The sequence below is a fragment of the Mesorhizobium oxytropidicola genome (assembly GCF_056174625.1).
Window position 1 is genome coordinate 4193718 of the sequence record NZ_CM149692.1, and the last position, 57671, is coordinate 4251388.

Annotated in this window: 46 protein-coding genes and 8 pseudogenes (1 of these 54 only partly in view); 27 read left to right on the plus strand and 27 right to left on the minus strand. The window is 62.9% G+C overall.

What is annotated here, in order from left to right; translation table 11 throughout:
* Positions 1 to 1053 carry the 3' portion of an MFS transporter gene (locus AC0V8S_RS20845; RefSeq protein ID WP_475433076.1) on the plus strand. The gene continues 213 nt to the left of window position 1, outside the view, so 1053 of the gene's 1266 nt are visible here — the last part of the coding sequence; its start codon lies off the left edge, out of view; its stop codon occupies positions 1051 to 1053.
* Here AC0V8S_RS20845 and dgcA read toward each other — a convergent pair.
* Positions 973 to 1956, minus strand: coding sequence for an N-acetyl-D-Glu racemase DgcA (dgcA, locus tag AC0V8S_RS20850; protein WP_475433078.1), 984 nt, complete (start codon positions 1954 to 1956; stop codon positions 973 to 975). The genes AC0V8S_RS20845 and dgcA overlap by 81 nt on opposite strands.
* A 77-nt stretch (positions 1957 to 2033) precedes the next feature.
* Here dgcA and AC0V8S_RS20855 point away from each other — a divergent pair, with 77 nt between their 5' ends.
* From AC0V8S_RS20855 to AC0V8S_RS20870, 4 genes are read left to right on the plus strand one after another with little or no spacing between them, the layout of a single operon-like run.
* Positions 2034 to 3221 (plus strand): ABC transporter permease, encoded by a 1188-nt coding sequence (locus AC0V8S_RS20855; RefSeq protein ID WP_183459973.1) that lies wholly within the window; start codon positions 2034 to 2036, stop codon positions 3219 to 3221.
* 3 nt (positions 3222 to 3224) lie between these two features.
* Entirely contained in the window at positions 3225 to 4034 is an 810-nt protein-coding gene (locus AC0V8S_RS20860) for an ABC transporter ATP-binding protein (RefSeq protein ID WP_183459971.1), read from the plus strand.
* A gap of 14 nt (positions 4035 to 4048) precedes the next feature.
* Positions 4049 to 5422, plus strand: coding sequence for an MlaD family protein (locus AC0V8S_RS20865; protein ID WP_475433080.1), 1374 nt, complete (start codon positions 4049 to 4051; stop codon positions 5420 to 5422).
* Between the two features lie 37 nt (positions 5423 to 5459).
* Positions 5460 to 6110, plus strand: coding sequence for an ABC-type transport auxiliary lipoprotein family protein (locus AC0V8S_RS20870; protein WP_475433082.1), 651 nt, complete (start codon positions 5460 to 5462; stop codon positions 6108 to 6110).
* A 113-nt stretch (positions 6111 to 6223) separates the two neighbouring features.
* On the opposite strand, the gene AC0V8S_RS20875 is transcribed toward AC0V8S_RS20870, so the two are convergent.
* The 3 genes and pseudogenes from AC0V8S_RS20875 to AC0V8S_RS20885 form a co-directional block, all read right to left on the minus strand.
* Positions 6224 to 7169, minus strand: a protein-coding gene (locus AC0V8S_RS20875; protein ID WP_183458765.1) for an IS630 family transposase whose coding sequence is annotated in 2 segments (ribosomal slippage) — positions 6224 to 6829 and positions 6831 to 7169 — 945 coding nt in all. Because the reading frame shifts where the segments join, the coding sequence is not laid out codon by codon here.
* 122 nt (positions 7170 to 7291) lie between these two features.
* Positions 7292 to 7906, minus strand: a complete 615-nt coding sequence (locus AC0V8S_RS20880; RefSeq protein ID WP_475433085.1) for a 3'-5' exonuclease — start codon at positions 7904 to 7906, stop codon at positions 7292 to 7294.
* Positions 7907 to 8077: 171 nt separating this feature from the next.
* A pseudogene (locus AC0V8S_RS20885) lies at positions 8078 to 14674 on the minus strand (kinesin).
* 271 nt (positions 14675 to 14945) lie between these two features.
* Between AC0V8S_RS20885 and AC0V8S_RS20890 the strand changes: the two are divergent.
* The 3 genes from AC0V8S_RS20890 to AC0V8S_RS20900 all read left to right on the plus strand — a co-directional run bounded on the left by AC0V8S_RS20890 (position 14946) and on the right by AC0V8S_RS20900 (position 16985).
* Complete coding sequence (locus tag AC0V8S_RS20890; protein ID WP_095200060.1) at positions 14946 to 15314, plus strand: Hpt domain-containing protein; 369 nt, start codon at positions 14946 to 14948, stop codon at positions 15312 to 15314.
* 96 nt (positions 15315 to 15410) lie between these two features.
* Positions 15411 to 15731, plus strand: coding sequence for a 2Fe-2S iron-sulfur cluster-binding protein (locus AC0V8S_RS20895; protein WP_183459963.1), 321 nt, complete (start codon positions 15411 to 15413; stop codon positions 15729 to 15731).
* 222 nt (positions 15732 to 15953) lie between these two features.
* Entirely contained in the window at positions 15954 to 16985 is a 1032-nt protein-coding gene (locus AC0V8S_RS20900) for an NAD(P)/FAD-dependent oxidoreductase (RefSeq protein ID WP_475433088.1), read from the plus strand.
* A 9-nt stretch (positions 16986 to 16994) separates the two neighbouring features.
* On the opposite strand, the gene AC0V8S_RS20905 is transcribed toward AC0V8S_RS20900, so the two are convergent.
* Together AC0V8S_RS20905 and AC0V8S_RS20910 are read right to left on the minus strand one after the other, a co-directional pair.
* On the minus strand, positions 16995 to 18476 hold the full coding sequence (locus AC0V8S_RS20905) for an MDR family MFS transporter (RefSeq protein ID WP_475433090.1): 1482 nt from the start codon (positions 18474 to 18476) through the stop codon (positions 16995 to 16997).
* 229 nt (positions 18477 to 18705) lie between these two features.
* The gene (locus tag AC0V8S_RS20910; RefSeq protein ID WP_475433092.1) at positions 18706 to 19329 is read right to left on the minus strand and encodes a DUF922 domain-containing Zn-dependent protease; all 624 of its coding nucleotides are present in this window, start codon (positions 19327 to 19329) and stop codon (positions 18706 to 18708) included.
* A gap of 230 nt (positions 19330 to 19559) precedes the next feature.
* On the opposite strand from AC0V8S_RS20910, the gene folP reads away from it, so the two are divergent.
* The 3 genes from folP to folK are packed head-to-tail and all read left to right on the plus strand — an operon-like array spanning position 19560 to position 21270.
* On the plus strand, positions 19560 to 20411 hold the full coding sequence (gene folP, locus AC0V8S_RS20915) for a dihydropteroate synthase (protein ID WP_475433094.1): 852 nt from the start codon (positions 19560 to 19562) through the stop codon (positions 20409 to 20411).
* A gap of 3 nt (positions 20412 to 20414) precedes the next feature.
* Positions 20415 to 20774 (plus strand): dihydroneopterin aldolase, encoded by a 360-nt coding sequence (gene folB / locus AC0V8S_RS20920; protein ID WP_010909658.1) that lies wholly within the window; start codon positions 20415 to 20417, stop codon positions 20772 to 20774.
* Positions 20758 to 21270, plus strand: a complete 513-nt coding sequence (gene folK / locus AC0V8S_RS20925; protein ID WP_475433096.1) for a 2-amino-4-hydroxy-6-hydroxymethyldihydropteridine diphosphokinase — start codon at positions 20758 to 20760, stop codon at positions 21268 to 21270. The genes folB and folK overlap by 17 nt, the downstream gene beginning before the upstream one ends.
* Before the next feature lie 35 nt (positions 21271 to 21305).
* Here folK and AC0V8S_RS20930 read toward each other — a convergent pair whose 3' ends face one another.
* Both AC0V8S_RS20930 and AC0V8S_RS20935 read right to left on the minus strand, forming a co-directional pair.
* On the minus strand, positions 21306 to 21851 hold the full coding sequence (locus AC0V8S_RS20930) for a DUF924 family protein (RefSeq protein ID WP_183459953.1): 546 nt from the start codon (positions 21849 to 21851) through the stop codon (positions 21306 to 21308).
* 15 nt (positions 21852 to 21866) lie between these two features.
* Positions 21867 to 23701: pseudogene (locus AC0V8S_RS20935) on the minus strand (monovalent cation:proton antiporter-2 (CPA2) family protein).
* Positions 23702 to 23861: 160 nt separating this feature from the next.
* On the opposite strand from AC0V8S_RS20935, the gene AC0V8S_RS20940 reads away from it, so the two are divergent.
* The 3 genes from AC0V8S_RS20940 (at position 23862) to AC0V8S_RS20950 (ending at position 26563) form a co-directional block, all read left to right on the plus strand.
* Positions 23862 to 24851, plus strand: a complete 990-nt coding sequence (locus tag AC0V8S_RS20940; protein ID WP_183465308.1) for an AraC family transcriptional regulator — start codon at positions 23862 to 23864, stop codon at positions 24849 to 24851.
* A gap of 59 nt (positions 24852 to 24910) precedes the next feature.
* The gene (locus AC0V8S_RS20945; RefSeq protein ID WP_475433099.1) at positions 24911 to 26116 is read left to right on the plus strand and encodes an MFS transporter; all 1206 of its coding nucleotides are present in this window, start codon (positions 24911 to 24913) and stop codon (positions 26114 to 26116) included.
* A 180-nt stretch (positions 26117 to 26296) separates the two neighbouring features.
* Positions 26297 to 26563, plus strand: a complete 267-nt coding sequence (locus AC0V8S_RS20950) for a hypothetical protein (RefSeq protein WP_095200069.1) — start codon at positions 26297 to 26299, stop codon at positions 26561 to 26563.
* A gap of 169 nt (positions 26564 to 26732) precedes the next feature.
* Here the strand turns inward: AC0V8S_RS20950 and AC0V8S_RS20955 are convergent, their stop codons facing one another.
* From AC0V8S_RS20955 to AC0V8S_RS20970, 4 genes are all read right to left on the minus strand, one after another.
* Entirely contained in the window at positions 26733 to 27284 is a 552-nt protein-coding gene (locus AC0V8S_RS20955; protein ID WP_475433102.1) for a hypothetical protein, read from the minus strand.
* A gap of 123 nt (positions 27285 to 27407) precedes the next feature.
* Positions 27408 to 28493 carry a YcjF family protein gene (locus AC0V8S_RS20960; protein WP_475433103.1) on the minus strand — a complete coding sequence of 362 codons (1086 nt, stop codon included), beginning with the start codon at positions 28491 to 28493 and terminating at the stop codon, positions 27408 to 27410.
* Positions 28490 to 29965, minus strand: coding sequence for a YcjX family GTP-binding protein (locus AC0V8S_RS20965; protein ID WP_475433104.1), 1476 nt, complete (start codon positions 29963 to 29965; stop codon positions 28490 to 28492). Before AC0V8S_RS20965 ends, AC0V8S_RS20960 begins: the two co-directional genes overlap by 4 nt.
* Before the next feature lie 75 nt (positions 29966 to 30040).
* A complete protein-coding gene (locus AC0V8S_RS20970) occupies positions 30041 to 30544 on the minus strand; it encodes a SixA phosphatase family protein (RefSeq protein ID WP_475433106.1) in 504 nt (167 codons plus the stop codon).
* 276 nt (positions 30545 to 30820) lie between these two features.
* On the opposite strand from AC0V8S_RS20970, the gene dksA reads away from it, so the two are divergent.
* A complete protein-coding gene (gene dksA, locus AC0V8S_RS20975; RefSeq protein ID WP_006202025.1) occupies positions 30821 to 31237 on the plus strand; it encodes an RNA polymerase-binding protein DksA in 417 nt (138 codons plus the stop codon).
* 132 nt (positions 31238 to 31369) lie between these two features.
* On the opposite strand, the pseudogene AC0V8S_RS20980 reads toward dksA, so the two are convergent.
* Positions 31370 to 32118: pseudogene (locus AC0V8S_RS20980) on the minus strand (hypothetical protein).
* A 326-nt stretch (positions 32119 to 32444) separates the two neighbouring features.
* Here AC0V8S_RS20980 and cckA point away from each other — a divergent pair.
* The gene (gene cckA, locus AC0V8S_RS20985; RefSeq protein ID WP_475433111.1) at positions 32445 to 35021 is read left to right on the plus strand and encodes a cell cycle histidine kinase CckA; all 2577 of its coding nucleotides are present in this window, start codon (positions 32445 to 32447) and stop codon (positions 35019 to 35021) included.
* Positions 35022 to 35111: 90 nt separating this feature from the next.
* Positions 35112 to 35825, plus strand: coding sequence for a purine-nucleoside phosphorylase (locus AC0V8S_RS20990; RefSeq protein WP_475433112.1), 714 nt, complete (start codon positions 35112 to 35114; stop codon positions 35823 to 35825).
* Here the strand turns inward: AC0V8S_RS20990 and AC0V8S_RS20995 are convergent.
* A pseudogene (locus AC0V8S_RS20995) lies at positions 35822 to 36126 on the minus strand (ribbon-helix-helix domain-containing protein). The gene AC0V8S_RS20990 and the pseudogene AC0V8S_RS20995 sit on opposite strands and share 4 nt — an antisense overlap.
* Positions 36127 to 36352: 226 nt before the next feature.
* On the opposite strand from AC0V8S_RS20995, the gene AC0V8S_RS21000 reads away from it, so the two are divergent.
* From AC0V8S_RS21000 to AC0V8S_RS21010, 3 genes are all read left to right on the plus strand, one after another.
* Positions 36353 to 36748: a VOC family protein gene (locus AC0V8S_RS21000; protein WP_183459938.1), complete on the plus strand. Its 396-nt coding sequence runs from the start codon at positions 36353 to 36355 to the stop codon at positions 36746 to 36748.
* Positions 36749 to 36827: 79 nt separating this feature from the next.
* Positions 36828 to 37358, plus strand: coding sequence for a gluconate 2-dehydrogenase subunit 3 family protein (locus tag AC0V8S_RS21005; protein ID WP_183459936.1), 531 nt, complete (start codon positions 36828 to 36830; stop codon positions 37356 to 37358).
* A gap of 47 nt (positions 37359 to 37405) precedes the next feature.
* Positions 37406 to 38977 carry a GMC family oxidoreductase gene (locus tag AC0V8S_RS21010; RefSeq protein ID WP_475433114.1) on the plus strand — a complete coding sequence of 524 codons (1572 nt, stop codon included), beginning with the start codon at positions 37406 to 37408 and terminating at the stop codon, positions 38975 to 38977.
* A gap of 69 nt (positions 38978 to 39046) precedes the next feature.
* Here AC0V8S_RS21010 and AC0V8S_RS21015 read toward each other — a convergent pair whose 3' ends face one another.
* From AC0V8S_RS21015 to AC0V8S_RS21030, 4 genes and pseudogenes are all read right to left on the minus strand, one after another.
* Positions 39047 to 39592 carry an alkaline phosphatase PhoX gene (locus AC0V8S_RS21015; protein WP_475438667.1) on the minus strand — a complete coding sequence of 182 codons (546 nt, stop codon included), beginning with the start codon at positions 39590 to 39592 and terminating at the stop codon, positions 39047 to 39049.
* Positions 39484 to 40566 (minus strand): annotated as a pseudogene (locus AC0V8S_RS21020) (PhoX family protein); the annotation flags it as partial. The pseudogene AC0V8S_RS21020 and the gene AC0V8S_RS21015, both read right to left, overlap by 109 nt.
* 13 nt (positions 40567 to 40579) lie before the next feature.
* Positions 40580 to 41023, minus strand: a pseudogene (locus tag AC0V8S_RS21025) (alkaline phosphatase PhoX); the annotation flags it as partial.
* A 57-nt stretch (positions 41024 to 41080) separates the two neighbouring features.
* Positions 41081 to 41488, minus strand: a complete 408-nt coding sequence (locus AC0V8S_RS21030) for a hypothetical protein (protein WP_475433116.1) — start codon at positions 41486 to 41488, stop codon at positions 41081 to 41083.
* A gap of 343 nt (positions 41489 to 41831) precedes the next feature.
* Here AC0V8S_RS21030 and urtA point away from each other — a divergent pair, with 343 nt between their 5' ends.
* The 6 genes and pseudogenes from urtA (at position 41832) to AC0V8S_RS21060 (ending at position 48013) form a co-directional block, all read left to right on the plus strand.
* Positions 41832 to 43112, plus strand: a complete 1281-nt coding sequence (urtA, locus tag AC0V8S_RS21035) for an urea ABC transporter substrate-binding protein (protein ID WP_244661725.1) — start codon at positions 41832 to 41834, stop codon at positions 43110 to 43112.
* Positions 43113 to 43207: 95 nt separating this feature from the next.
* Positions 43208 to 44823, plus strand: a pseudogene (gene urtB / locus AC0V8S_RS21040) (urea ABC transporter permease subunit UrtB).
* Positions 44820 to 46055 carry an urea ABC transporter permease subunit UrtC gene (gene urtC, locus AC0V8S_RS21045; RefSeq protein WP_475433118.1) on the plus strand — a complete coding sequence of 412 codons (1236 nt, stop codon included), beginning with the start codon at positions 44820 to 44822 and terminating at the stop codon, positions 46053 to 46055. Before urtB ends, urtC begins: the two are co-directional and overlap by 4 nt.
* 4 nt (positions 46056 to 46059) lie before the next feature.
* Positions 46060 to 46806 carry an urea ABC transporter ATP-binding protein UrtD gene (gene urtD / locus AC0V8S_RS21050; RefSeq protein WP_095200084.1) on the plus strand — a complete coding sequence of 249 codons (747 nt, stop codon included), beginning with the start codon at positions 46060 to 46062 and terminating at the stop codon, positions 46804 to 46806.
* Positions 46807 to 46875: 69 nt separating this feature from the next.
* Entirely contained in the window at positions 46876 to 47571 is a 696-nt protein-coding gene (gene urtE / locus AC0V8S_RS21055) for an urea ABC transporter ATP-binding subunit UrtE (RefSeq protein ID WP_013895283.1), read from the plus strand.
* A gap of 265 nt (positions 47572 to 47836) precedes the next feature.
* Complete coding sequence (locus AC0V8S_RS21060) at positions 47837 to 48013, plus strand: hypothetical protein (RefSeq protein ID WP_019858306.1); 177 nt, start codon at positions 47837 to 47839, stop codon at positions 48011 to 48013.
* Between the two features lie 49 nt (positions 48014 to 48062).
* Here AC0V8S_RS21060 and AC0V8S_RS21065 read toward each other — a convergent pair whose 3' ends face one another.
* From AC0V8S_RS21065 to AC0V8S_RS21105, 9 genes and pseudogenes are all read right to left on the minus strand, one after another.
* Complete coding sequence (locus AC0V8S_RS21065; protein WP_183459924.1) at positions 48063 to 49211, minus strand: GGDEF domain-containing protein; 1149 nt, start codon at positions 49209 to 49211, stop codon at positions 48063 to 48065.
* 167 nt (positions 49212 to 49378) lie between these two features.
* Complete coding sequence (locus AC0V8S_RS21070; RefSeq protein WP_183459922.1) at positions 49379 to 50185, minus strand: DUF72 domain-containing protein; 807 nt, start codon at positions 50183 to 50185, stop codon at positions 49379 to 49381.
* Between the two features lie 55 nt (positions 50186 to 50240).
* Positions 50241 to 50855 (minus strand): hypothetical protein, encoded by a 615-nt coding sequence (locus tag AC0V8S_RS21075; RefSeq protein WP_183459920.1) that lies wholly within the window; start codon positions 50853 to 50855, stop codon positions 50241 to 50243.
* A complete protein-coding gene (locus tag AC0V8S_RS21080; RefSeq protein ID WP_475433121.1) occupies positions 50856 to 51308 on the minus strand; it encodes a GNAT family N-acetyltransferase in 453 nt (150 codons plus the stop codon).
* 37 nt (positions 51309 to 51345) lie between these two features.
* A pseudogene (gene uvrA / locus AC0V8S_RS21085) lies at positions 51346 to 54265 on the minus strand (excinuclease ABC subunit UvrA).
* A gap of 702 nt (positions 54266 to 54967) precedes the next feature.
* Entirely contained in the window at positions 54968 to 55267 is a 300-nt protein-coding gene (locus tag AC0V8S_RS21090; protein WP_183459914.1) for a hypothetical protein, read from the minus strand.
* Between the two features lie 88 nt (positions 55268 to 55355).
* Complete coding sequence (locus tag AC0V8S_RS21095) at positions 55356 to 55961, minus strand: ATP-dependent Clp protease proteolytic subunit (RefSeq protein ID WP_183459912.1); 606 nt, start codon at positions 55959 to 55961, stop codon at positions 55356 to 55358.
* A 22-nt stretch (positions 55962 to 55983) separates the two neighbouring features.
* Positions 55984 to 56478 (minus strand): SRPBCC family protein, encoded by a 495-nt coding sequence (locus AC0V8S_RS21100; RefSeq protein WP_183459910.1) that lies wholly within the window; start codon positions 56476 to 56478, stop codon positions 55984 to 55986.
* Positions 56475 to 56789, minus strand: a complete 315-nt coding sequence (locus tag AC0V8S_RS21105) for an ArsR/SmtB family transcription factor (RefSeq protein ID WP_475433124.1) — start codon at positions 56787 to 56789, stop codon at positions 56475 to 56477. The genes AC0V8S_RS21100 and AC0V8S_RS21105 overlap by 4 nt, the downstream gene beginning before the upstream one ends.
* Before the next feature lie 227 nt (positions 56790 to 57016).
* Here AC0V8S_RS21105 and AC0V8S_RS21110 point away from each other — a divergent pair, with 227 nt between their 5' ends.
* A complete protein-coding gene (locus AC0V8S_RS21110) occupies positions 57017 to 57538 on the plus strand; it encodes a single-stranded DNA-binding protein (protein WP_475433126.1) in 522 nt (173 codons plus the stop codon).
* Positions 57539 to 57671 lie beyond the last annotated feature (133 nt).

Below are 57671 nucleotides of genomic sequence, written 5' to 3' on the forward strand. Positions count from 1 at the left end.
ACGACGCTCGCCGATCGGGCGAGAGACCGCGCCAATGTCTATGTCGCGCTGGTGGCAGCCTCGCTGTTGCTCTCGGCGGGTTATTTCCTGACGCCGACCTACGCGATGGTGCTGGCGGTATCGCTGGCGCTGACCATTGTCTGGACGCCACAATCGCCGATCGCCGATTCGCTGGCACTTTCGGGCGTGCGGCGCTTCGGCTCGAACTACGCGAGCATGCGCAAGTGGGGGTCGATCTGCTATCTTTGCGCCAATGTCGCGGGCGGCTTCATCCTGGCGGCCACCGGTCCTCAAGCCGTTCCGGTGATCATATTCCTTGCCCTTGGCGCAGCCCTCGTCGCAGGGTTGCTGGCACCGCGCATGGGGCGGCCGCGCAAGGCCTCACCGCTATCGGCGGCGGAAATCCAGCATGCGGCGCCGAGCCTGTTCAATGCCTATTTCCTCTACTTCACCTTTGGCGTCGGCATCATCACCGCCAGCCACGCCTTCCTCTACGGCTTCGTTTCCATCTACTGGAAATCGATCGGCATCAGCGATTCCATCGTCGGCCTGCTGTGGGCCTGGGGCGTCGTGTCCGAAGTCTGCATGTTTTTGTTTTTCAATCGCATTTTCGCCTCCGTGTCGGTCGTCAAGGTGATGGTGATCGCCGGCATCGGTTCGATCGTGCGCTGGATTATCTTTCCCCTGGTATGGCCGCTCGGCCTTGGCATCCCCGGCTTCTTCGCCGTGCAGTCGCTGCATTCGGTGTCTGTCGCAATGGTGCTCATCGGCCTGCAGAGAATGATCGCCGAGACCGTCTCCGAAGAGCGCACGGGTGCCGCGCAAGGCATCGCCTATTTCTTCAACGGCTTCTTCATGGCTGCCGTTACGCTGGCTTCCGGCCCGCTCTATGACCGTCTCGGCGTCGACGGTTTCCTGGTGATGATCCCGATCGCGATCGTCGGCCTGGTACTGATCGGGCTTGCCGCCCGCTCAGCCCCAAAGCGCCCGGTCCGGGGGGGAGACGAGCGAACCCTGGTAGACGAGCCCCGGCACACGGTCGCGGGCAAGTAGCAGCGGACCGTCAAGATCGACGAAATCGGCGTCCTGGGCGAGCAGGACCGCCGGCGCCATCGCCAGCGACGTGCCGACCATGCAGCCGACCATGATGCCGAAACCGAGTTCCCGGGCACGATCGCGCAGCACGAGCGCTGCGGTCAACCCGCCAGACTTGTCGAGCTTGATGTTGACGGCGTCGTAGAGGCCGACCAGCGTTTCCAGGTTCTTCGCCTCATGCACGCTTTCGTCGGCGCAGATCGGCAGCGGATGCGCGATGTGGCGCAGGATTTCGTCGCGGCCGGCGGGCAGGGGCTGTTCGACGAGCGCAATGCCTTGCTCCGCGGCAAAAGCGAGCTTTGCGACGATGTTGTCGTCAGTCCAGCCCTCATTGGCATCAAGGATGATTCGGCTCTGAGGCGCGGCCTGTCTCACCGCCTGGATCCGAACGATGTCGTTGTCGCCGCCGATCTTGACCTTCAGCAGTGGCCGGCCGGCGTTGGCGCGGGCCTGTGCCGCCATCGCTTCGGGTTCGGCCAGCGACAGCGTGTAGGCGGTTTCGAGCGCACGCAGCGGAGCCGGCGAGATTGCGTTTGCCACCGGCTGGCCACTGATCTTGGCTTCGAGGTCCCATAGCGCGCAGTCGACGGCGTTGCGCGCGGCTCCCGCCGGCATTGCGTCGAGCAGGGCGGTCCGGTCAATGCCGCCGGCAATCCGTTCGCGCATGGCCTCGATCGCGGCATGCACGCCGTCCATGGTCTCGCCATAGCGCTTGTAGGGAACGCATTCGCCGCGACCATTGTGACCATCCTGGCTGATCGTGCAGGTGATGACCTCGGCCTCGGTCTTGGAGCCGCGCGAAATGGTGAAGGTGCCGGCGATCGGAAAACGCTCGGCCTCAACCGAAATGACACGCGCCATATTTTTCTGCTCCGGCTGTGCGAGAAGGGTCGTCGGCAAATCGACAAGGTCGGACCCATCAGGCTAAACAGGACGCCATGTTGACCATCGGCAAGCGCGACGCAAGCGGCACCACCGCCTCGGAGGCTGACCACCAACCGCACGTGGCGGTCGGCGAGGAGGGCGGCGTGCTCGGCTGCGCGTTTTCCGGAATCTGGACGACACGGACCGTCGCGCTGATCGACGCCGACATGCGCAAAATCGAGAAACGAAGCGGCTTCAAGACCTTGGCGCTGGATCTTTCGCATATCGAGAAAATCGACACAGCCGGAGCGTGGCTGATCGATCGGCTGGTCAGCGTTTTCGAAAAGAAGAACGTCGAGGTCCGTCTGCAAGGCCAAAGCGAGATCGCGTCCATCCTGCTCGACGCCGTCAGCGAGGCCGTCCGGCGCGAACCCGAATCCGGCCCGGCCCGGCCACCCAACATCGTCATTCGGGCTCTGGAGGCGGTAGGCCGGCGCGTCTACGAGATGCGCGACGACTTCCTTGCTTCCATGAACATCCTTGGCGCCACCATCCGCGGCGCGCAGATGAAGCTCGGGCGGGGCCACGGCGTCAACCCGGCGGCGATCTTCAACCAGATCGACCGCATGGGCGTCGGCGCCATTCCGGTGGTGGTGCTGATGTCGGCGATCGTCGGCGCCATCGTTGCCCAGCAAGGCGCCTACCAGCTCAGCTATTTCGGTGCCGACCTCCTTGTCGTTGACCTGGTCGGCGTGCTGATCCTGCGCGAACTCGGCGTGCTGATGACGGCAATCATGATTGCGGGCCGCTCCGGCAGCGCGATCACCGCCGAGATCGGCTCGATGAAGATGCGCGAGGAGGTCGACGCGCTGAAGGTCATCGGCCTCAACCCGATCGGCGTTCTGGTGTTTCCACGCCTGGTCGCGCTTGTCATCGCGTTGCCTTGCCTGACCATCATCGCCAATTTCGCGGCACTTGGGGGCGGTATGGCCGCCGCCTGGCTTTATTCCGGCATCACACCAGCGGCGTTTATCGACCGACTGCGCGTCGCCATCGATCTCAGCACCATTTTTGCCGGCCTGATCAAGGCGCCTTTCATGGCCATGATCATCGGCACGATCGCCTCTGTCGAAGGTATGAAGGTCGGCGGCAGCGCCGAATCGCTCGGCCAGCACGTGACAGCCTCGGTGGTGAAGTCGATCTTCGTCGTCATCATCCTGGATGGGCTTTTCGCCATATTCTACGCAGCGATCGCGTTCTGACAGATGGCGAAGGGCGATGGCATCAAAATGAAGGAAGTGGACGAGAACGAAATCGTCCTTTCGGTGCGCGACGTCACCGTTGCTATCGACGGAAAGCTGATCCTCGACAAACTTTCGCTCGATATCAGACGCGGCGAGATCCTGGGCTTTGTCGGCGCCTCGGGCGCGGGCAAATCGGTGCTTTTGCGTACCATCCTTGGCCTGCTGCGCAAGCAATCCGGAACGATCAAGTTGTTCGGCGTCGATGTCGATAAAGCGAGCGACATGGAACGCCTTCGCATCGACATGCGGCTTGGCGTGCTGTTCCAGCATGGCGCGCTGTTTTCTGCCCTGACCGTGCAGGAAAACGTCCAGGTGCCGATGCGCGAATATCTCGACCTGCCCAGGAAGCTGATGGACGAGCTGGCGCTGCTCAAGATCGAACTGGTCGGCCTGCCGCCGGATGCGGCGCAAAAATTTCCCTCCGAGCTGTCGGGCGGCATGATCAAACGCGCCGCATTGGCACGCGCGCTGGCGCTCGATCCGGACATCGTCTTTCTCGACGAACCGACGTCCGGCCTCGATCCGATCAGCGCGGCGGAGTTCGACGAACTGGTGGTCAAGCTGCGGGACACCATGGATTTGACCGTCTATATGGTCACGCATGACCTCGATACGCTGTTTACCGCATGCGACCACGTGGCGGTGCTGGGCAAGAAGAAAGTATTGGTCGAGGGCACCATCGACGACATGCTGAAGAGCGAGGAACCGTGGGTAAAGTCCTATTTCCGCGGAAAACGCGCCCGGCAACTTGATCTTGCCGCACGTGCATAGCCATAAGTGAAGCCATGGAAACCAGAGCCAACTACGTCATTGTCGGCATTTTCACGCTGGTTGCGATCCTGGCGGCGTTCGCCTTCGTCTACTGGACGGCGGCGATCGGTGACAGGGGCGAGACCGCGTTGCTGCGCGTGCGTATTCCGGGTTCGGCTTCCGGCCTCGGCCCCGGCAGTTTGGTGCTGTTCAACGGCGTCAAGGTCGGTGTGGTCAAGCGCGTCTATCTCGACCTCGACAATCCGACTGTGGCCATCGCCGACGCCGAAATCGACCGGCTGACCCCGATCACCAAGTCGACGCAGGCCGATCTCGGCCTTGCCAACCTCACCGGCCAGGCCAACATCGAACTCAAGGGCGCTGACCCCAAGGAGGTCAAGCTGCTCGACCAGGCCGAGAAGGAAGGCAAGGTCGCGGAGATCATCGCCAACCCCTCCGCCGTGACCAATCTGCTGCAGACGGCGCAGAACATCTTCACCCGTGCCGACAAGGTGCTGACCGAACTCGAGGGCTTCACCAAGGATGTTCGCGGGCCACTGACGCAGACCGTGCAGAATGTGCAGACGTTCTCCGATGCGCTGGCCAAGAATTCCGACGGCATCGACAAGTTCCTGTCCAGTGTCAGTGCGCTGTCCGATGAGCTGAAAGGCTTGTCCGGCAAGCTCGACGGCACGCTGAAGGCCGCAGAAGGGATTCTCACCGCGGTCGACAGGGACAAGATCAAGAGCATCGTTGCCAATGTCGATACGGTGACCGCGAACCTCAAGCAGACGTCGCAACAACTCGACGGCGTGATCAAGAATGTCGACACCGCGGTCGGATCGGTCAATGATTTCGCCAAGCAGACGCAAGGCACGCTGGCCAAGGTCGATGGCGTGCTCGACGGTGTTGATCCGGCACAAGTGCGTGCGGCCTTGGCCAACATCCAGCAGGCCAGCGAAAACGCCAACAAGGCTGCTGCCGACATCGCCAAGGTGACCGACAAATTCGCCAGCCGGGCCGACGATATCGACCAGACGATCAAGGACGCCAAGCAGCTGGCGCAGCGGCTCAACGATGCCTCGGTGCGCGTCGACGGCATCCTCGCCAAGGTCGATACCTTGCTTGGATCGGGGCAGGCCGATGGCGTGATGGCCGACGCCAGGGATACGCTGAAGTCGTTCAAGCAGGTTGCCGATACGCTGAATGCGCGGCTTGGCGTCATCACCGACAATCTGGCGCGCTTCTCGGGCCAGGGTCTGTCGAATGTCGAGGCGCTGGTGCAGGACAGCCGCCGCTCGATCAGCCGCATCGAGGAGGCGGTCACCGATCTCAGCCGCAACCCGCAGCGCATTCTTTCGGGTGGCGACGGCGAGGTTCGGCAATTCGATGGCAGGGCGCGGCGTTGACTTCGGCGTCGGCGCGCCCCAAGAACATGACCTGCGGATGCGGGTTGATCTTACGATCCGGGGACAACGGGGATCGCGCGTGAAGTCGGTGTGGGTGAGAACGGTTGGATTGACACCGGCTGCGGCGTTGCTTGCGCTATCGCTTGCCGGCTGTGCGGTACTGGGCGGCAAGCCTGCGCCGCTCGATACGTTTGAGCTGTCGGCGCCTTCGGTCGACGCGCATGGTCATAGCCGCAAGCAAATCCTGATCGCCCAGCCCTCGGCGCTCAAGGCGCTGGACAGCCAGAACATCGTCATCAAGCCGTCGGACCGCTCGATCCAGTATCTGAAGGGCGCGCAATGGGCCGACCGCCTGCCGCTGATCGTACAGGCGCGGCTGGCCGAGACCTTCCAGCGCTCGGGCAGCTTTGCCGGTGTCGGCAAGCCGGGCGAGGGCCTGGCGATCGACTATCAGATCATAGTCGAGGTCCGTTCCTTCGAGGTCAGGGTCGATGGCGGCGAGCATGCCGAGGTCGACCTGTTCGTGCGCATCCTCAACGACCGCAACGGCGAGGTGCGGGCGTCCAAGAGCTTCACGGCATCCGCACCCGTTTCGGGCAGTGGCAACCCTGCCTATGTCGGCGCGCTCGACAGCGCGTTTGGGGATGCCGCCAAGCAGATCGTTCGCTGGACCGATTCGGTGATCTGAGCGTCAGGCGCGCCTGATGCACCGACACTTCCAGCCCAGAGCAATTCCAGCAAAAGTGTGAGCGGTTTTGCGTCCGGAATTGCGTCAAAACAAAGAGTTAGAGCGGTTCGCATTTAGGTTGACTTGTATCCGGCGCTTTCGATGTAGTTGTTACATTCATTTGAGGTGACGACGTCGAGGGTGCTGGCGATGGCGCTGTGTACGGCCTGGATGCTTCGCTTGGCGGCACGTCGCATGCAGTGCTTGAGCTTGGCGAAGAGCTTCTCGATTGGATTGAGATCTGGACTGTAAGGCGGCAGGAAGAAGAGCCGCGCACCGGCGGCCCTGACGATGTCGCGGACGGCTTGGCCCTTGTGAGATCCGAGATTGTCGAGAATGACGATGTCACCCGGCTTCAGGGTCTTGATGAGTTCGGTTTCGACATAGACACGGAAGGCCTGCGCATTGATGGGTCCGTCAATGACCCAAGGCGCCTCTACCCGATCATGCCGCAGTGCGGCGATGAAGGTCATCGTCTTCCAATGACCATATGGCGCGTGAGCCATCAGCCGCTTGCCGCGCACACCCCAGCCGCGCAACGGCGCCATGTTGGTCTTGACCCACGTTTCATCCAGGAAGACCAGGCGCGTTGGGTCAATGCGGGTCTGATAGCGCATCCATTGCGTCCGCCGACGCATCAGCTTTGGCTTGAGTTGCTCAGCCGGCAGAACGGTTTTTTTTAAAACTCTTGCCCTCGCGATGCAGGAAGCGACCGACGCTGGCAGGGTGGATGATGAGACCCCGGTCAGCCAGTGCGGCCGTCAATTCATGAAGCGTTATGTTGGCATCCCGCTCGACCTCGCTCAGGACGAAGGCACGATGCTCCCCGTCAATCAGATAGGGTCGATGACCGCCCATCTTGCCGGGTGCCGCACTGCCCAGCCGACGCTTGCGCGCCGCCCACTTGATCACGCTCGAAACTGCCACCTTCAGTGCCGCGGCCACCTCTCGGCTCGTCTCGCCTTCTTCAAGGCGAGCCAACGCCCGTTCCCGCAAATCCATCGAATAAGGCTTGGCCATCTGTCCCGACCTCCAACGGTCAGAACATCGAATCTGATTTGCTCAGTCTTGGGAATCCCGATTCAGACAAAACGCGAACCGCTCTAGAGCAATTCGCCGTTTCCGTGAAACGGTGAAATGCTCTAAAGGCGGTCGAATACATCCGGCCGCAGCTTTCCGGTCTTCAACAGGTGCTGCAATGTGTAGGTCACGGAGAGCGCATCGTCGAGCGCGTCGTGTCCCTGCAATGGCGGGTGGTCGACGCCATAATAGTCCGCAAGCCTGTTGCTCGGCGTCCTCGCCAGATCCTCGATCGGCATCCCGGCCGCGATCAGCAGCTTTACGGCATTGTCAAACCGGGTGGCCGGGATGGAAGGCTGAATGCCCGCGACATAGCAGCTGATGGCGATCATGTTCAGCTCGTCCTTGCCCCAGGACCAGAACCGCGCGCCATCGGAAAACCAGTCGACCTGGGCAAGGGCTTCTCCCAGCGCGACCCCTTCGGTCTCGATGTTTTCCTCGGTGATGCCGGTCAGTTTGATGAAGAACGGGTCGAGTTCGTATCTCTGGCCAAACCGGTCGATCGGCCTGATATAGGCCTTGTGTGTGCCGAGCAGGGGAAAGTCGTCTTCGAGACCAAGCCTGACCGCACCAATCTGAGCAATGACCGGATCGGGATCGTGGGCTGCGCACCAGAATCTGCGTTGCGAACCCTCAAGGCAGAGAAATTCGCAGTCGAATATGATGGCCGTCTTCACGGTCAGAACCCCTTGCATTGAGGGTTAGGGCAGTCGTTTCGCCTTCGCGCTGTCGGGCTTTGGCTTTGGCGAGCGCATCCGGGCCGCAACAGCCAGTTGGGATGGGCTCTACGTGCACCGGAGATTTAGGCAGAAACAGGCGGGGCGATGGCCCCGCCTGTTAATTTCGGCTCAGTGCAACCGCCCGCTGGCGTGGGCCAGCATGGTGTAGACCTTGCCGGTATCCGACGTCAGGTAGGTCTGCGCCATGATGTTGTCGCGGTCGTTGCGCGAGACATCCTTGAGCAGCTTTTCGAAGTCGTCGCAGTAACGGTCGACGGCGGCGCGGAACTCGGCCTCTCCCTGATACTTGCGGCGGATTTCGTCGAAGGTCTGCTGACCCTTCAGCGTGTAGAGCCGGCGCGTGAACACGTCCCGCTCGCCGCGCCGATAGCGGTTCCACAGCTCGATCGAGGCATCGTGGTCGATCGCCCGCGCAATATCGACGGACAGCGAGTTCAGTGATTCCACAACATGCAGCGGCGAGCGCTGGGCAGGGGCCGCGCGCGGTGCTTCCGCGGGCGCCGAAGGTGGTGCTGCCGGCCTGAGATCCGCATCGTTCGATGCCGCGGTCAGGAGATCACGCACCCAGCCGCCCTGCGGCGTGCGAGCGCCGGCGTCAGGACGCTGGCGCGGTGCCGTCTCGGCCGGACGCTCGAGATCGAGCGTGCCGCGAAGTGCTGCGCCGCCCAGCGGCGCCTGAGGCGTGCGAAGCTCCGGCTGCGGTGCCGGCGCGCGACGCGGCGGCTCGGCAGGACGTGCCGCCGGCGCTTGCGGCGCCGGGCGCAGCGGGCGTGGCTCAGCGGCATCGCCGCCGCCGCGACCGGACTTCGCAACGATGTCCGAAAGTTCCTTCAGGGCGTTGATCTGCTCCGAAACGGCGCGGCGGATGGCGGAGGTCGATTCCTTTGCCTCTTCCGGCATCTCGATGACGCCCTTCTTGAGCTCGGCGCGGGTCAGGTCGAGTTCGCTCTTGATCGAGCTCGCGGTGCGCCGCATCTCATCGGTGGCATCGGCGAAGCGCTTGGTGGCGGAATCGACGACATCGGTGATGGCGTTGCGGATCTTGTCGGCCGATTCCATCGTCTTGCCTTCGGCATTCTGCAGCGTCTGGCCGACGAGGTTCTCGAACGAGCGCATGACCCTTTCGAGATCTTCCGACTTCTTGACCAGGCCGACGGCGAGATCTTCGAGCGACGACTGCCTTTCCAGCGTGTGTTCGAGGTTGCTCTGGGCCGAGCTCAACAGGTCCGAGGCGCTGGCCAGCAGACGGCTGTGTTCATCGAACTTGGTGGCGATCGAGGCCACTTCGCGCAAGGTCGACGAAGACAGTTCCGTCAGCCTCGTGGTGTTCGAATCGACCAGACGCGCCGAGCTGGCGAAGGTCTGAGCCGCCTTTTCGGTGGTGGCCGCGAAGCTCTGCGTGCTGCCGGTCAGGCGTTCGTCGACCTGGCCGAGGTTGACCGCGGCCTGCTCGATCAGCTGGCCGAGCTGCGAGCTGGAGTTGGTCATGCGGCCGATCAGATCGGCAACGCTGTCCGACAGCGACGAGCGGGCGCCTTCGACCGCCGACAAGGTCTCGGCGGTGCGGCTGGCGAGCGCGTTGACCAAGGCTGCATTTTCGCTGCGCAACTTCTCCGTGGCGCGTTCGGTGACCTCTTCCATGCTCTTTTGCAGTTCCGAGCCGCCCTGGGCAAAACGCTCGACCAGCGGCCGCGCGGTCTCGTCGAGGATTTTAGACATTTCGGCGGAGCGCGCCGCGAGCATGGTGTTGAGTTCGCGGGTGTTGGCGCCGATCGTCTTGGCGGCATCGTTGGTGCTCTGGCCGATATGCTGGCCAACAGCGGTGAAGGTCTCGGCGATCACATTGGCGCGCGAGACGAGCTGCGCCTCGGCGCTCGACACCTGCTCGTTGAGCCTCTGGCCCATCGTCTCGGTGGTGAAGGCGAGGCGGTTCTCGACGCTGGCGATCTGCTCCTCGACACGGGCGGCCGCGGCCGCCGCGCTCGTTGCAAGACGCTCGTCGGCACCGGCAAGTGCCTGCTCGATTTCGCGGGCATGCACGGCCATCTCCTGGCCGGTCTGGCGGGCACGGTCGGCGACCCTCTGCTCGGTGCTGGCGAAAGCGCCGACGATGGTCTGCGCATGCTCGCCGATCGTCGACGAGCTGTCGGCGATGCGCGCGACCAGGCGCTGGTCGGCCTCGTCGAAGATGCGGCCGATTTCCGAAGCACGGCTGGACAGCGCATCCGAGCCTTCGGCGATACGCGAGACCAATTGCTGATCGGCGGCATCGAAGATGCGGCCAAGGTCCGACGCGCGGGCGGCCAGCGCCTCGGCCGATTCGCCGATGCGCACGCCGAGCCGCTGGTCGGCGCTTTCGAAGTTGCGCAGGATGTCGCCGGCGCGGGCGGCCAGCGACTGTGCCGTCTCGACGGCGCGGGCAACCAGTTTCTGGTCGGCCGCATCAAAGGCCCCGGCGATCTCGTTTGCACGGGCGGCGAGATGATCCGCGGTATCCTGAGCGCGGGCGGCCAATTGATCGGTGGTTGCCTGGGCACGGGCGGCGAGCTTCTGGTCCGCCATGTCGAAGGTACCGGCGATCTCGCCGGCGCGGGCGGCCAGCTGATCGGCGGTTTCATGGGCACGGGCCAGCAGCGAGCTGGAGGTGTCGTCGGCACGGGCGAGCAAGGCGTTCGACGTATCTTCCGCACGGGCGTGCAGGCGACGGTCGGCTTCCTCGAAGGTGCGGGCGATGTCTTCGGCCCGCGCCAGAAGGGCGGCGGACGTCTGCTCTGCGCGCTCGGCGATCTTGCGATCGGCGTCACTGAATGCCGCGCCAGCCTGCTCATGCAGCGTGCTGGTGACCTCCAGGACCTTTTCGCGCAAGGCGCCGGCGACGAAGACCGCGCTCTTCTCGAGCACGCTGCGGACATTGTCGACGCCGGTCGAGAGCGCGCGCTCCATGGTTCCGGCGCGTTCCTCGATGATGCCGGTCTGGCGGCTGAACGCCTGCTCGATCTTGTCCACATCGGCGGCGATCGCGGCCGAAATGTCGGTGCTCCGGGCAGCGATCTGATCGATGTGGCCGGACAGCGAACGGTCGACATCCTTGCGGGTCTCGGCGAGCTTGCCGAGATCGTCTTCCAGCGCGCGGCTCAGCATGTTGCGGCCTTCGGCGAGCTTGCCGACGTGGCCGGCGATGATACCGTCGATATCGCCGCGGCTTTCGGTCAGCATCTGCAGGTCGGCTTCGAGGGCGCGCTTGAGAATGTCGCGGCCTTCGGCCAGCTTCTCCACCTGGCCGGCGACGAGGCCGTCGATGCTGGAGCGGCTTTCGGCGAGTTTGGCGAGATCGGCTTCCAGGGCGCGTTTGAGTACGTCGCGGCCTTCGGCCAGTTTCTCAACCTGGCCGGCCACCAGGCCGTCGATGCTGGAGCGGCTCTCGGCCAACTTGGCAAGATCGTCCTCGAGGGCCTTCGACAGAGTAGAACGATCCTGGACGAGCCTTTCCGCATGGCTGTTCACCAGGCCGCTGACGCTCTCAAGGTCGGCTTCCAGAGCTTGTGCGAACTGCGCGCGGTCGTCGACAAGCTTTTGCGACTGGTCGGCAACTGCACCTCTGATCGTGTTGAGGTCGGCTTCCAAAGCCCGCTTGAGGATATCTCGGCCTTCGGCGAGCTTCTCGACCTGGCCGGAAACCAGCCCGTCAATGCTCGACCGGCTTTCGGCCAGCTTGGCGAGGTCGTCTTCCAATGCCTTGGAAAGTGTCGAGCGGTCCTGCACGAGTCTTCGGCGTGGCTGTTCACCAACCCGCTGACGTTTCCGAGGTCGACTTCCAATGCTTTCGACAGTGTCGAACGGTCTTGAACAAGTCGCTCAGAGTGGCTGTTGACCAACCCGTTGACCGTCTCGAGATCGGCTTCGAGCGCCTGGGCGAACTGCGCGCGGTCGTCGACCAGCTTCTGCGACTGGTCGGCAACGGTGCTCCTGATCGTGTTGAGGTCGGCTTCCAGGGCGCGCTTGAGGATGTCGCGGCCTTCGGCCAGTTTTTCCACCTGGCCGGCGACGAGGCCGTCGATGCTGGAGCGGCTGTCGGCCAGCTTGGCGAGATCGTCCTCGAGAGCCTTCGACAGGGTCGAACGATCCTGAACCAGCCTGTTCATGTGGTCGGCGATGACGCTGTTCACATTCTGCAGGTCGGCTTCCAGAACCCGCGAAAGCTGTCCGCGGTCCTCCGCCAGTTTTTCCGACTGGCTCGAAATGACACCCTTGATGGTGTTGAGGTCGGATTCCAGGGCGCGCTTGAGAATGTCGCGGCCCTCGGCCAGCTTCTCGACCTGGCCGGCGACGAGGCCGTCGATGCTCGATCGGCTTTCGGCGAGCTTGGCAAGGTCGGCTTCGAGCGTCTGCGACAGCAGGCTGCGGTCGTTGGCAAGCCGTCCCGAATGATCGTCGAGCAGGCCCCTGATGCCCGAGAGGTCGTCCTCGAGAGAACGGCCGAGCAGGCTGCGGTCTTCGGCCAGCTTTGTCGAATGGGTCTCGATCAGGCTCTTGATGCCGGCGATATCGTTCTCCAAGGCCTTGGCGAGCACCGCACGGCCCTCGGCGATCTTTTCGACCTGGCCGGCGACCAGACCGTCGATGCTGGCGCGGCTGTCGGACAGTTTGCCAAGATCTGCTTCCAGGGCGCGTGACAGGATGTTGCGGCCTTCAGCGAGTTTTCCAACGTGACCGGCGACCATTTCATCAATGATCGTACGAGCTTGTACGAGTTTCCCAGAGTCTTCGTTGAGAGCCAGCGCGAGCCGGTTGCGGCCGTCTTCCAGCCTTTCGAGGTGGCTGCCCAGCGACGCGTCGATGGCAGCACGCGGATTCATTGACCTTGCGCAGATCCTCTTCGAGGGCGCGCGCGATCAGGTTGCGGCCTTCGGCCAGCTTCTGCACCTGGTTGGTCACCGCGGCATCGATGCCGGCGCGGCCTTCGGCGAATTTTTCCAGATCCGCCTGCATGGCGGCGGCCATGCGTTCGCGGCTTTCGGAGAGCTTGCGGCTGTGGTTTTCGACGGCTTCCTCGATGCCGACACGGGCGTCGGCAAGCCGCTGGATGTCGCTGTCGAAGGAACGCGAGACGACATGACGCGCCGCTTCCATGCGCCCGGCAAAGTCGCTGGCGCGGGCTTCCAGCATGCTCGACGTCGAGGTGACGATGTCGGCCATGTCGGCGCCGATCTGGATCTTGCCTTGATCGATCATCGCGGCCAGCGTGTCCTTGCTCTCGGCGAAGGTGTGGGCGATTTCGCGGGCGCGCTCGACCAGCGTTTCGTTGATCTGGCGGGCGCGGGCCTCGAGCGCCGCGTTGAGCTTCTGCGTGCCGGTGTCCAGCGCCTCGGCGCGGGTCTGGAACTCGCTGATCAGCGCCTGGCCGCGTTCGGCGAGTGTGCGTTCGATGCCGTTGAGGCTGGCTTCGAATTCCGAATTGAGGGCGCGCGCGGCGCCACCCAGCAGCGACACCATGCCGGTGGTGCGATCGTCGAGCAGATCGGTCAGCGACCGGGTCAGGCCGTCCGTCGTATCGGTCAGCTTGGCAATGCGCGTGTCGAGCAGGCTGGCGAAGGCCTCGCCAGAGGTCGAAAGCCTGTCGGTGATACGATCGAGCCGGCCTTCCACCGAATCGAAGATCGACATCGAGCTTTCATTGATGCGGTCGATCAGCGTGTCGCCGGAATTGGTGATCGTCATCGACAGCTTGGTCGAGGCGTTGAGGATCGAGTCGCGGATGATGTCGCTGGCAGCGCCGATTTCATCCCTGAGCGTCTCATGCGCACCCGAAATCGAGGCGCGGACCCGCTCGGCATGGGTGACGACCGCCTCGCGCTCGCTGCCGAGCCCGTCGACCAGCGAACGGATGCGGGTTTCGTTTTCCGAATAGGAGCGTTCGATCTGGTTGACTTCGCTGTGGACCAGCGTTTCCAGCTCGACGGCACGGGCAAGCGTGCGTTCGATGCCTTCGCCCATGGCCGCCACCTCGCGGCGAACGGCCTGGCCGATCATCATGACGCGATCCTGCGCCATGTTTTCCGGCTCGGTCAGGCGGAAGGCCACTTCCGTCATCGACTGGGCGGCAATGCGCATGTCCTGGGCGCGGCGAATCATCGCCGCGAAGGCCCAGAACAGGATGATCGGTACGATCGCCGCGATGGCGAGGCCAATCAGCTCGGGCCGGGCAAGGAACTGGTCGAGTGTGCGGATCCGCCAGATGCTCGGTCCGAACAGCAAGTTGGCGAGCCCGCCGGCGCCCGCGATCCAGGCGAGCGAGACAAAGGCAACGATCCAGTAGACCGTGTTGGAGGCGCGCCTGTTGAGGCTGTGCAGGAGTGTCTTGTAATCTTTCTGACGATCGTCATTGGCCGGTGCAAAGCCCGCGGGCTGCGTGCCATTGCCATTGCGTGTCTCGACGGGGCGCAGTTCGGCGGGCTTGGCCTTTGGCGCGGACTGATTGGCAATGGGGGCCTGATTGGCGGCGGGGGCCGGCTTCTGGCTGCGTCCCTCGCGGGCCAGTTCGTCGGCGGCTTGAGATATCTGCGCCTCCAGATCTTCCATCGAAGCCGCGATATCGAGATCGCCGCTACCGACATCGCTGCTGAGGTCGAGATCGAGCGCTTTTTCCAGTTCCCTGGCCACGTCGCTGTCGAGATTTCTCGTCGTCGTCGTTGGTTTCTTTGCCATGCCTTCGCTACCCTGTACTAGCTGCCGCGGGCTTATAATTGTCTTTTGTCGTACCCCGCGCAGGAGGCTGAAAATGGACCCTCGTATCGTAATGACACAGGGGGGTAAAGAAAACATGCATTCCGCGAGATACGTAAAACTTTAAATATAAGGTTAACGGAAGCGTGATTTGGGCGCCGTTTTCGCAACATTTTTCCCGGCCATTCATTAACCCGTTGTCCATTGGATTCGCCTAGTTTTTCAGGCGACCGAAGAAACGGAGTTCGAGTTCATGCGTGGCGAAAGCGGCATTGCCTTCTCAATGCCCGGGGGCGACGTATCGGGAACCAGACAGTCCCGACCGGTCGATTTGGCACACCTTGCCCGGCAGACGATGGGCGACCGCGCCCTCGAGCAGGAGGTGCTGGCGCTGTTTGTACAGCAGGCGTTGTCGGTACGCGACAAAATAGTCGATGCCGATCTCAAGGATCGGCTCCTGCTGGCGCATGGTTTGAAGGGGTCGGCTCGCGGCGTCGGCGCCTTCGCCATCGCCGATTGCGCCACCGAGATCGAGCGGAGCCCGGAAGACGGCCAGACGCTCAAGCGGCTTGGCAAGCTGATCGACGAAGTGCGCGATTTCATCGCCGCCATCAATCGCTGACCCGGTTTGTGGAAAAACGTCACCGAGCGGCGCTTTCGCGCGGCAGTTGACTTGTCTGCGGGAGTGATTATCTCGGCGGAAACTCTCAGGTGACAAATGACCAAACTGACCTTCATCGCCCATGACGGCACTCATTTCGACGTGGATGCCGAAAACGGCTCGACGGTCATGGAAAACGCCATCCGCCACGCCGTGCCGGGGATCGAGGCGGAGTGCGGCGGCGCTTGCGCCTGCGCGACCTGCCATGTCTATGTCGATGAGGCTTGGACAGCGGAAGTCGGCGAGCCGGAGGCGATGGAAGAGGACATGCTGGACTTCGCCTACGACGTCCAGCCGAACTCGCGGCTGTCCTGCCAGATCAAGGTGCGCGACGCGCTCGACGGCCTGGTGGTGCGGGTGCCGGAGCGCCAGGGCTAAGGCGTGTTGATATTCAGGTGATGCCGGCCTGCAACGGCAGGCTTCCTGCGTTCACGTACGGAAATACGCTCCGCTCCGGTTCTCGGTATCAGCCATTTTCGGCTCGGCCTGACCTGAATCTCAACACGCCTTCGGCCGACGTTCCAATTTCTTTGACATTGGCTGCTTGGCAGCAGGCCACGGCTCATGCAGTCTCGCCCCATTCCCAAGGGGACACATCGCATGACCGAAACAATCAAGACAGACGCCCTCATTGTCGGGGCAGGGCCTGTCGGCCTGTTCGCCGTGTTCGAGCTCGGCCTGCTCGACATGAAGTGCCACCTGATCGACATTCTCGACAAACCCGGCGGCCAATGCGCGGAACTCTATCCGGAAAAGCCGATCTACGACATTCCCGGCTGGCCTTCGATCTCGGCGCAAGGGTTGGTCGACAAGCTGCTCGAGCAAATCCATCCGTTCAAGCCGGACTTCACCTACAACCGCATGGTCTCCAGCCTCGAGAAACTGGAGGACGGCAGCTTTCGCGTCACCACCGACGAGAACGAGGTGTTCGAGGCCAAGGTGGTGGTGATCGCCGCCGGCGGCGGCTCGTTCCAGCCTAAGCGCCCGCCGATCCCGGGCATCGAGCCCTATGAGGGCAAGAGCGTCTTCTATTCGGTGCGCCGGATGGAGGATTTTCGCGGCCACGACCTTGTCATTGTCGGCGGCGGCGACTCGGCGCTCGACTGGACGCTGAACCTGCAGCCGGTGGCAAAGAGCGTGACGCTGGTCCATCGGCGCCCCGAATTCCGCGCGGCCCCCGACAGCGTCAACAAAATGTATGCCATGCAGGAGATGAAGCAGCTGGAATTCAGGGTCGGCCAGGTGACCGGGCTCACCGGGGCCGACGGCCAGCTGTCATCGGCCACCATCAAGGGTGGCCCGGACGGCGATATCGAAGTGCCATGCACGCGCATGCTGCCCTTCTTCGGCCTGACCATGAAGCTCGGACCGATCGCGGAATGGGGGCTCAATCTCCACGAAAACCTGATCCCGGTCGACACCGAGAAGTTCCAGACATCGGTGCCCGGCATTTTCGCGGTCGGCGACATCAACTCGTATCCAGGCAAGCTGAAGCTGATCCTGTCAGGCTTCCACGAAGTGGCGCTGATGGCGCAGGCGGCCAAGCGCATCATCAGCCCCGGCGAGCGGATCGTGTTCCAGTACACGACCTCGTCGACCAGCCTGCAGAAGAAGCTCGGCGTGGTGGGGTAAGAAGCGCTTCTATTCTGCGAGAACGGGCGCGACCGCCTCGTCGCGGCCACGCAGCGCCTTTTCCGGCATCAACATCATTGCGACAAGCCCCAGCATCAGCGTGATGCCGGCGGTGATGAAGATCATCACGAACGGCAACGCTGATGTCAGCTGAATATGCGTCTGCGAGCCCTCGGCGGAGAGCGGCAGACCATAGCCGAGCGCGACGGCGCCGAGCAGGGCGACGCCCAGCGCGCCACCCAGCGTCCGCAGGAAGGTCAGCACGCCGGTCGCAACCCCGAGATGGGCTCGGTCGACGGCATTCTGGACAGAGACGGTCGCGACCGGGAATGTCGTTCCACCGCCCAAGCCGATCAGGGTGGTCAGGATCTCGACCTCGAGCAGCGAGGCGTGTTCCGCAATGGCACTGAGCACGCCGATGCTGGCAATGGCCAGAGTGATGCCGATCATGGCGATACGCTTGTAGTGCACGAAGCGGGGGATGAGGCGGCCGCTGGAAGCGGCACCGGCGACCGTGCCGAGCAAAAGGCCGAGCATGGCTATTCCCGATTCGCTGACGGAGAGCCCGATGACGGTCTGCAGATAGACCGGCAGGTAGACCGAAGCGCCGATATTCGCCGCCTGCAGCAGGAACATCGAAAGCGCACCGGCGAGCACGATCGGGTTGCTCAACACCTCAAGCGAGATCAACGGCTCGGCGGCCCTTAGCAGCCTCAGGGCGAACAAGACCCAGAACACGGCAGAACAGGCCACCAGCCCGAGGATTTCGCGCGAGAACCACGGATAGGTGCTGCCGCCCCAGTTGAGCGCCAGAAGCAGAAGTGCGGTGGCGATGACCAAAAGTACTGCGCCCAATCCGTCGATGCGGTGATGTTTGGCTGCAATCGGCAGCTTCTTCAGCGGCTTGTTGATGATCGCCATGGCCAGAAGCCCAAGCGGAATGTTGATCCAGAAGATCAGCGACCAGTGCAGATGTTGCGCGAAGGTGCCTCCCAGCAGTGGCCCGGCAATGCTGGCGACGGCCCAGGTGCCGGAGACCCAGGCAGCATAGCGTGCGCGTTCGCGCGGCGGCACGAGGTCACCGATGACGGTTTGCGCCAGCGCAAACAGACCGCCGCCGCCGGCACCCTGGATCGCGCGCCCTATCACCAGCACGAACATATTGGGGGCCATGGCGCTCACCACCGATCCGACGAGGAAGATGAGGATCGCCGCGTAAACGGTCGGGCGACGGCCATAGACGTCGGAAATCTTGCCGTAGAGTGGTGCCACGGCGGTCGCGGTCAGGAGATAGCCGGTGACCATCCAGGGCAGATACTCAGCGTGGCCGAGCGCACGCGCGATGGTCGGCATGGCCGGCGCGATGATGGTCTGGTCGAGCGCCGCCAGCAGCATGGACAAAAGCACGCCGCCGATGATGGCGTTCTTCTCGCTTTCGGTCAGCGGTGTGGCGGCAGCCGCCATGGTCTGCTTGTCGGCAGCCTGGTCCATAGTCTTCGTCCATGTGCTTTGCGCGCTGTCCGGTCACCGATTGGGCTTGCCTGGTGTGTCCGTCGCGCGATCGGTCGTGGTGCCCGTTCCTCGAGGGTTGTGCCCTGCCAACCCGTGATATGGCGTTTCGTATAGGTCGATTTCGACTGCCGTTCGAAAATTTTCGAAGCTGGCACTACGCTTCGGCCCGGTTGGCTTGCATCGGCGCCATTGCGGGCGTCGACGAAATTCAGCCCGGTGGCGGCAGCTGGCCGTTTTCGATGCGCTGGATGCGATAGTGCATCAGCCGCAGGATACGGCTTTCGAAATTGACGCTTTCGACGCGATCGAACTGCACCTGGGCGCGGTCGTGCCTGGCGAGGATGGCGGCGGTGATTTCGGCCGCCTTGGCCTTGGCCGCCCCGCAATCCTTTTGCGGATAGGTCGCCTTCAGCGCGTCTTCCAGTACGCGCGCATGGTTCTTGGCGATCTCGACATGGCGTTCCTCGTGGCGCTTGATGTCGGCCGCCAGCGTATCCCAGAACACCCGCACATCCGGGTCCGCCTTGCGCGGACGGCGCCATTCCGGAAGGATCACCTTGACCTTGACGGTCACGACCGCGTCGGCGATCCGGCAGGAGCCTGCCTGCTTGGCGTAGCTGATACGGGTGGTGAAGGCCATCTGGGTGGCGCCGGGGTGGCGCGAGCCCGTGCTTTTGACCTGCGGCCCATGTGTGGAGAGCTGCTTCTCGATGTCCTCGAGCGTGCTGCCGCCAATGGAAAAATAGCTGTATGTTTTCACCAGATTGGCCGCGCCCGCCGGGACGGCGGTCACGGCAAGCAGCAGCGCGCAAAGCAGGGATCGTTTCATCATATTGCCTCTTTACCCACCTTGCTTTACGGCCGTTGCCGACGCAACGGAATTGATCCCTTACGGATCACACATCGTTGATGAGCACACATCGTTGATGAGCATAGAGTCGGATGATTTCAGGTGGAATCGACCTGAAATCTGAATCCGCCTCTAAATCAAAGGAGTAGAGCATGATGTCGTCCGAAAACCGCTTCACACTTTTCGGCATCATGCTCTAAGGTTGATGAGCAATGACGGCGAGGCGATGGCAGCTTGCGCATGGACGCCATCTCGAGCTTGGCGGCAAGGCCGTGGTCGTCGGCATTCTCAACGTCACCCCGGACAGCTTTTCCGACGGTGGCCTGTTCGATGCGCCCGAAGCGGCGCTGAGCCAGGCGCGCCGCATGATCGGGGAGGGGGCCCAGATCATCGACGTCGGCGGAGAATCGACCCGGCCGGGCGCCGCCACCCTATCGGCCAGCGAGGAACAGGCGCGTGTCTTGCCCGTGATCGAGGCGCTGGCGAGCGCCAGTGAGGTGTTGGTTTCGGTCGACACCTATCGTGCCGAAACCGCTCGGCTGGCGGTGGCTGCCGGCGCGCATATCGTCAACGATGTCTGGGGCCTGCAGCGCGAGCCCGATATTGCGCGGGTCGCCGCCGAAACCGGCGCCGGGCTCATCATCATGCATACTGGGCGGGATCGCGAGAAGCTGCCCGACGTGATCGCCGACCAGTTTGCGTTCCTGGAAAAATCGCTGGAGATCGCCCGCCGCAACGGCATTGCGGACGATCGCATCGTGCTTGACCCGGGCTTCGGCTTCGCCAAGGAGACGGCGCAGGAAAATCTCGACCTGATGGCACGGTTTTCCGAGCTCCATGCGCTCGGCTTTCCGCTGATGGCCGGCACCTCGCGAAAACGCTTCATCGGCACCGTCACCGGCCGCGATGCGTCCGACCGCGCCGCCGGGACGGCGGCGACCAGCGTCATTCTCAGGCTCAAGGGCGCGCATCTGTTTCGCGTCCATGATGTCGCAATCAACGTGGACGCGCTGGCCGTGGCGGATGCTATGCTGGCGCGTGAAACCGCCGCATCGGGACGCTGAGCCATGTATGTCATCCGCCTGAAGAACTGCGCCTTCTTTGCCCGGCATGGCGTGCTCGACGAGGAGGAGGCGCTCGGCCAGCGTTTCTATGTAGACGCGGTGCTGTCGGTCGAACCCGGGCGCGCGCTTGTCGACGACGCCATCGAGGAAACCGTCAACTACGGCATAGCCTTCACGGTGATCGAGAAGATCATCACCGGCGAACGGCGCTTCCTGATCGAGGCTCTGGCCATGGAAGTGGCAAAGGCGCTGACGGAGCGGTTTCCGCAGATCAGGAGGGCCGAAATCACCGTGCGCAAGCCGAACGCGCCGGTGCCTGGCGTGCTTGATTATGTCGAGGTGACCGTTGTCTGGCCCGAGTAACACCGTCTACCTCAGCCTTGGCGGCAATCTGGGCGATCCAGCTGCCTCGATGGCCTCGGCGCTGCGCATTCTCGATGCCGATGCGGACACGCGCGTCGCCGCCGTCTCCTCGCTCTACCGCACGCCGCCCTGGGGCAAGCTCGATCAGCCGGATTTCCTCAACGTCGCCGCCGAATTGTCGACGCGGCTGTCGCCACGGGCACTGCTCGACCTCTGCCTCGACGCCGAGCGGAAGCTGAAGCGTGTGCGCGAGGAACGCTGGGGGCCGCGCCTGATCGATATCGACATTCTGGTGTTCGGTGACCGCGTCATCCATGAGACCGGGCTGGAAGTGCCGCATCCGCGCATGCTGGAGCGCGCCTTCGTACTGGCGCCGCTGGCCGAGATCGCGCCGAACCTGGCCGTTGGTGGGCGAAGCGTGTCGGAGCGATTGGCTGCGGTCGACTCATCAGGCATCGAACGCCTGCGGTCCGGCCGGGATTGGTGGCTGATCTGAGCTCTCTATCAGGTGGTCGCTGGCCGTCATAGCGATCAGCCGGAGAATCCGCCTCCGTCGAGAAATGCCTGCTCCTGCGGTGTCGTTTCGCGGCCAAGCATCCTGTTGCGGTGCGGAAAGCGGCCGAAGCGTCGGATGATGTCGCGATGCTCCAGTGCGTATTTCAGGTTGAACTCGGCCCTGGCGGTGTGCAGTTCGACCGAAATGTCCTGGTCGGCAAGGTTTTCCGAATGTTCGAACGGCAGGTACAGGAAGACGCGGAGTTCCGGTTCCAGCGCCAGATCATGCCCTGATGTGACCGCCTTTTGAGCGAAATGCTTCGCCAGCGGGTCGGTGGCGCACATATGGCCGGTGCCGCGAAAGCAATTGCGCGGAAACTGGTCGAGCAGGATCATCAGCGCCAGCGAGCCTTCGGCGTGCTCCGACCAGGCGTCGCATTCGCGCCGCGCGGCGGCATAGTGCAGATCGAGAAAGCGGTCGCGAAAAGCGGCATCGAAAGCCTCGTTCTTCTCGAACCATGCATCCTCGCCGGCGTCACGCCAGAATTTGGTGACCGACAGGGCCCTGCTGTCCAATTCCATGCATGGTTCCTTCGTTCAATCGGCCGTTTCGGATTTGTGCAGAACGCCGGCCGTCTCTTCATTGAGGGCCTTACCAGGGCGGCGCGGCGTAGAGAGCGGTGTCGGAATAGGCGTGCCGATGTTGCCTCGCAGGAAGCGCTGGCCGGCGCGGATGCCTTCGGCGAGCTGGGTTTCGAAACGGTCGGTGTCGCGGCGCCTGACGTCCTCGATCGTCTCGGCGACGTCTTCAGGATCGACGCCGAGCGATTCCAGCGCCGAGCCACCGAAAACCAGCGCCGATTCGAAGGTCTCGCGCAGCTGATAGTCGACGCCGACGCGGATGAGTTGCAGAGCGGTGCCGCGATCGAAGGCGCGCGCCAGCACGGTAAGCAAGGGAAACTCAGCCTTGATGAGCTCGGCGATGCGAACGGCGGCATCGGCCTTGTCGACGCAGATCAGCACGGCGCGCGCCTGGCCCGCGCCTGCGGCGCGCAGGATGTCGAGCCGCGTGCCGTCGCCATAATAGACCTTGAAGCCGAAATCGGCGGCCGCCTGGATCATCTCGACATCGTTGTCGATGATCGACACGTCGATGCCGCGCAGCAGCAGCGGCTGGCTGGCGATCTGGCCGAAGCGGCCGAAGCCGATGACCAGCACACTGCCGGTCAGGCCGTCGGCGACATCGACCCGTCGAGCGACTGCTCGTCGCGCGGGGTGACATAGCGCAAGGCGATGATCGCCAGCGGCGTCAGCACCATGGAGATGATGACGATTGCCGTCAGCGTCGCGTTGGCCTGGCTGTCGATGATGCCGACGGCAGCGGCTGCGGAGTAGAGGACGAAGGCGAATTCACCGCCCTGCGCCATGAAGACCGCGCGTTCCAGCGCTTCGCGATGGCCTGTTTTGAGGATGCGGGCGACGATGTAGATGCCGAGCGCCTTCATCACCATGTAGGCGACGACATAGATGGCGATCAGCTTCCAGTTCGCGACCACCACATGCAGGTCGAGCGACATGCCGACCGCAAGGAAGAACAGGCCGAGCAGGATGCCGCGGAACGGCTCGATGTCGGCTTCCAACTGATGACGGAAGGTCGATTCGGACAGAAGAACGCCGGCCAGGAACGCGCCCATCGCCATCGACAGGCCGCTGAGCTGCATGACGAGCGCCGATCCAAGCACCACCAGAAGCGCCGCGGCCGTCATCACCTCACGGGCACGGGCATCCGCCAGGATGCGGAAGAAGGGGTTGAGCAGATAGCGTCCGGCCAGCACCAGTCCGACGATCGCTGCAAGCCCGATGCCGACCTCGATCAGCCTTTCCGACAGGCTGGTGTCGGCGCCGCCCGGCGCCAGGAACGCGATCAGGGCCAGCAGCGGCACGATGGCCAGATCTTCCAGCAGCAGGATGGAAACGATGCGCTGGCCCTTCGGCGAGGCGATTTCGCCACGTTCCTCGAGAAGCTGCATGACGATCGCCGTCGAGGTCAGCACGAAACCGGCGCCGGCGACGAAGGATTGCGAGACTGGAAAGCCTCCGGCCACACCGACACCGGTCAGCAGAACCGCGCAGACGCCGACCTGCAGCGCGCCGAGCCCGAAAATCTCCCGGCGCAGGCCCCGAAGACGCGACGGCTGCATTTCCAGCCCGATGATGAACAGGAACATGACGACGCCGAGCTCGGCGACGTGGAGGATGGCCCCTGATTCGGAAAAGATACGAAGGCCAAACGGGCCGATCACCACGCCGGCGGCGAGATAGCCTAGGATCGAGCCGAGGCCCATGCGTTTGAAGATCGGAACGGCGACGACACCCGCGGCAAGCAGCGCCACCACCTGAATGAGATCGCTGCCCGACGCTTCCGCTGCCATGCCTCTTGTCCCTATGTCCGACAGCACTCCTTGCATGCAGTTGGAGCGGGAGGCAAGGGCGGGGAGCCTGCCAGGACGGGTAGGTGCCGTTGAAGCGTTTCCCCTGGTGGAACAACCGTCTCCGCTTGCCTGCCGGACGATCGGTGTCTATATCGGCGGGATGACTATCCATTCGTCCCGGCCGTCTCCGCCGTCCCATATTCCGATGGATGCGCTCAGCGAAGTCCTACAAGACTTTCGCTTGAGCGGCGTCAGTTATGGCCGCTGCGAGCTCCGACATCCTTGGAGCATAGAGTTTCCGCAACAATCGCTGCTTCGTTTTCACTTTGTCGGTCAGGGTCCTTGCTGGATCCATACCGAAGCGCAAGGCTGGCAGGAGTTGCGCGATGGCGATCTGGCGCTGCTGCCGCAAGGCATCGGCCATCGGCTGGCCAGCGCGCCGGACGTTGCAGGCGGCTCGCTCGATGATTGCCGGGTAACCAAGTTGGGGAGCAACGTCTGCGAAGTCGTACGGGAAGGCACGGGCGCGACAAGCACCCTTTTCTGCGGCTCAATGGCCTTAGGCACCTGTGCGTTAAACCCATTGATCACGCTGATGCCGCCTATCATCAAGGGTTGCGACGTGGCCGGCAATGACCCGGTGGTTGGTCCGTTGCTGGCGGCCATGACCGCGGAGGCCGCGCAACCGCAGATGGGCAGCGCCACCATCTTGTCGCGTATGGCGGACTTGCTGACGGCCCGGCTCATTCGCTGCTGGGTCAATTGTACGGGAGCTTCGACCACCGGTTGGCTCGCTGCCATCCGCGACCCCCATATTGGCCGCGCTCTGGCAGCCATGCACAGAGACCCCGGCCATAACTGGACGCTCGAAAGCCTCGCCAGCCTGGCAGGCCAATCGCGCTCGATTTTCGCCGAGCGCTTCAGCGCTATACTGGGAGAGGGTGCTGCACGCTATCTCGCCCGTTTGCGCATGCAGCTTGCCCGCGAGTTGTTGGGGCAAAACGGCTTGTCGGTGGCCGAGGTTGCTACCCGCTTGGGCTATGATTCCGAGGCGTCCTTCGCTCGCGCCTTCAAGCGCATCACCAATGTCTCGCCAGGCGTTGTGCGTCGCACAAATCCCGGACGAATAGACATGGATTTCGGATTTTGAGATACATATCATCCGAGAAGACTCGTTTATGAAGATCTCCAAACTTTGGAGATCTTTCCGTGACTGACACAACATTACAGCTTGAAGACGCGGCGATAGACGTTGATGCCGCTGCGCCTGCCGCGTGGAGCGCAACCACCTGGTTCGCGGTCATTTCATTGGCGGCCACCAGCTTTGCCCTGGTCTCAGCCGAATTTCTGCCGGCAGGTCTGCTGACGCCAATGGCGCGCGATCTCGGCATCAGCGAGGGAACGGCCGGACAGGTCGTCACCGCCACCGCTTCTGTCGGCGCCGTGACGGCCATGTTGAGCAATGTTCTGATCGGCCGATTGAACCGCAAGACGGTGCTGGTTGGCCTCATGGCCCTAGCGGTCGCTTCCAATATTCTTGCGGCGCTGGCGCCCAATTTCTGGCTGCTGTTGTTAGGCCGGGCCGGGCTGGGAATCGCTCTCAGCGCTTTCTGGGCGCTTTCGGTCGCCGTCGTCGCGAGGCTGGTTGGCGCCAATGCGACAGGTAGGGGCATGGCTATCGTCACCCTCGGCGTCTCGCTCGCCACCATTGCGGCACCGTCGATGGGTGCGCTGATCAGCGACTGGCTGGGATGGCGCAGCGCCATGGCCATGACAGCGGGGCTGGCCGTGGTTGCCATGTTGCTGCAATTGCTTAGCCTACCGTCTTTGCCTGCAACGGCGAGCAATAGCCTTGCAGACGTCCTTCGGCTGACACGGCGTGGCATCCAACTTGGTATGCTTGCTATTCTTTTGCTGATGACGGGGCATTTTGCCGGCTCGGTCTATGTGCGTCCCTTTCTCGAACATGTGACGCTCCTTGCAACCGGGCCAATTGCCCTGGCGTTGCTCGGATTTGGCATCGCCGCAGTGATCGGCAATATTGCCGGTGGCCGCATGGCCGACGCCAATATCCACGTGGCTCTCGTGGTTACCGCCGCATTGATGGCGTTTGCGGCGCTGGCATTGGTGCTTTGGGGCGTGCACATTGGCGTTGCCTTTGGCTTCGCTACGCTGTGGGGCTTCGCCTTCGGCATGGCGCCGGTGGTGCTGCCGACAAATTTGTCTCGCGCAGCGCCGGACGCGCTGGAAGCAGCGGGCAGCCTGATGGTCGCCTCTTTTCAGGTTGCCATCACCATCGGCGCGGTTGTCGGCGGCTATGCTGTGGACACCTATGGCCCTACAGCGCCTTTGACCGTGACTGCTATCCTTGCCGCATCGACAGCCGTCCTGGCGCTGCTACAGCCGCGCAACTAAACTTTGCCGCCGCTGACACAGTAGGCCGAATCCGGCCCGGACAAATATTGCAGGCACGTTACACAAGTTTACGCCATGCGCGCGTTGCGTGTTGCCACAATCGAGGGCTAAGGACGCTCGGCTTCGGCCATTGGAGGGTGAGCGACGATCAAGTCGCGCCCTTTTGAGGAGATGACTGACATGAAGAAGTTTTTGCTTGTTGCCGTCGGCCTGGCGGTGCTTGCCGGTTCGGCCTGTTCGAAGGCACCTGAATGCACGGCCGAGATCGCGACCAAGAAGGCGCAGGACATGGCTGCCGCGCTGCAGGAAGCGATCACCAAGGATCCGTCCAAGGCGGCTGACCTGACCGCCAAGGTCCAGGCGGTGACAACCAAGTACCAGGGCGCCACGACGCTCGCCGACGCCTGCAAGGCGTATGACGAGGTGACGGCAGCCATCAAGGGCTAAGCGCCTGATTCGACTGGTTCAAGGAGGCGGTAGCGATGGGCTGCCGCCTCTTTGCTTTTGGGGATGTGTTCGAGCAATTCCAGGAAAAGTGTGAAACGGTTTTCGCGGGCAAGCGCATGGCGCTTTGCCTTGGGAATTGCGTAAGACGAGATAGGGGCGCGATAGGCGCTCAGTTCGGCGTGATGGAGCCGACTTCGACGGCATCGACGCGCTTCAAGCTCATGCCGATGACCGGCACCAGCTGGTCCTGGACACGCACGGCAACCGTCACGGTCATCGAATTGTCGTCGGGAATACGGGCCTGCATGACGCCGCGCAACTGGTTGCGGTTGATGGTGAAGACCACTTTGCGGGCATCGACAACGTTGCCGCCGATGATATCGAGGCCTGCGCCGTCCGCGCCACCCATGAAGGAACCTTTGTAATCGCGGCCCTTGCGCTCGATCTTGGCCGACATCTGCTGGGTGAACATGCCGACCCGGCAGCCGCCGTCGAGCGTCATGCCCATCTTGCCGTCCGGCGTCGAGCCGGTGAAGCTGCAGTTGAATTTCGTGCCCTTGTACTTGCCGGCGACGATTTCGCCCGGGCCGACCCATTTGCCTTCGGCTGCCTGGAAGAATTGCTTGTCCGGCTCTGTAGCGGAAGCCCCCGAGGCGACACCGACGACTGCTGTGATCGCGACGGCCAGGGGCAAGACGCTGGACAGAATTACGCTTTTCATCGACGACACCCGGCAACAAAGAGGCTGTTTGGAACCGGTCTGACCATGAAGAAGATTGGTTAATGCTTCGTCACTGCAAGGCCTCGAAACGGCGATCCATTCACCATCCTGAAGAGGAAAACACTATTTGCCGGGGCCGGGCGTTTCGGTGTCCTTCTTTGCGGCAAACGATGTCAGTGCCGAGAGGAAATCGCCCAGTCCCGGGCGCTTCGCGGCGCTGAAGGGCAGGGGGCGCGCCGTTTCCATCGCCGCGATGCCGATGCGCGCCGTCATCATGCCGTTGACGACGCCCTCGCCAAGTTTTGCCGAAAGCCGTGCCGCCAGGCCGTGGCCGACGATCTGCTGGACGAAACTGTCGCCAACGGCGATCGAACCGGTGACCGCTAGATGCGCCAGCACGCTGCGCGCCAGGCGGAAGAAACCCAGCGTTCCCGGGCGTCCGCCATAGAGTTCCGAGAGACGGCGGATGAGGCGTCCGGCCTCGAACACGACATAGGCGACATCGACGAGCGCGCGCGGGCTGACCGCCGTCACCAGCGAGACGCGTTTGGCGGCCTCAAGAATCATCACCTTGGCTCTCGCGTCCAGAGGGCCGAGAATCTCCGCTTCAGCCAGGCGCACCAGATTGCCGCCGTCGATGATTTCGCCGCGCAGTTCGGCCAGCGCCCGCCGGCCTGCTGCGGTTTCCGGCTTGGCCGCGACGAAAGCCGAAAGCTCGTCGACCACCGATCGCGCCGCCTTGGGATCGTCGCGGGCGATCGCGTCAAGCGCGCGCTTTTGCAGTTTTTCGACTTCGGCGAGACGGGCGATCGCCAGGAATTCGCGAATCAGGATCACCAGAAGCGCCAGCAATGCGATGACGGCCATGCCGGCGGCCAGCCAGCCAAGCCATTCGGCGCGGGCGAAGAGGTCGCGGATCAGCTGGTCGGTCCACAGGCCGACAGCCAGCGAAACCAGTACGCCGATGGCGCCGAAGAAGATGCTGCCGAACAGCGAGCGTTTTCTGGGGGCGATTGCCGGCGGCGGTTCGGCGGCAATGATGTCGGGCTCGTCGAAGACATCGACCTCCGCCGGTATGACCAGCGCGACATCGGCCTTCATCACGCGGGGTTTGCGCGAGAGCTCGGCCTGGCGCGCCTTTGGCGCCTCTTGTGTTGGCGCGGCTTCCGACTCGATGCGGAAGGCCGCCGGCTTGCGGGGCAGGGTCATGCCAGATGGTCTCCGATCAGGAACTGCAAGGCGCGGTCGAGCCTGATATGCGGCAAAGACAGCGTGACGCCTTCGGCCGTGCGTTCGAGTTTTGGCGGACGGAATCGGACAAAGCGGATTGCCGGGTCCTCGGAATCCTGCCGGTGGTCCGGGCCGGAGATGTCGAACACCGCATCAATCTTGTCCGGTAAGTCGCCGGGAAATATGGCAGTTTCGGTCTTTCCATCAAACGTTTCGCCGTTGATCCTCTCGCCGGCGATCGGCGTGCCGATGATGACGGGCAAGGTCTCGCGGCCCTGCTTGACCGTGCCTTCGCGGGTCGCCCGCACCGCCGCCATGGCGACCACATCGACGTCGGCGCCGGTGGAATTCGCCCGCGCCACGGCGCGGTCGGCCAGCCGCCGCACGATGGCCTGCAACCGGTCATGGCTTTCGTGGTGCAGGTGGTCGGCCTTGGTCGCGGCGACCAGTATGCGATCGATGCGCCGCGAAAACAGGTCGGTGAGGAAGCTGCCCCGGCCGGGGCGGAAACAGCTGAGGATCTCGGTCACGGCGCGCTCGAGGTCGGCCATGGCGCCGGGGCCGGCGTTCAGCGCCTGCATGGCGTCGATCAGCACGATCTGGCGGTCCAGGCGGGTGATGTGTTCGCGGAAGAAAGGCTTCACGACATGCGTCTTGTAGGCCTCGTAGCGCCTTTCCATCATGGCGTGCAGCGATCCAGGGCGCGGACGCCTGTCGAGGCCGGCCAGCGGCGCGAAGGTCAGTGCGGGGGAGCCTTCGAGATCGCCAGGCATGAGGAAACGGCCGGGCGGCAAGGTCGAAAGCGCGCGTTCGTCGAGCTTGCAGGCCTTGAGATAGGCGGCGAAGCTTTCGGCGAGGCGGCGTGCCGTCATCTCGTCGGCGTCGGCATTCGGGTCGATTTCCGCCGAAATCGCCCGCCAGGCCCGCGAAAGATCCTCGCGCACCGGCAGAGCGGCCATGTCGATGGCCTCGCGTGAAAAATCGGCGAAGGATTTGCCGAGCAGCGGCAGGTCGAGCAGCCATTCGCCGGGATAGTCGACGATGTCGACCGACAGCTTGCCTGACGAGAACATGCGGCTCCAGCCGGAGGCCGATTCATATTCGATGGTCAGCCGCAGTTCCGAGATGGCGCGCGTCGAATCGGGCCAGACGCGGTCGTTGACCAAGGCGGCGATGTGGTCCTCGTACTGGAAACGCGGTACGGCGTCGTCAGGCTGCTCTTCGAGGAAGGCGCGTGCGATGCGCCCGGATTTCTGCGCCTCGAACAGCGGCAGGCGCCCGCCATGGATCAGATTGTGGACCAGCGCGGAGATGAACACCGTCTTGCCCGCGCGCGAAAGGCCTGTAACGCCCAACCGCAGCGACGGAGAAAAAAGCCCGGTGGCGCGTCCCGACAGCGTATCGAGGGCAATTCTTGCCTCGTCGGTGAAGGTGGTCAGCGATGATGCCAAAATGTGATCTCTCGGGCCTCGGTCCGTCCGATATAGGCGTTGGAACCCGGCTTTGAAATGGCGCCGGCACCGGTATCAAAGATCGGCCGGCGTCAGAAACGCTTCGAGATAACCCGCTTCCTGGGCGGCTTTCGCCAGATCGTCCAGGAAACGCACGACCGCCAGGCCCGAGGTCGGGAAGCCATGATTGAGTGTGGCACGTGCCGTCTCGTCGCCGTCGCCCGAAACCGCCATGGCAAGATCCTCCGTCATCGGGTTGTGGCCGATGACCAGCAGTGAACCCGGCCCGCCATGCTCCCGGATAAGACGAAGATAACCGGCCGCGTCTTCGCTGTAGAGCGTGTCGAAAAACAGGACCTTGCCGGTATCGCTCTGGCCGGCCAGGCCTTCGAGCGTTTCCTTGGCGCGCTTGGCATTGGAGCACAATGTCAGGTCGGGGACATAGCCGCGTGAGCGCATGGCGGCGCCCATCATCTCGGCATCGGCGCGACCGGATGCGTCAAGCGGTCGATCGAAATCGCGCATGCCGGGCAGCGCCCAGCCAGCCTTGGCGTGTCGCAACAGATAGAGCCTGCTCACCCAACCTCCAATGATGTCGAAAGCCGAAGCCATACGCGATTAGCCATAAGAAGCGCGTGGCGCACAATGGTGCGTGTTCCCCGGGCAATGGATCACGCACGAGGCAGGTTGGCAAAGGGTCGAGGGCACTTTCTCCATCGAATCAGAGGCATCCCGCTCCGACCAGCGCCGCAAGGGTGCTTTAACAAATGCGTGACTCGGTGGCCGATTGCGCTTGTGCAGGCGTCTGGCGGCGAATATATAGGCGCCAAATTTGGGGCTGTTTGGGTGAGTCGAATGAACGACATCGTTACCGCCGATTACGTACCCTCCGAAGACGAGCCGTTCATGAATGAACGGCAGAAATCCTACTTCCGCCTAAAGCTCGTCACCTGGAAAAATGACATACTGCGCGAAGCGCGCGAAACTCTCGAAATCCTGCAGCAGGAAAACGCCAACCACCCCGATCTCGCGGATCGCGCCTCTTCGGAAACGGACCGCGCCATCGAGCTCAGGGCTCGCGATCGTCAGCGAAAGCTCATCTCAAAGATCGATTCGGCGCTGCAGCGCATCGATGAAGGCACTTACGGCTATTGCGAGGAAACTGGCGAGCCGATCGCGCTGAAGCGGCTCGACGCCCGCCCGATCGCCACCTTGTCGATCGAAGCGCAGGAACGGCATGAGCGCCGCGAAAAAGTCTATCGCGACGACTGACGGATTGCTTCTGGGCCGCATCTCAGGGCAGTTGCAGTGAAGTTGTTATCAAAAAAATGGCCGGGTTTTCCGGCCATTTTTGATAGTGCGTGACAAATCCATTGCGTCACGCGGAAGCGTATCGGGCGCCAATCATCTCTTCTGGCTTGAAAGTTCGCCCAGAAGCTTGGTCATTTCATCGTCGAGCGACTGCGGCGCCTTGGCTGCCGGTTTGCCGACCGGGCCGCCGGAGCGCGGCTGGTCGAGCGAAACCTCCAGGTCCTTCATCAGCGCGTCGTCGATGCTCTCCTGCCTTGGCGGCGGCAGTGGCGCGTGCCTGATGGCATTGGCGTTGGCGGAGCCGTAAGCAGGCAGCGGCGTGACGTTGGTCGACTGATAGGTTTGCGCCACCGGTTTCGGTGCGGGCGCAGGCGCTGGTGGTGGCGCTGCCGGGCGCGGGCGGGCAGGCGCCGCCGCCGCGGCCGGCTGCGGTGCCGGTCGTGCCGGTGCGGGAGCCGGCTGAGGCGGCCGCGGTTTTGCCGCCGGGCCGCGGTGGCCGGGACAGGCTGCAGGCCGCCATCTCCGGTCAGCGCCGGACGGCGTGGCGCGGCAAGGCGTATGTCGCGTTCGACAACGACATCGGTCGGGCCGCCGATGAGAAGCAGATGCTCGATGTCGTCGCGGCGCACCAGCACCAGCCGGCGATGGCTGTCGACGGCGGTGGCGTCCATGACCGCGAGCCGGGTCTTGCGGTTCCGGCCACCCGCGACAAACGTGCCGAATGTCAGGTTGCGCACGAGCCTGATGATGACGAGCACGATGACCAACAGGATCAGCGCCGCGAAGGTCCACAGGAGTGCCGCCGCATAACCAGGGCCCGCCACGCTATCCAGCCACTGCATTGGTTTCCCCTGATCGGTTTGGAAAGTGACGCGACACTAGACCGTTGCGGCGGGCCACCGCAAGTTGCCTTTCACGCATCGTGAACAGCTTGAAACACTGGGAAGGCCGGCCAGCATCATTTTTATCTGACATTTGCCGCCCGGGCCTTTTCCGGGCTAGGAGAATATGATTCAACCGGCTAAAGCGCGTCGCGCTGAAGCCGATTCATGCGACGCGCTTCAGGTCCTTGTTTCATGCATGTCGTTTTCCCAAAACCGAAGTCACTTTTGGGCGACATGCATTAGGGGCGGGTGTCGGAACATCGGACTTCACGAGCAGGGGGCATATGGCCAAGGAAGCGCGCGGCGATTTCTATCCGGTACCGATCGTCGACCAGAACACGCGCCCGGGCGCGGTCACCCGGCTCATCATCTTCATCGTCGTTCTGACGGGCGCCGCGATCGTCTTCGGCCTGTTCCGCGAGCGCCTCGGCGATCCCTTCCTGCTTGGCATGCTCGGCGTGCTGGCGATGATCGGCGTCGGCTTCCTGTTCGCCACCGCGATCGGCTTCGTCCAGGTCACGCCGCGCTCGACCGGTGATGAACTGTCCAAGGCGTTCGTTGATTCGATGGCGCAAGGCCTGCTCGTCACCGACACCAAGGGCCGCGTCGTCTACGCCAACCGGGCCTATGCCGACATGACCGGAGCGTCCTCGGCCGCCGACCTCAAGACGGTCGAAGGGCTGCTTTCAGATGTTCCCGAGGCCTCGGTGACCATTTACCGGCTGGCCTCCGGCCTGCGTGACGGCCAGCCAGGCGACGGCGAGTTTCGGCTGGCGCAATCGATCCGGCCCGGCGCCGAACCGGGCGCCCGCTGGTACAGGGCGCGTGCCCGCACCTTCAGCGTTCCGGGCCAGCGGTTGCCGATGCTGGCCTGGCAACTCGCCGACATTTCTCAGGAACGGGCCGAGCAGGAGCGTTTCTTCCTCGATCTGCAGAAGGCCATCGATCACCTCGACCACGCCCCGGCAGGCTTCTTTTCCGCCGACCAGGACGGCCGCGTCACCTACATCAACGCCACGCTCGCGGAATGGCTGGGCATCGATCTTGCCAGTTTCACGCCTGGCGCAGTGACCTTGCCGGATATCGTTGCCGGCGACGGCATGGCGCTGGTGCGCTCGGTCAAGGCCGACCCCGGCACGACGCGCAACGCGGTCATCGATCTCGACCTGACGACGATGACGGGGCAAGCGCTGCCCGTGCGCTTCATGCATCGCGTTTCGGCCAGCCGAGAAGGTATCGGCGGCCCGACGCGTACGATCGTGCTCAACCGCACGCAGGGCGAGGATGCGTCGGCCGATCTGCGCGCCTCGGAAGTGCGCTTCACCCGCTTCTTCAATTCGACGCCGATGGCGATCGCGGGCGTCGATGCCAGCGGGCGCATCCTGCGCACCAATGCGCCCTTCCTGTCGCTGTTTGCCTCGGTCGTCGACCGGGACGCCGTGGATCGCCGCGTGCGGCTCGACACGGTAATCCATGAGCGTGAGCGGCCGGCCTTTGCCGCCGCATTCGAGAAAGCCCGGCAGCGGCAGGCCGACATCGAGCCGATCGACACCGTCCTGCCCGGCAACGAAGACCGGCACATCCGTTTCTACGTCAACGCCGTCGCCGACGGCACCGGCGGCGAGGGCGCCGAGGAATCGGCCATTGTCTACGCCGTCGAGACGACCGAGCAGAAGGCGCTCGAAGGGCAGATGGCGCAAAGCCAGAAGATGCAGGCGGTCGGCCAGCTCGCCGGCGGCATCGCCCACGACTTCAACAATGTGCTGACCGCCATCATCATGGCGTCGGACCTTTTGTTGACCAATCACCGGCCGTCGGATCCGTCCTTCCCCGACATCATGAATATCAAGCAGAATGCCAACCGGGCGGCTTCGCTGGTCAGGCAGTTGCTGGCCTTCTCGCGCAAGCAGACGCTGCGGCCGGAAGTGCTGAACCTCACCGACGTGCTCGCCGATCTCAGGATGCTGCTTGCCCGCCTGGTCGGCAACGACATCAAGCTGAAGATCGACCACGGCCGCGACCTGTGGCCGGTCAAGGTCGATATCGGCCAGTTCGAGCAGGTGGTGGTCAATCTGGCGGTCAATGCGCGCGACGCGATGCCTGCCGGCGGCGATCTCACCGTGCGCACCCGCAACGTCACCGCCGAGGAATGCAAGACCTTCCCATATCGCGAACTCGCCGTGGCCGACTATGTCGTGGTCGAGGTCGAGGACACTGGCAGCGGCATCGCGCCCGACGTGCTGAAGAAGATCTTCGAGCCGTTCTTCACCACCAAGGAGGTCGGCAAGGGTACGGGCCTTGGCTTGTCCATGGTCTACGGCATCATCAAGCAGACCGGCGGCTTCATTTTCTGCGATTCCGAAGTCGGCAAGGGGTCGACCTTCCGCATCTTCCTGCCGCGTCACATCGCGGAAGCGAAGAAAGCGGCCGAACCCGGGGACGCGCCGAGTGCCGCGCCGGTCAAACCGGTCGACAGCACCAAGGACCTGTCGGGGTCGGCCACGGTGCTGCTGGTCGAGGATGAGGATGCCGTGCGCATGGGTGGCATGCGGGCGCTGACCTCGCGTGGCTACACGGTGCATGAGGCATCCTCCGGCGTCGAGGCGCTGGAAGTCTTCGAAGCCCTGGGCGGCAAGGTCGACATCGTCGTTTCGGATGTGGTGATGCCTGAGATGGATGGGCCGACCCTGCTTGGCGAGTTGCGCAAGCGCCAGCCGGACATCAAGTTCGTCTTCGTGTCCGGCTATGCCGAGGACGCCTTCGCCAGGAACCTGCCGGCCGACGCGCATTTCGGCTTCCTGCCGAAGCCGTTCTCGCTCAAGCAATTGGCGACGATCGTCAAGGATATGCTGGAGTCCTAATTTAGCTTTCTCCGATGGTCTGCCTTGCGCAGCGCCCTGACAACGCCATGATTGCGGGTGAGAGGGCAAGCGGGCTTGGGGGAGCAGCGGTTGACGCCACATATCGAAGCAGGCAAGGGCGACTACGCCGATACGGTGCTGTTGCCGGGTGACCCGCAGCGCGCCGAATGGATGGCGCGGACATTTCTGGAGGCGCCACGCTGCGTCAATCGCCGGCGGGGTGCTCTCGGTTATACCGGCCTTTATCGCGGCCAGCACATCAGCATTCAGTCGACGGGCATCGGTGTTTCATCGTTCCTGATCTATGTTCATGAATTGCTTGACTATTATGGCGCCCGAACATTGATCCGTACCGGGACCTGTGGCGGCCTGAGCGCCGAGGCCAAGCTGCGCAGCCTGGTGATCTCGCAATCGGCACGGCCGGAAAACACCGAGAGCGGTCAGGTCTTTGGCCTTTACCAAGCCGACGCCGGCCCGGATCCGGGCCTGCTCGCTTGTGCATTGACCAAGGCAGCCGAACTCGGCATCGACCACCATGCTGGCCTGACAGTCTGCACAGACATATTCTACCATCCTGAAGCGCGCACACGCTATGCCGAAGCGAGAGCACTCGGAGCCCTAGCCGTCGACATGGAAACCAGTGCGCTCTACCGCATCGCGGCACATTTCGGCGCGAGGGCCTTATCGCTGCTGACCATCGTCGATAATCTGGCTACCGGCGAACAGACCGATTACGCGGAACGCCAGACGCTTTTCACCGATATGAGCCGGCTGGCATTCGAAATCGCTGGGGAAGGGCGCTAGGCGGCTTCCTGCTTCAGCGCCATCCGTTCGTCCATGCTGGGTCGGTGGCCGCGCAGTAGAGCGCGCAGGTGGTGCGCAGCATGGAGGCGAAATTGGGGATCTCGCCATTGATCTCGATGGCTTCGTCGTAAAGTTTCGAGATGAATTTCGGCGTCGTCAGGTTCTGGCTTTCGGCGATTTCGTCAAGCAAGGCCCAGAACGTCGCCTCGAGCTGGATGCTGGTCGAATGGCCATCGATACGAATCGACCGGTTGATCTGGCGATAGCCTTCCGGATCCTGTGCGGCAAACACTCTGCACATCGTAACCTCCCGTTTTTGTTAGTCTTGGGCGTCGACGGGGCCATCGGCGCCTTTTGATCACTGCCTGCGATAGCACTTTCGACCGGACGGTCGACAACGGCAATCGGACTTTCGTCCTTAATGCATGTACCCGTTTTTCGATCCTATGCGTGGTAATCGGCTGCCACCACCTTATCTCCCCGGCGCGCATAATCACCTTCGAAGCACGAACGCTGCGGGGTCTGATTTGGCGAAGGCGATCCACACCATGATCCGGGTTCTCGAGGAGGCCCGGTCCATCGATTTCTACAACAAGGCGTTCGGTCTCGGCGTCGCCCAGCGGCTGGATTTCGAGACCTTCACGCTGATCTACCTCAGCAATGCCGATACGCCTTTCGAAGTCGAGTTGACCGTCAATAAGGGCCGGCAGGAGCCTTATGCGCTTGGCGATGGCTACGGCCATCTCGCGGTCTCGGTCGCCGATCTCGACAGCGAACACGACCGCCTCGGCGCGCTTGGCCTCAACCCGAAGAAGATCGTCGAGTTCGACCGGGACGGTTCGCTGATCGCCCGCTTTTTCTTCATCGAGGATCCCGACGGCTACAAGATCGAGGTCCTGCAGCGTGGAGGGCGCTTCCAATAGGGGACAACCGGCCGCGCCGACCAGCGCGGCGCCAGCAAAGACACCCCAAGGGGTGCGAACAGCAAGCAGGGAGGAACAAATGGTCACGATCTATGAGAGGAAGCCCGGCCTGTCACGGCGCGAGCTGCTCAAACGCGGCGGCGTCGGTGCGCTGCTTGTCATTTCCGGCAGCGCCATCATCAGCCCGGAGCACGCCTGGGGGCTGGAAACCTCGGCGCTGAAGCCCGAGACGATGGCGACGCTGATCCAGGTGGCGCGTGATATCTATCCGCACGACCAGGTGCCGGACAAATACTACGCCATCGCCGTCAAAGGCCATGATGAGACAGCCGGCAAGGATCCTGCTCACAAGGAGCTGATCGAGAAGGGCATTGCCGAACTCGACAAGAAGGCCGGCAAGGGTGGTTATCGCGGGCTCGGCTGGGAAGAACAGCGCGTGGCGCTGCTCACCGAGATCGAGAAGACGCCTTTCTTCCAGGCGGTGCGCGGCGGTCTTGTCGTCAGTCTCTACAACCAGAAAGAGGTGTGGCCGATCTTCGGTTACGAGGGCGAGTCCTATTCGAAGGGCGGCTACATCGCGCGCGGTTTCAACGACATCGAGTGGCTCTGAGCCGCTCTGTCCGAAACCACTTTTGACCGATCTCATGGGAGGAAACCATGGCAGCACAATTTGATCTCAAGAACGACGGTGTGGTCGTCATCATCGGCTCCGGCGCCGGCGGCGGCACGCTCGGCAACGAACTGGCACAGAAGGGCATCGACGTCGTCATCCTCGAAGCGGGCGCCCGCCACGAATATGAGGACTTCATCAATGACGAGTGGGATTCGTTCGCCCAACTCGCCTGGAAGGACAAGCGCACCACATCCGGCGATTGGCGCGTGGCGAAGGATTTCCCGAATCTGCCCGCCTGGATCGTCAAGTCGGTTGGCGGCTCGACCACGCACTGGGCCGGTGCCTCGCTGCGCTTCCAGGAGCATGAGTTCAAGACGGCGACGACCTATGGCAAGGTGAAGGGCGCAAACCTTCTCGACTGGCCGGTGACACTGGCCGAAATGGAGCCCTATTACGCCAAGGCCGAGGCCAAGATGGGTGTCACCGGCACCAATGACTGGCCGAGATTGCCCGGCAACAACAATTTCAAGGTCTTGAAGGCCGGCGCCGACAAGCTCGGCTACAAGGAATGCCATACCGGCAACATGGCCATCAACTCGGTCGAGCGCGACGACCGCAACTCCTGCCAGCAGACCGGGTTCTGCTTCCAGGGCTGCAAATGGGGCGCCAAATGGTCGACGCTCTACACCGAGATCCCGAAGGGCGAGGCGACAGGCCATCTCGAAGTCCGGCCGAACGCCATGGTGATCAAGATCAACCACGACGCCAGCGGCAAGGTGACCGGCGTCGTCTATGCCGACAAGGACGGCAAGCTGCAGGAGCAGAAGGCCCGCATCGTCGCCGTGGCCGGCAACTCCATCGAAAGCCCGCGCCTGCTGCTCAATTCGCAATCAGCCAAGTTCCCGCATGGCCTCGCCAATTCGTCGGGGCAGGTGGGCAAGAACTACATGCGCCACACCACAGGCTCGGTTTACGCCATCTTCGACAGGCCGGTGCACATGTATCGCGGCACCACCATGGCCGGCATCATCCGCGACGAGGCGCGCCATGATCCGTCACGCGGCTTCGTCGGCGGCTACGAGTTCGAGACGCTGTCGCTTGGCCTGCCGTTCATGGCGGCTTTCCTCAACCCGGGCGGCTGGGGGCGCTCCTTCACCACCGCGCTCGACCATTACGACCACATGGCCGGCCTGTGGATCGTCGGCGAGGATATGCCGCGCGAGGAGAACCGCATCACGCTGCATGCCGACGAGAAGGACGAGCATGGCATGCCGATCGCTGACGTGCATTTCGACGACCACCCGAACGACACGGCGATGCGCAACCATGCCTACAAGCAGGCCACCGCACTTTACGACGCGGTCGGCGCTACCCGCACCTTCCCGACGCCGCCCTATCCCTCGACCCACAATCTCGGCACCAACCGGATGAGCGAGAAGGCGGAGGACGGCGTCGTCAACAAGCATGGCCAGACGCACGACATCAAGAACCTGTTCGTGTCGGACGGTAGCCAGTTCACGACGGGTGCTGCCGAAAACCCGACACTGACGATCGTGTCGCTGGCGATCCGCCAGGCCGACTACATCGCCGCCCAGATGTCGGAGAGAAGCATCTAGTCCCACCCTCCCAACTGCCTGCTGGCGCGGAACCTGACCGGTTCCGCGCCTTTTTCGCGCCTCGCGATCTCAGGCTCCGACCGGCTGGCCGTCCTTGCGGCGGATGGCGACGACCGACGGCCGCGGCGGGTGGCCATCCTTGAAATCGGGCCACAGCGACTGTGCCTTGTCGAGCGTTTCGGCGTCCTCGGAGGGGTGCTGAACCGAAAGGAACAGCGTCGTACCATCCGGGGTGAAGCAGGGCCCGGTGGCTTCCGCGCCATGCGGGCAGGTGAACAGCAACTTTGGCAGGCCGCGCGCCGCGCCTTCCGTGTCGACTCCGTAGATGCCGTCCGGCAGGTCGAAATCATTGGCGCCGTCGGTCGCCACCCACAGCCGCCCGGCCGGGTCGAAGGTGATGTTGTCAGGGCAGACGAACCAGCCATTGTCCGACGTGTCGGGTGGAAGGTGGCGCCGACTTTCGCGTCCTTGGGATTGCCGCAGAGCACGAACAGGTCCCAGGCATATTTGTCGGCGGTGTGGTCGGCCTCGGGCCCGCGGCCGCCAGGCGGGATCAGTTCGACAATGTGGCCCCAGAGGTTTTCGGGCCGTGTGTTGGCCGGATTGACCTTGGATTCGTCGCGCTTCTTGTTCTTGGTCATGACGGCGTAGACGCGGCCGGTGACCGGATTGGTCTCGATGTCCTCCGGCCGGTCCATCGGGGTTGCGCCGAGCGCGTCGGCGGCAAGGCGTGTCTTCAACAGCACCTCGGCCTGGTCGGCAAAGCCGTTCTCTGCGGTGAGCTTGCCCTGGCCGTGAACCAGCGGCAGCCAGGTCATCGAGCCATCGGCGTCGTAACGAGCGACCGACAGCACGCCGTCGTCCAGGAGGCCGTTGCTGGAAGCCGGATTCGCCTTGTCGTAGGCCTTGTTCGAGACGTAGCGGTACATGTATTCGAAATAGTCGTCGTCGCCCATGTAGACGACGACGCGGCCGTCCTTGTTGAGGACGACGGTCGACGCCTCATGCGACATGCGCCCGAGGGCCGTGCGCTTCACCGGCTTCGACTGGGGATCATAAGGGTCGATCTCGACCACCCAGTCGAAGCGGTTCGGCTCGTTCGGTTCCTTGTCGATGTTGAAGCGGTCGTGGAAACGGCCGCGGCCATAGATGTCGGAGCCGTCAAAGCCATAGCGGCCGAGAATGTCGGCGGTCGGCGCCTTTTTTGGGTCGCCGCCGAACAGGTCGGAAACGCCTTCCTCGCAGGTCAGCACCGTGCCCCAGGGGGTAAAACCGCCGCTGCAATTGTAGCTGGTGCCGAGCACCTTCGTGCCGGTTGCGTCGGCGGATGTCTTGAGCAGCGCATGGCCGGCCACCGGTCCGGAAACGGTCATTTCGGTGTTGGCGGTGATGCGGCGGTTGAGCGGGCTGTCCTCGACGGTTTGCCACTTGCCGTCCTTGAGCATGATTTCGACGATCGAATGGCCCATCGCCGCCAGGCCGAGATCGACCTGTTCCTTGTTCATCGTCTTGCCGGCGTCGTCCTCGGTCATGCCGGGGAACATCACATTGGGCGAGATGTATTCCGTTGTTGACGCAAAGCAGGCCATGGTCGGAGTTCACCGAGCCCTTGGGCAGCGGCAGGAAGGCGATGTAGTCGCAGTTGTAGCCGAAGCGCTTTTCCTGTTCGTCAGCGGCGATCGTGTTGCCGTCGAAATCCGCCAGGCCGGCGACAAGCGGATCACCCCAGCGAGCAACGATCGTTGTCTCATAGCCCTCGGCGGCGGCGTGGGTCTTGTCGTAGACGCGCTTCAGTTCGGGAAAGCCGAGCGTGGAAAGTGCGGCAGCCGCATGCGTTTCGCCGGCAAACAGCGAGCCGACAAAGCTGCCGCCAGCGACCAGGGCGCCCGATGCAAGGCTGCCTTTCAGGAGGGTGCGGCGCGAGACGCGCTCGGCGATGATGTCGCGGATGACAGGGGAGGATGAAGACGGGGAATTGGCCATGTGTCTGCCTCTCGATGTGGATGGGGTGACGGCGCACCGCTGCCTATCCAGTTTCGGCAACATCCAGATGACATGGAGGCTCGGGGGCCGCTCAGGCGGCGGTCATGTCCGGGGTTTCGCCTACTGGCTGCTGCCCCGGGTGCAGGTCGAGGCGGTGAAGGCGCCGTCGGGCTGCTTCATGATGATGTCGAAGGAGGGCGGGCTCTGGCCGTCCAGCGTCGCCTGGGTCATCGACAACGAGTTGCCGCCGGCGGTGTAGCCGCCGAGCGGTCCCAGCCACGAGATCACGCCGTTTGCATCCATCTGATAGTTATAGCCCTGTTGGACGGTGCCGAAGGTGACGGGGCCGGTGTAGACATTCCCCTTGATGGTGATGTCGCCGAGGTTGAGGAACATGCCGAGCAGGTAGACTTCGCAGTGATAGGTGCCATCAGGCATCTTGCCGTCGCTGAAGTCGGCTCGTGCGGCGCCGGTCGCTGCCGCCAGAAGCACTATGCCGATGAAAATGCGTGAAATCAGGGATGCCATGGCGTCGCTCGGTTGAGGCGCGAGCTTGCCCTATTTTTGCGCTGTGCCGCAACATTTGTCGTCCGCTGCATGGGCTCGTAGGTCAAAATCTAGGCACTTGACGAAATTGGGCTAAAATTAGGCAGATACCCTGTGCGCTGCGCAAATTTCCCTCAACCAATTTTTAACCGGCTCTCCTTTGTTTGTTCAATCTAATATAATAACATATTGATAATGTTTAGCTATTTGCCGTTTTTCAGCATCCGTGCAGCGGTTGGCATGGGGGTTGCATTGTAATGTTGCGGTGCAATCAACCAGCTTGGGAGTCTTCCGTATGAGGGGTAATTTCTCGACAATAACAAAAATGTTTTCTGCAAGCGTGGTCGCCGCCGGTCTGTTGATGTCGGCTCCCGCCAAGGCGGCAGACGACACGATCAAGGTCGGCATCCTCCATTCGCTGTCGGGGACCATGGCGATTTCGGAGACGACGCTGAAGGACGCCATGCTGATGCTCATCGACGAGCAGAACGCCAAGGGCGGCCTGCTCGGCAAGAAGCTCGAGGCCGTCGTCGTCGATCCGGCTTCCAACTGGCCGCTGTTCGCCGAAAAGGCGCGCGAGCTGATTTCGAAGGACAAGGTCGCGGCTGTGTTCGGCTGCTGGACCTCGGTCTCGCGCAAATCGGTGCTGCCGGTGTTCTCCGAGCTCGACAACATCCTGTTCTATCCCGTCCAGTATGAGGGCGAGGAAAGCGAACGCAACGTGTTCTACACCGGTGCCGCGCCCAACCAGCAGGCGATTCCGGCCGTCGACTATCTGATGAGCAAGGATGGCGGCTCGGTGAAGCGCTGGGTGCTGGAAGGCACCGACTACGTCTATCCGCGCACCACCAACAAGATCCTGGAAGCCTATCTGAAGTCCAAGGGCGTCGCGGCTGAAGACATCATGGTCAACTACACGCCGTTCGGTTTCTCCGACTGGCAGACCGAAGTCTCGGCGATCAAGAAGTTCGGCTCGGCTGGCAAGAAGACCGCCGTCGTCTCGACCGTCAACGGCGACGCGAACGTGCCGTTCTACAAGGAACTCGGCAACCAGGGCATCAAGGCCGAGGACATCCCGGTCATGGCATTCTCGGTCGGCGAGGAAGAGCTTGCCGGTCTCGACACCAAGCCGCTGGTCGGCCATCTCGCCGCCTGGAACTATTTCGAGAGCGTCAACACGCCTGAGAACAAGAAGTTCATCGCCGACTGGCACAAGTTCATCAAGAACAACAAGCGCACCACCAACGATCCGATGGAAGCCCATTATATCGGCTTCAATATGTGGGTGAAGGCGGTCCAGAAGGCCGGCACCACCGATCCGGATAAGGTCATCGATGCCATGATCGGCGTTTCGGTGCCGAACCTGACCGGCGGCTATTCGACGATGATGCCGAACCACCACATCACCAAGCCGGTTCTGATCGGTGAAATCCAGGCCAATGGCCAGTTCGAAACGGTTTCGAAGACACCTGGCCTGGTGATGGGCGACGAATGGTCCGACTACCTGCCGGATTCCAAGGACCTGATCTCCGATTGGCGCAAGCCTTTGTCCTGCGGCAACTTCAACGTTGCCACCGGCAAGTGCGGCGGCAAGGGAACGAACTGATCCTCCCAGGGCTGACTAGTCAGACCGCGCGCGTCCGGACGGTTTCCTCCGCTGTCCGGACGCCCAATTCAACCTTCAAGGGTCGCCTAAAGCCCATGAGTCTGCTCCGCACGATTGGCCTGATGCTGTTGTTCCTGCTGGCGACGCTGTCGTCTTCGGCGCCGCGGAAGCCGATCTGCGTGCCATCATCGCCAAATTCGCGACAGTGACCGACTTTTCCGAGACGGGAGCTGTCGTTCAAGAGTTGACAGCCACGGGCGATCCGGCTGTCGAACGGCCGCTTGCTGCATTGGCGGACGGCAATCTTTACGTTCGCACGGCCGACTCGATGGTGTTCGTCGGCAAGGAAGGCGACGACAGCGTCCAGCTTTTCGACACGCTGAGCGGCGAAGCAGCGGGCGAGGCCTCCGTGGACGACATAAGCAAGATCACTGTCAACAACACGCTGCGTCGCGCCATCCGTGATGCATTGGGCACGTTGACCCTTGGTTCCAAGGATCCGACCGTCCGCATCGCCGCAGCCGACACCATGTTCAAGACACCGGACGCAGCCAATATCGAGCCGCTCGACGCAGCGATCGCCAGTGAAAGCGTGGCGAGCGTCAAGGCTTTGCTGGAGCAGGCGCGTGCGGCGTCCATACTGGTTTCAGACAAGCCCGATGCAGACAAGTTGGCGGCCGTCGCGCTGATCGGCGCGCGCGGCGATCGTGACGCGGTTTCGCTGCTCACCTCGGTCGAGGCCAACGCCTCGGGCGCGGTCAAGGAAGCCGCGACCGCCGCGATCGCCAACATCAATTCGACATTGGCGCTTTGGGATGCCGGCCAGAACATCTGGTACGGCATTTCGCTGGGCTCGGTGCTTCTGCTAGCCGCGATCGGGCTCGCCATCACCTTTGGCGTCATGGGCGTCATCAACATGGCGCATGGCGAGATGGTGATGCTCGGCGCCTACACCACCTTCGTCGTTCAGCAGGTGATCCGCACATCCTTCCCCGGCCTGTTCGACTGGTCGCTGGTGATCGCGCTGCCGCTTGCCTTTCTGGTCGCGGCACTCGTCGGTCTGGCCATCGAGCGTGGCGTCATCCGTTTCCTCTATGGTCGGCCACTGGAAACCCTGCTGGCGACCTGGGGCGTGTCGCTGATCCTGCAGCAGGCGGTGCGCTCGATCTTCGGGCCGACCAACCAGGAGGTCGGCAACCCCTCCTGGATGTCAGGGTCGTTCAACGTTGGTCAGCTCGCCATCACCTGGAACCGTCTGTGGATCCTGGTTTTCGCGCTCACGGTCTTCGGCGTGTTGCTCTACGTGATGAAGCGCACGCCCTGGGGCTTGCAGATGCGCGCCGTCACCGCCAACCGCCGCATGGCCGCCTCGATGGGCATCAGGACGCCCTGGGTTGACGCGCTGACCTTCGCGCTCGGATCCGGCATTGCCGGCATTGCCGGTGTCGCACTCAGCCAGATCGACAATGTCTCGCCCAATCTCGGCCGCGGCTACATCATTGACAGCTTCATGGTCGTCGTCTTCGGCGGCGTCGGCAATCTGTGGGGCACGCTGGTCGGCGCTTTCTCGCTCGGCATCGTCAACAAATTCCTCGAGCCCTACGCCGGTGCCGTGCTCGGCAAGATCGTCGTGCTGGTGCTGATCATCCTGTTCATCCAGAAGCGCCCGCGCGGCCTGTTCGCGCTCAAGGGCAGGGCGGTGGAAGCATGATCACGGGACGCTTCTTCGCCGCCGGCGCGGACCGCCGCATCGCCATCACCATCTTCATCCTGCTGGCGGTGGCCATCATCGTGCCGCTGCTCAATCTGGCGGTATCGCCGGCGAGCGCTTTCTACGTCCCGGCCTATATCGTCGCGCTGACCGGCAAGTATCTCTGCTATGCGCTGCTGGCGCTTTCGCTGGACCTGGTGTGGGGTTATTGCGGCATCCTCTCGCTCGGCCACGGCGCCTTCTTCGCGCTTGGCGGCTATGCGATGGGCATGTACCTGATGCGCCAGATCGGCTCGCGCGGCGTCTATGGCAACCCGATCCTGCCTGACTTCATGGTGTTCCTGAATTACAAGGAATTGCCGTGGTTCTGGTACGGCTTCGACCATTTCTGGTTTGCCGCGCTGATGGTGCTGGCGGTACCCGGCCTGCTTGCTTTCGTCTTCGGCTGGTTCGCCTTCCGCAGCCGCGTCACCGGCGTCTATCTTTCGATCATCACCCAGGCGATGACCTATGCGCTGCTGCTCGCCTTCTTCCGCAACGACATGGGTTTCGGCGGCAATAACGGCCTGACAGATTTCAAGGATATTCTGGGCTTCAACGTGCAGGCCGACGCCACGCGATCGGCATTGTTCGCGGCGAGCGCGGTGATGCTGGCGTTCGCCGTGTTCATCACCTGGGCGATCGTCGGCTCCAAATACGGCAAGCTCTTGATGGCCGTGCGCGACGCCGAGAGCCGCACACGCTTCCTCGGCTGGCGGGCGGAGAACGTAAAACTGTTCGCCTTCACTGTCTCGGCCGTCATGGCCGGCATTGCCGGCGCGCTCTACGTGCCGCAGGTCGGCATCATCAATCCCGGCGAATTCGAGCCGTCCAATTCGATCGAGGTGGTGATCTGGGCGGCCGTGGGCGGGCGCGGCACCATCGTCGGGCCGATCATCGGCGCGCTGCTGGTCAATGCCGGCAAATCCTGGTTCACCGGCGTGCTGCCGGAACTCTGGCTGTTTGCGCTGGGCGGCCTGTTCGTCGCCGTCACGCTGCTCTTGCCGAAGGGCATCATCGGCATGTGGGACAGCTGGCGCGGCAATGCTAAGGCGTTGCGCGCGGTCTCCGCCGCTGAAGAGGCCGACACCAAGGTTGCAGTGGCGTCCGCGACCTCGAAGCCCGCTCGCTCGCCGGCGAGAAATCCAGGCGAATGGGCCTGGTCCGACCCTGAACCGCAGGCGGCGGAGTAGGACCATGAGCAAGTCGAACACCATCCTCTATCTCGACGGCGTCTCGGTCTCCTTCGACGGCTTTCGCGCCATCAACAATCTGTCGCTGGTGCTCGACAAGGGCGAGATGCGCGCCATCATCGGCCCCAACGGCGCCGGCAAGACGACGATGATGGACATCGTCACCGGCAAGACGCGGCCCGACGAGGGCGAAGTGTTCTTCGACGGCCAGGTGGATCTCACCAGGCATGACGAGGCCGAGATCGCCATGATGGGCATCGGCCGCAAATTCCAGAAGCCGACGGTCTTCGAAAGCCACACGATCGAGGAAAACCTGATGCTGGCGCTGAAGGGGCCGCGCTCGATCTTTCCGGCGCTGTTTCACCGCCGCTCGGCGGCCGAGGCGCGGCAGATCGATGACATTCTCGGCATCATCCGGCTGGGCGACAAGCGCCATGAGCTGGCCGCCAATCTCAGCCACGGCCAGAAACAGTGGCTGGAGATCGGCATGCTGCTGGCGCAGGACCCGAAACTGCTTTTGGTCGATGAGCCCGTCGCCGGCATGACCGATGCCGAGACCGAGGAGACCGCGCGGCTGCTCAAGGACATTGCGCGCGACCATTCGGTCATCGTGGTCGAGCACGACATGCATTTCGTGCGCGAGCTCGGCGTCAAGGTCACCTGCCTGCACGAGGGTTCGGTGCTGTCGGAAGGCACGCTCGATTTCGTCTCGGCCGACGAGCGCGTCGTCGAAGTTTATCTCGGGAGATGAGCATGGTCTGGCGGGTGCAATTCCATCGCTTCGATTTGTCGTTTCTCCGCTTCTGGAAGAGGCGCTGAGATGCTCGAAGTTTCCAACGCCACGCTCCATTACGGCGCCGCCCAGGCGCTGCGCGGCGTTTCGCTGAAGGCCGGCGCCGGCAAGATCACTTGCGTGCTCGGCCGCAACGGCGTCGGCAAGACCAGTTTAATGAGATCGATCGTCGGCCACCACCGGCTGACGAGCGGAAGCGTTGCCTTCGAGGGGAAGGCGCTCGACCGGAGCGCGGCGTATGACCGCGCCCGGTCGGGCATCGCATTCGTACCGCAGGGCAGGGAGATCTTTCCCCTGCTCACGGTGCGCGAAAACCTGGAATCCGGCTTTGCGCCGTTGAAGCGTGCCGACCGCAATGTGCCGGCGCATGTCTTCGAGTTGTTTCCGGTGCTGAAGCAGATGCTCGGCCGCCGTGGCGGCGACCTTTCCGGCGGTCAGCAGCAGCAACTGGCGATCGGCCGGGCGCTGGTGATGCGGCCGAAGCTGTTGGTGCTCGACGAGCCGACCGAAGGCATCCAGCCATCGATCATCAAGGATATCGGCCGTGCCATCCGTTACCTGCGCGACCAGGCCGGCATTGCGGTGCTGCTGGTCGAACAATATCTCGACTTCTGCCGCGAACTCGCCGACGAGGTCAACATCATGGACCGCGGTCAGATCGTCCATACTGGCCCGGCGGAAGATTTAGACCGGGCTGATGTACGGAAGTTTCTTACCGTCTAGAATCGGTGCCGAACTTCGGCTGACGATCCAAAGTCCTGGCAAGTCCAATATTTCTTCCATCCATCGATCTGCATCTCTGGCGCGCCAGAGGCTGCATGCTAATCTTTTGTTGGCTTTGTGAGTCGGCCGCTTCCGTATCAGTCTGGTTATCGCAGATCGAGGGCGCGGCGAAGGCCGGGCAAGTTCCACGCAAGCAAGGCTTCCTAGCTTCCCTCCTGCGATCTGTCGTTCAAACGCGTTTGGGCACACAGGCTAAGGGACAGCCATGGAACGTTTCGTCGAGGACTATCAGAAGCGGCGGCTTACCGAACGGGTCGATATCATCGCCGCCATCAACATTTTGCGGTCACAGGGCTGCGAATACGACGATCTGATCGAGGAGATTACCAAGGTCTTCTACGTCGACCTCGATACCTTCAATGAGATCGTCATGGCGGCATAGAGCAGCTTTCGCCTATCCAGCAAATCGCCGGCCCGGCATTGATACGCGGTCAGCTCGCGCGCCGGAAGGGTGAGGCGGTGACGCGATTGCGGCCGCCGCGCTTGGCGTCGTAGAGCGCCTTGTCGGCGGCGCTGAGCACCTTGTCGAAGCTGAGGCCTTCCTTGCTGCCAAACGCAAAACCGGCACTGACCGTGCACCTCAGGGATCCCGTCTCGGTTTCTATCAGGCGCGTCGCGAAGGCGGTGCGGATGCGCTCTGCTGCTTCCTCGACCGTCTCCGGCAGCGTGCGCTTCAACACCAGTGCGAATTCCTCGCCGCCCATGCGCGCGGCAACGTCGGTCTGGCGAAGATTGCCGGCGAGTTCCCCGGCAAACACCTTCAACACCTCGTCGCCTGCCGCGTGGCCGAATTCGTCGTTGATGGCTTTGAAATTGTCGAGGTCGAAGACGACCACAGCCGTGAAGGCGCCGACCGGGACGCGGCCATGTATGTCGAACAGTGCGCGCCGGTTGAGCAGACCTGTCAAGGGATCGGTCAGCGCATTGCGGCGGTGGTGCCGGGCCAGACGTCCCTGGTTGAGGGCAAGCGACAGGGCGCCAATACCCGTCATGCTGGCAATAACCACGATGAGGCTCAGTTCCTCCGCCCAGTTGCTCGGCGCATGGCCGAGGACCAGCTTGCCGTCCCATGCCAGCACCGCCGCGCACAGCATGAAGGAAACGGCGGTGGCCGAGTAGAGTGTGGTGATGCCGATCGTCAGCGCAGGGGCCTCATCGCGGCCCCTCCAATATTCAAACGCCGTCGCGAACAGCAGCAAGGCGGCGAACAGGTTCTCGAACATGAAGCCGAGGCCGTCATAGCCGAGCGCCATTGCAGGCAGCGCCACCGCCAGCGAGGCGCAGCCCCACAGCGCCCGCGGCAGCGGCGAGCCGCCGGTTCTGAACTGGTAGGCCGCACCCAGCATGGTCGAGAAACCGAGCAGCAGCAGCACAAGGGTGGCGATGCCGAGCAGGCGCCCGGGCATGTCGATATAGGCGTCATAGACGAAGATATCGCCGACCACGAACACCAGGCTGATCGCCCATGTCAGCAGGAATTTTTCCGTGCGGGCGGTCAGCCACATGCCGAACAATGTCAGGCTCAGGCAAGCGGCGGAGAAACCAACAGCCAGCAGAAGTGAAGTGTAGTCGAGCGACATTCCCCTCTTCCCTGCCGGCGGCGGCTTCAGCTCTGCGGCTTGGCGTCGCCGCATTCATGCAGCAAGGAAGTGTCGATAAGGTTACGATCGCGGCGAAGATGCCGCGAATAGGCGCTTTGCCACGCGCAAAACGCGTTGATGCGCTTGCGGATACCGACTGATGCTCGTCAGCCGGCTACGCGCTTCATCAGCGCCATCGCCCCGAACGGTGCGCGCACCTTGCCCTCGGTGATGAAGTAGACGAACACGTCGCGCGGTTGCACCGGCGCGTCGGTGGCGGGATCGGCGCGCCGCAAATCGGGCGGCTGCTTGCCTTCCGCCCAGGTCTTTACCCGCGCCGCCCATTCATCGAGCCCCTTCGGCGTATAGCAGTCGGGATTGTCGTCCGAGCCGGTCTGCAGCCGTGCGTAGACGAAGTCACCGGTGACGTCGGCGATATCGGGATATTTCGCGTGGTCGGCATAGACGATCGCCGCCTTGTATTTGCGGGCAAGTGCCGCGAATTCCGGCATGATGAAACTGTCGTTGCGCACTTCGAGCGCGTGGCGCAATGCGACCCCATCCTGCCTTTCCGGCAGCAGTTTCAAAAAGGCTTCGAAATCGTCCGGATCGAACTTTTTGGTCGGCGCGAACTGCCACAGGATCGGGCCGAGCTTGTCGCCGAGCGCGGCAACGCCGGAGCCGAGGAAGCGCATCATCGATTCACCGGCTTCGCCCAGCACGCGCCGGTTGGTGACGAAGCGGTTGCCCTTCAGCGAATAGACGAAACCGTCCGGCGCTTCGCTTGCCCATTTGACGAAGGTCGGCTCCTTGAAGCTGGAATAGTAGGTGCCATTGACTTCGATGCTCGGCACCTGCCGGCTGGCATATTGCAGCTGTTTGGCCTTGGACAGTTTGTCCGGATAGAAGGACGTGTCCCAGGGCTCGAAGGTCCAGCCGCCCATGCCGGAGCGGATTGTTCCCGATTTGCTCATCGACTTCTCCTCCAATGTGTTTTGCCGCTATGGGCGTGGCAACGGGCAATTTCGGTCAAGTGGGCGGTGACCAATCCGGGGAAAAGATTGTCGGCGTTCCCGAGGGGTAAAGGTCCTTGCGCGGCCGCATGACGCGAAACTGATTTCCGTCCTCGACGATATCGTAGAGAGCCTTGATCGGCTGATAGCGTGCGCGGCGATAGTCGTGCAACATCACGATCGTCCCTGCATGGCAAAGCAGCGTCGCCATGAACGCGCATTCCATGCGGCGCCGGCCGTCGATGAAGATAAAATCGAATTTGCGCTTCAGGCACAGCGGCCAGGTCGAATAATTGAGTTCTGGATCGCGGTCGCCAAACTTGGGACCCTGGAGGTCCAGGCAGATTGGATGGAAACCGCTCCACTGCGGCAGCTGCGGCAGGAGTTGATCGAGGAAAGGCTGGCTGTCGTCGATCGAAAAGAGGTTGTCGATGGCCAGTCTGTCCCTCAGCCCAAGGATCGCCAGCGTCGTGTGGCCCATGCCCCATTCCAGATAGGCGCGCGTGCCAGGCTTCACATGCTGCAGCAGGATGCGCTGGAATTCGGACAAATAGTCGGCGCCGTAAGCATGCGACGAGCGGACCACGCCATCCAGGGTCAGTTTGTTTTCCCAGGAGCTTCCGGCCTGCATTCACGTCGCCTTCGCCATGTCGACGAGCACCCATCCTGGCCGGTAGGGATTGGGCCGGCGACCCGTTTCGCGATAGCCGTAGGCGAGATAGAGCGCGATGTTCCGTTCCATTTTCGCATTGGTGTAGAGCCGTATCTCCGGCAGACCCCACAAGCGCGTCTGTTGATCCGCGTGATTGAGCAGCTTTATGCCAAAACCCTTGCCCTGGAAGGCGGGCGACACCGCGACGGAGAAGATCATCGCATGATCCTCATGCCGTTCCAGTGTCAGCACTCCGGCAAGTTCGCCGCCGTCCTCCAGCAGCCAGACCTCGCCGCGCGCGATGCGCGGCGCGTAGTCTTCAGTCACCGGAATCGGCGGCGCGTCGAGTATGGCGTTGTAAGGCGAATAGGCAGCCGTGGTCAGCGAGACGACAGCCTGGAGGTCACCGACCACCGCTTTTCTAATGGTCATTCAAAGCCCTCCGGCGGACGCCAAGCGGGTCCGACCATCACTCCGCCGCTTCGCGCTTGCCTCCGGGGCGCCGCTCCAGCAGCTCCTTGAGGAACTGGCCGGTGTAGCTGCGCTTCTCGCGCACGATGGCTTCCGGCGTGCCCTGGGCAACCAGTTCGCCGCCGCCATCACCGCCTTCGGGGCCGAGGTCGAGCACCCAGTCGGCGGTCTTGATCACCTCGAGATTGTGCTCGATGACCACCACCGTGTTGCCCTGGTCGACCAGTTCGTGCAGCACTTCCAAGAGCTTGGCGACGTCGTGGAAATGCAGGCCGGTGGTCGGCTCGTCGAGGATGTAGAGCGTCTTGCCGGTCGCCTTGCGCGACAGTTCCTTGGCCAGCTTGATGCGCTGCGCTTCGCCGCCGGACAGCGTCGTTGCCTGCTGGCCGATGTGGATGTAGCCGAGGCCTACCTGCTTCAGCGTGTCGAGCTTGTCGCGCACGCCGGGCACGGCGGCGAAGAAATCGACGCCTTCCTCGACTGTCATGTCGAGCACGTCGGCGATCGACTTGCCCTTGAACTGCACGTCGAGCGTCTCCCTGTTGTAGCGCTTTCCGTGGCAGACGTCGCAGGTGACGTAGACATCGGGCAGGAAGTGCATCTCGATCTTGATGACACCGTCGCCCTGGCAGGCCTCGCAGCGGCCACCCTTGACGTTGAACGAGAAGCGTCCCGGCTGATAGCCGCGCGCCTTGGCCTCGGGCAGGCCGGCGAACCAATCACGGATCGGCGTGAAGGCGCCGGTATAGGTGGCGGGGTTGCTGCGCGGGGTCCGTCCAATGGGCGACTGGTCGATGTCGATGACCTTGTCGAGGAATTCGAGGCCCTCGATGCGGTCATGCTCGGCCGGATGCTCGCGCGACCCCATGATGCGGCGCGACGCTGCCTTGAACAGCGTCTCGATGAGGAAGGTCGACTTGCCGCCGCCCGACACGCCGGTGACGGCGGTGAAGGTGCCGAGCGGGATTTCGGCGGTGACGTTCTTCAGATTGTTGCCGCGTGCGCCGACGATCTTCAGGCGGCGATTTTTTTCGCCTCACGCCGCACGCCGGGTGTCGCCACTTCAAGCGCGCCCGACAGATATTTGCCGGTGATCGAATTGGGGTTGGCCATCACCTGCTGCGGCGTGCCCTGGGCGATGATCTCGCCGCCATGGATGCCGGCGGCCGGACCCATGTCGACGACATAGTCGGCATGCAGGATGGCGTCCTCGTCATGTTCGACGACGATCACCGTGTTGCCAATGTCGCGCAGGTGTTTCAGCGTATCGAGCAGCCGCGCATTGTCGCGCTGGTGCAGGCCGATCGACGGCTCGTCCAGCACATAAAGCACGCCGGTGAGACCTGAGCCGATCTGTGACGCCAGCCGGATGCGCTGGCTTTCGCCGCCTGATAGCGTGCCGGAATTGCGCGACAGCGTCAGATAGTCGAGACCGACATCGTTGAGGAAGCGCAGGCGCTCGCGGATTTCCTTGAGCACGCGCACCGCGATCTCGTTCTGCTGGTCGTTGAGATGTGGCGGCAGGTCAGTGAACCACTGGTCGGCCTTGCGGATCGAAAGTTCGGTGACTTCGCCGATGTGCTTGCCGCCGATCTTCACCGCCAGCGCTTCTGGTTTCAGCCGGTAGCCTTTGCAGACCGGGCAGGGCGTGGCCGACATGAAGCGCTCGATCTCCTCGCGCATCCAGGCGGATTCGGTTTCCTTCCAGCGCCGCTCGAGATTGGGGATGACGCCTTCGAAAGTCTTGGTCGTCTTGTAGGAGCGCAGCCCGTCATCATACTGGAAAGTGACTTCGCGCTCGCCGGTGCCGCGCAGGATCGCGTCCTGGGCTTCGGTGCTCAAATCCTTGAACTTGTCGCCGAGCTTGAAGTTGTAGGCCTTGCCCAATGCCTCGAGCGTCTGCACGTAATAGGGCGAGGTCGACTTCGCCCACGGGCTGACGGCGCCGTCGCGCAGCGACACGTTCTCGTCCGGCACGACGAGGTTGGGATCGATGGCGCGCTGGCTGCCGAGACCGTCGCAGGTCGGGCAGGCGCCGAATGGGTTGTTGAACGAGAACAGCCGCGGCTCGATCTCGGGAATGGTGAAGCCGGACACCGGGCAGGCGAATTTTTCGGAGAACAGGATGCGCTCATGCGTCTCGTTCTTCGACTTGTTGACCGAATCCTCGCCAGTCTGGCTGGAATCGAGCGGCTTGTCGGCGAACTCGGCCACCGCCAGCCCCTCGGCGAGCTTCAGCGCCGTCTCGATGGAGTCGGCGAGACGCGTGGCCAGATCGCCGCGCACGACGATGCGGTCGACGACGACATCGATGTCGTGCTTGTATTTTTATCGAGCGCCGGAACGTCTGCGATCTCATAGAAGACGCCGTCGACCTTGACGCGCTGGAAACCTTTTTTCTGCAGCTCCAGCAGTTCCTTGCGGTACTCGCCCTTGCGGCCGCGCACGATCGGCGCCAGCAGGAACAGGCGCGTGCCTTCCTCGAGCGCCAGCACCCGGTCGACCATCTGGCTGACCGTCTGGCTCTCGATCGGCAGGCCGGTGGCCGGCGAATAGGGCACGCCGACACGGGCGAACAGCAGGCGCATATAGTCGTAGATCTCGGTGACGGTGCCGACCGTCGAACGCGGGTTCTTCGAGGTGGTTTTCTGCTCGATGGAAATGGCAGGCGACAGGCCGTCGATCTGGTCGACGTCAGGCTTCTGCATCATTTCGAGGAATTGCCGCGCATAGGCCGACAGGCTCTCGACATAGCGACGCTGGCCTTCGGCGTAGATGGTGTCGAAGGCGAGCGAGGATTTGCCTGAACCGGACAGGCCGGTCATGACGATCAGGCTGTCACGCGGCAGGTCGAGATCGACATTCTTCAGATTGTGTTCGCGCGCCCCGCGAATGGAAAGGAATTTATGGTCGGCCATTGCCGGTCGCCGCCTCAGATCTGGAATTCGTGGGATAGGCGGGATTTTCCCGGCCATCCCCTATGTAGGTGTTTTTGCCGCCACGTCGAGAGACGCCACAATTCCCGACAGAAGTCGTTTAACCGCCTTTCGCGCGAAGGGGCAAGCGGAAAGAACAAAGGCCGAACACGCTCCTGACAAAGCTGTGCAAAAAGCTGACCTGGACGTAACCTCCCGGCGATCACATTTTTCCGTAACCGGCTATTGAAGGTTGACGCGGCTGGTTCAGGGGAGCAGTCTCGGACAGTCAGCGAAGCCGGCCGTCTTTCGATGGCCTCGCCGCCCCAAGGCGGCCTGCGAGACGCCGCAGGCATTTGCGATTTGCGCTTCGCGACGACAATGTCGCAACGGACACAGGAGTGGAGCATGACGCCACCGGACAGTCCCCCAGGGCTCCACGTCTCGTTGGAGCCGCGGCAGGCATAAGTGCCAGGGTTTAGCGTTTGCGCCACCCGACAAACCGTGACTTGCCGTATCCCCCAAAATTAGAGACTGCTAGTCGGATCGTCGGCTGACGCCGCGAAGCATCCGAAATCAAACGCCGGCAGTACACTCCCGGCAAAATATGGATTTTAGATCCAGAAAAGCCCCGTCCGTTTGCCCTAGGGTACGGCGGGGCTATTCTTTTGGGGAAATGGCTGAACTGGCCCAAGCGGAGGCTGCTCACCTCGGGGGCTTAAACCCGCCCGTGGCCATATCGACCGTGATGCTGCCGGAAATCCTGACATCCGTATCGCCGATCTTGAACGTGCCGTTGCCATTGCTGGGGAATGCGTCGTCGGGTTCCGGCTGGGGAGCAGGCTTGGCGATGCGATAATCGCTGTTCACGCCAGGCAGGGCGCCTTTCGGCGTCTGCGCTGAATTGTCGTCGGCAAGTGCCATGCCGCTCACAAGGCTGGCGAAACTGAGCACCGCGGCAGCGATGACGCGATGCGACGTCCTGGGCGAATGAGTGTCGGTCATCCCGGGATTATAGGGACGAGCCGCCCCCGGAACCAGACCGGCATCGTCAAATCTTCGACAGTGACCAGATTCCAATCCCACCCAGGCTTCATGCCGCCTTTTTGCGCGTGTCGAAGACGTGGTCGACGATGCCCCAGGCCTGGGCCTCGCGGGCGGTCATGAAATGGTCGCGGTCGAGCGTGCGTTCGACCTCCTCATAGCTGCGGCCGCAATGCTGCGCATAGAGTTCGGCCATATGGCGTTTGGTCTTGCCGATCCGCTCGGCATGGCGCTGGATGTCGGAAGCCTGGCCCTGGAAGCCGCCGAGCGGCTGATGCAGCAGGATGGTGGCGTTGGGCAGCGCGATGCGCCGCCCCGCCGTGCCCGCCATCAGCAGGAACGACCCCATCGAGGCGGCAAAACCCATGCACACGGTCGATACCGGGCAGCTGATATATTGCATCGTGTCGTAGATGGCGAAGCCGCTGGTCACCACGCCGCCGGGCGAGTTGATGTAGAGCGAGATCTCCTTGTCGGGATTGTCCGACTCCAGCGACAGGAGCTGCGCGCAGACCAGCGCCGAGACGTCGTCGTTGATCTCGCCATTGATGAAGATGATGCGCTCGCGCAGCAGCCGCGAGAAAATGTCGAAGGCGCGTTCGCCGCGGCTCGATTGCTCGATCACCATCGGCACCAGACTGGCAAGACCGCTCATTTTTCGTCTCCGATTTCCGTGTTCAGGCTGCGCGCAGCAGAAGGCGCGGTGTGTTGGCGGCAATGGGCTTTCCGGCCCCACGCAATCCCAGCGAAAGCCGGCAGCCGGTACCCGCCATGGCGACCGCAGGCATCGCTTTCCCAGCAAAACCGTCATGGACGATGCGCAGATGCGTGCCGCCGGAAACGGTGCGGGCGAGTGTGAAGGTGACGGTACTGTCGAGCGGACCCTGCCGCGTCGCATCGCGTGGCTGCTCGCGCCAGGAATAGCGCAGCAGGCGTTCGGGCTCGGCGTCGAGGATTTCGCACTCGATCGCTGCGTCCGTCCCGGCGAAGGCAAAACGCTTGCCGATTTCCGGCGTGATGTCGTTTGGCATCATCCAGGCCGCGAGCAGTTCCGGCACGGTCAGCGCCCGCCACACCTTTTCCAGCGGTTCGGCAAGGTCGTATTCGAACTCAAGCGCATCCGGAGCGGCTTCGCCCTGGGTCTTGGCGTTCATCGATCGCAAATCTTTCATTGATCCATGTCCTTCAAAACCGTCTTCAGCCTTTCGATGCGCTCCGGCCAGAAGGTCCGGTAGCGTTCGATCCAGGAGAGCAGGGGGGCAAGCCCCTGCGGATCGGCGCGGTAATAGGCGTTGCGGCCGACCCGCCGCTCGACCACGAGGCCGGCGCCGCGCAGCACCGCAAGATGCTGCGACACCGCCGGTTGCGATACGGTCAGGCCGCTGCGCAATTCCGATACGCTCATCTCAGCTGCGGCGAGACGCTCGAAGACGGCGCGGCGCGTCGGGTCGGCCAGGGCGCGGAAAATCTCTGCTTCGATCATGACAAAAGCATAAGTCGATACTTATTGATTTGGCAAGCACTGTTTTGAGACCCATATGATGGGCTCGGGCATTGCTGCCATTCCTTGACAATCAGCGGCGGTGCATGTAGGAACGAAAAGGGAACAAAAACCTTGTGGGAAAAGCCAGCCTTAGCAGGCGGCAGACGTGCGCAGCCTGTAAGGTGCTGCGACAAAAATTTGTTTTCGGATGAGCGCGGAGAAAAATCATGGCGGGTAGCGTCAATAAGGTCATTCTGGTCGGCAATCTCGGCGCGGACCCTGAAATCCGGCGCCTGAACTCGGGCGAGCCGGTCGTCAACATCCGTATCGCCACATCGGAAAGCTGGCGCGACAAGAATTCCGGCGAGCGCAAGGAAAAGACCGAGTGGCACAATGTCGTCATCTTCAATGAGGGCATCGCCAAGGTGGCCGAGCAATACCTGAAGAAGGGCATGAAGGTGTATGTCGAGGGCCAGCTGCAGACGCGCAAATGGCAGGACCAGACCGGCGCCGACAAGTACACGACGGAAGTCGTGCTGCAGAAATTCCGTGGCGAGCTGCAGATGCTCGACGCGCGCGGCCAAGGCGAGGGCGGCCAGGTCGGCGGTTATTCCGGTGGCGGCAGCAGCCGCGGTTCCGATTTCGGCCAGTCCAGCCCGAACGAAAGCTTCAACGGTGGCGGCGGCGCTCCCAGGGGCGGCGGCGGCGGCGGTTCGTCGCGCGAGCTGGACGACGAAATCCCGTTCTGATCGAAAGCAAATACCAGGCGGCTGACGTCGCCAGATGACTGACGTTACGTGATCGATACGCCCCGAGGGTCCTGATGGACTTTCGGGGTTTTGCGTTGTTGATTTGGCCTGACAGCAGGCGCGGTCAAAGGAC

Coding starts and splice junctions, on each gene's coding strand:
- dgcA (WP_475433078.1), bottom strand. CDS start 1,956: ATGGCGCGTGTCATTTCGGTTGAGGCCGAGCGTTTTCCGATCGCCGGC.
- AC0V8S_RS20855 (WP_183459973.1), top strand. CDS start 2,034: ATGTTGACCATCGGCAAGCGCGACGCAAGCGGCACCACCGCCTCGGAG.
- AC0V8S_RS20860 (WP_183459971.1), top strand. CDS start 3,225: ATGGCGAAGGGCGATGGCATCAAAATGAAGGAAGTGGACGAGAACGAA.
- AC0V8S_RS20865 (WP_475433080.1), top strand. CDS start 4,049: ATGGAAACCAGAGCCAACTACGTCATTGTCGGCATTTTCACGCTGGTT.
- AC0V8S_RS20870 (WP_475433082.1), top strand. CDS start 5,460: ATGCGGGTTGATCTTACGATCCGGGGACAACGGGGATCGCGCGTGAAG.
- AC0V8S_RS20890 (WP_095200060.1), top strand. CDS start 14,946: ATGCGTGGCGAAAGCGGCATTGCCTTCTCAATGCCCGGGGGCGACGTA.
- AC0V8S_RS20895 (WP_183459963.1), top strand. CDS start 15,411: ATGACCAAACTGACCTTCATCGCCCATGACGGCACTCATTTCGACGTG.
- AC0V8S_RS20900 (WP_475433088.1), top strand. CDS start 15,954: ATGACCGAAACAATCAAGACAGACGCCCTCATTGTCGGGGCAGGGCCT.
- AC0V8S_RS20905 (WP_475433090.1), bottom strand. CDS start 18,476: ATGGACCAGGCTGCCGACAAGCAGACCATGGCGGCTGCCGCCACACCG.
- AC0V8S_RS20910 (WP_475433092.1), bottom strand. CDS start 19,329: ATGATGAAACGATCCCTGCTTTGCGCGCTGCTGCTTGCCGTGACCGCC.
- folP (WP_475433094.1), top strand. CDS start 19,560: ATGACGGCGAGGCGATGGCAGCTTGCGCATGGACGCCATCTCGAGCTT.
- folB (WP_010909658.1), top strand. CDS start 20,415: ATGTATGTCATCCGCCTGAAGAACTGCGCCTTCTTTGCCCGGCATGGC.
- AC0V8S_RS20930 (WP_183459953.1), bottom strand. CDS start 21,851: ATGGAATTGGACAGCAGGGCCCTGTCGGTCACCAAATTCTGGCGTGAC.
- AC0V8S_RS20940 (WP_183465308.1), top strand. CDS start 23,862: ATGACTATCCATTCGTCCCGGCCGTCTCCGCCGTCCCATATTCCGATG.
- AC0V8S_RS20950 (WP_095200069.1), top strand. CDS start 26,297: ATGAAGAAGTTTTTGCTTGTTGCCGTCGGCCTGGCGGTGCTTGCCGGT.
- AC0V8S_RS20955 (WP_475433102.1), bottom strand. CDS start 27,284: ATGAAAAGCGTAATTCTGTCCAGCGTCTTGCCCCTGGCCGTCGCGATC.
- AC0V8S_RS20960 (WP_475433103.1), bottom strand. CDS start 28,493: ATGACCCTGCCCCGCAAGCCGGCGGCCTTCCGCATCGAGTCGGAAGCC.
- dksA (WP_006202025.1), top strand. CDS start 30,821: ATGAACGACATCGTTACCGCCGATTACGTACCCTCCGAAGACGAGCCG.
- cckA (WP_475433111.1), top strand. CDS start 32,445: ATGGCCAAGGAAGCGCGCGGCGATTTCTATCCGGTACCGATCGTCGAC.
- AC0V8S_RS21005 (WP_183459936.1), top strand. CDS start 36,828: ATGGTCACGATCTATGAGAGGAAGCCCGGCCTGTCACGGCGCGAGCTG.
- AC0V8S_RS21010 (WP_475433114.1), top strand. CDS start 37,406: ATGGCAGCACAATTTGATCTCAAGAACGACGGTGTGGTCGTCATCATC.
- AC0V8S_RS21030 (WP_475433116.1), bottom strand. CDS start 41,488: ATGGCATCCCTGATTTCACGCATTTTCATCGGCATAGTGCTTCTGGCG.
- urtA (WP_244661725.1), top strand. CDS start 41,832: ATGTTTTCTGCAAGCGTGGTCGCCGCCGGTCTGTTGATGTCGGCTCCC.
- urtC (WP_475433118.1), top strand. CDS start 44,820: ATGATCACGGGACGCTTCTTCGCCGCCGGCGCGGACCGCCGCATCGCC.
- urtD (WP_095200084.1), top strand. CDS start 46,060: ATGAGCAAGTCGAACACCATCCTCTATCTCGACGGCGTCTCGGTCTCC.
- urtE (WP_013895283.1), top strand. CDS start 46,876: ATGCTCGAAGTTTCCAACGCCACGCTCCATTACGGCGCCGCCCAGGCG.
- AC0V8S_RS21060 (WP_019858306.1), top strand. CDS start 47,837: ATGGAACGTTTCGTCGAGGACTATCAGAAGCGGCGGCTTACCGAACGG.
- AC0V8S_RS21065 (WP_183459924.1), bottom strand. CDS start 49,211: ATGTCGCTCGACTACACTTCACTTCTGCTGGCTGTTGGTTTCTCCGCC.
- AC0V8S_RS21070 (WP_183459922.1), bottom strand. CDS start 50,185: ATGAGCAAATCGGGAACAATCCGCTCCGGCATGGGCGGCTGGACCTTC.
- AC0V8S_RS21075 (WP_183459920.1), bottom strand. CDS start 50,855: ATGCAGGCCGGAAGCTCCTGGGAAAACAAACTGACCCTGGATGGCGTG.
- AC0V8S_RS21080 (WP_475433121.1), bottom strand. CDS start 51,308: ATGACCATTAGAAAAGCGGTGGTCGGTGACCTCCAGGCTGTCGTCTCG.
- AC0V8S_RS21090 (WP_183459914.1), bottom strand. CDS start 55,267: ATGACCGACACTCATTCGCCCAGGACGTCGCATCGCGTCATCGCTGCC.
- AC0V8S_RS21095 (WP_183459912.1), bottom strand. CDS start 55,961: ATGAGCGGTCTTGCCAGTCTGGTGCCGATGGTGATCGAGCAATCGAGC.
- AC0V8S_RS21100 (WP_183459910.1), bottom strand. CDS start 56,478: ATGAAAGATTTGCGATCGATGAACGCCAAGACCCAGGGCGAAGCCGCT.
- AC0V8S_RS21105 (WP_475433124.1), bottom strand. CDS start 56,789: ATGATCGAAGCAGAGATTTTCCGCGCCCTGGCCGACCCGACGCGCCGC.
- AC0V8S_RS21110 (WP_475433126.1), top strand. CDS start 57,017: ATGGCGGGTAGCGTCAATAAGGTCATTCTGGTCGGCAATCTCGGCGCG.